Source organism: Gudongella ferriphila (assembly GCF_046224405.1).
Taxonomy (GTDB): domain Bacteria; phylum Bacillota; class Clostridia; order Tissierellales; family Tissierellaceae; genus Gudongella.
Genome location: NZ_JBJXRK010000002.1, coordinates 57672 through 114775 on the forward strand (window position 1 = coordinate 57672; position 57104 = coordinate 114775).

General features: G+C 42.8%; 60 protein-coding genes (2 of these 60 cut by a window edge). 18 read left to right on the forward strand and 42 right to left on the reverse strand.

Going from position 1 to position 57104, the window contains the following annotated elements:
• The 3 genes in view from ACKVDP_RS02585 to ACKVDP_RS02595 are tightly spaced (each overlapping or abutting the next) and all read left to right on the forward strand, a layout consistent with a single transcriptional unit that may run on beyond the window.
• On the forward strand, window positions 1–249 hold the end of the coding sequence (locus ACKVDP_RS02585; protein ID WP_409227242.1) for an ATP-binding protein. 588 nt of this gene lie to the left of the window's left edge; only the last 249 of its 837 coding nucleotides appear in the window; its start codon lies off the left edge, out of view; it ends in the stop codon at window positions 247–249.
• Window positions 246–1121, forward strand: coding sequence for a nucleotide-binding protein (locus tag ACKVDP_RS02590; protein WP_409227243.1), 876 nt, complete (start codon window positions 246–248; stop codon window positions 1119–1121). The genes ACKVDP_RS02585 and ACKVDP_RS02590 overlap by 4 nt, the downstream gene beginning before the upstream one ends.
• Window positions 1118–1456 carry a NifB/NifX family molybdenum-iron cluster-binding protein gene (locus ACKVDP_RS02595; RefSeq protein ID WP_409227244.1) on the forward strand — a complete coding sequence of 113 codons (339 nt, stop codon included), beginning with the start codon at window positions 1118–1120 and terminating at the stop codon, window positions 1454–1456. The genes ACKVDP_RS02590 and ACKVDP_RS02595 overlap by 4 nt, the downstream gene beginning before the upstream one ends.
• Window positions 1457–1501: 45 nt before the next feature.
• Here ACKVDP_RS02595 and ACKVDP_RS02600 read toward each other — a convergent pair whose 3' ends face one another.
• The 10 genes from ACKVDP_RS02600 to ACKVDP_RS02645 form a co-directional block, all read right to left on the reverse strand.
• Window positions 1502–2824: a glutathionylspermidine synthase family protein gene (locus ACKVDP_RS02600; RefSeq protein WP_409227245.1), complete on the reverse strand. Its 1323-nt coding sequence runs from the start codon at window positions 2822–2824 to the stop codon at window positions 1502–1504.
• A gap of 12 nt (window positions 2825–2836) precedes the next feature.
• Window positions 2837–4123 carry a glutamate--cysteine ligase gene (locus ACKVDP_RS02605; protein ID WP_409227246.1) on the reverse strand — a complete coding sequence of 429 codons (1287 nt, stop codon included), beginning with the start codon at window positions 4121–4123 and terminating at the stop codon, window positions 2837–2839.
• The gene (locus tag ACKVDP_RS02610; RefSeq protein WP_409227247.1) at window positions 4113–5312 is read right to left on the reverse strand and encodes a cation diffusion facilitator family transporter; all 1200 of its coding nucleotides are present in this window, start codon (window positions 5310–5312) and stop codon (window positions 4113–4115) included. Before ACKVDP_RS02610 ends, ACKVDP_RS02605 begins: the two co-directional genes overlap by 11 nt.
• A 163-nt stretch (window positions 5313–5475) precedes the next feature.
• Window positions 5476–6348, reverse strand: coding sequence for a YitT family protein (locus ACKVDP_RS02615; RefSeq protein WP_409227248.1), 873 nt, complete (start codon window positions 6346–6348; stop codon window positions 5476–5478).
• A gap of 128 nt (window positions 6349–6476) precedes the next feature.
• Window positions 6477–8150 (reverse strand): hydroxylamine reductase, encoded by a 1674-nt coding sequence (gene hcp, locus ACKVDP_RS02620; RefSeq protein WP_409227249.1) that lies wholly within the window; start codon window positions 8148–8150, stop codon window positions 6477–6479.
• 347 nt (window positions 8151–8497) lie between these two features.
• Complete coding sequence (locus tag ACKVDP_RS02625; protein ID WP_409227250.1) at window positions 8498–8743, reverse strand: hypothetical protein; 246 nt, start codon at window positions 8741–8743, stop codon at window positions 8498–8500.
• Window positions 8744–8945: 202 nt separating this feature from the next.
• Window positions 8946–9188 (reverse strand): hypothetical protein, encoded by a 243-nt coding sequence (locus ACKVDP_RS02630; protein WP_409227251.1) that lies wholly within the window; start codon window positions 9186–9188, stop codon window positions 8946–8948.
• A gap of 43 nt (window positions 9189–9231) precedes the next feature.
• Window positions 9232–10224 carry an ATP-binding cassette domain-containing protein gene (locus tag ACKVDP_RS02635; RefSeq protein WP_409227252.1) on the reverse strand — a complete coding sequence of 331 codons (993 nt, stop codon included), beginning with the start codon at window positions 10222–10224 and terminating at the stop codon, window positions 9232–9234.
• Entirely contained in the window at window positions 10217–10918 is a 702-nt protein-coding gene (locus ACKVDP_RS02640) for a GTP-binding protein (protein ID WP_409227253.1), read from the reverse strand. The genes ACKVDP_RS02635 and ACKVDP_RS02640 overlap by 8 nt, the downstream gene beginning before the upstream one ends.
• Window positions 10919–12163: an ABC transporter substrate-binding protein gene (locus ACKVDP_RS02645; RefSeq protein WP_409227254.1), complete on the reverse strand. Its 1245-nt coding sequence runs from the start codon at window positions 12161–12163 to the stop codon at window positions 10919–10921.
• A gap of 205 nt (window positions 12164–12368) precedes the next feature.
• On the opposite strand from ACKVDP_RS02645, the gene ACKVDP_RS02650 reads away from it, so the two are divergent.
• Window positions 12369–13859, forward strand: a complete 1491-nt coding sequence (locus ACKVDP_RS02650; protein ID WP_409227255.1) for a DUF1538 domain-containing protein — start codon at window positions 12369–12371, stop codon at window positions 13857–13859.
• Window positions 13849–14514, forward strand: coding sequence for a P-II family nitrogen regulator (locus tag ACKVDP_RS02655; protein WP_409227256.1), 666 nt, complete (start codon window positions 13849–13851; stop codon window positions 14512–14514). The genes ACKVDP_RS02650 and ACKVDP_RS02655 overlap by 11 nt, the downstream gene beginning before the upstream one ends.
• A 24-nt stretch (window positions 14515–14538) precedes the next feature.
• On the opposite strand, the gene ACKVDP_RS02660 is transcribed toward ACKVDP_RS02655, so the two are convergent.
• The 6 genes from ACKVDP_RS02660 to ACKVDP_RS02685 form a co-directional block, all read right to left on the reverse strand.
• The gene (locus ACKVDP_RS02660) at window positions 14539–15654 is read right to left on the reverse strand and encodes a chromate transporter (protein ID WP_409227257.1); all 1116 of its coding nucleotides are present in this window, start codon (window positions 15652–15654) and stop codon (window positions 14539–14541) included.
• A 39-nt stretch (window positions 15655–15693) separates the two neighbouring features.
• Window positions 15694–17037 carry a CoA-disulfide reductase gene (locus tag ACKVDP_RS02665; protein WP_409227258.1) on the reverse strand — a complete coding sequence of 448 codons (1344 nt, stop codon included), beginning with the start codon at window positions 17035–17037 and terminating at the stop codon, window positions 15694–15696.
• 46 nt (window positions 17038–17083) lie between these two features.
• Window positions 17084–17629 (reverse strand): YeeE/YedE thiosulfate transporter family protein, encoded by a 546-nt coding sequence (locus ACKVDP_RS02670; protein WP_409227259.1) that lies wholly within the window; start codon window positions 17627–17629, stop codon window positions 17084–17086.
• Window positions 17630–17640: 11 nt separating this feature from the next.
• Window positions 17641–18153 carry a YeeE/YedE thiosulfate transporter family protein gene (locus ACKVDP_RS02675; RefSeq protein ID WP_409227260.1) on the reverse strand — a complete coding sequence of 171 codons (513 nt, stop codon included), beginning with the start codon at window positions 18151–18153 and terminating at the stop codon, window positions 17641–17643.
• 24 nt (window positions 18154–18177) lie between these two features.
• Window positions 18178–19965, reverse strand: a complete 1788-nt coding sequence (locus ACKVDP_RS02680; protein ID WP_409227261.1) for an SLC13 family permease — start codon at window positions 19963–19965, stop codon at window positions 18178–18180.
• A gap of 75 nt (window positions 19966–20040) precedes the next feature.
• Window positions 20041–21393, reverse strand: a complete 1353-nt coding sequence (locus tag ACKVDP_RS02685; RefSeq protein ID WP_409227262.1) for an MBL fold metallo-hydrolase — start codon at window positions 21391–21393, stop codon at window positions 20041–20043.
• Window positions 21394–21584: 191 nt separating this feature from the next.
• On the opposite strand from ACKVDP_RS02685, the gene ACKVDP_RS02690 reads away from it, so the two are divergent.
• From ACKVDP_RS02690 to ACKVDP_RS02700, 3 genes are read left to right on the forward strand one after another with little or no spacing between them, the layout of a single operon-like run.
• A complete protein-coding gene (locus tag ACKVDP_RS02690) occupies window positions 21585–22652 on the forward strand; it encodes a helix-turn-helix domain-containing protein (RefSeq protein WP_409227263.1) in 1068 nt (355 codons plus the stop codon).
• 19 nt (window positions 22653–22671) lie between these two features.
• Window positions 22672–23940, forward strand: coding sequence for a DUF1576 domain-containing protein (locus ACKVDP_RS02695; RefSeq protein WP_409227264.1), 1269 nt, complete (start codon window positions 22672–22674; stop codon window positions 23938–23940).
• Complete coding sequence (locus tag ACKVDP_RS02700) at window positions 23937–24275, forward strand: hypothetical protein (RefSeq protein ID WP_409227265.1); 339 nt, start codon at window positions 23937–23939, stop codon at window positions 24273–24275. The genes ACKVDP_RS02695 and ACKVDP_RS02700 overlap by 4 nt, the downstream gene beginning before the upstream one ends.
• Window positions 24276–24293: 18 nt before the next feature.
• On the opposite strand, the gene ACKVDP_RS02705 is transcribed toward ACKVDP_RS02700, so the two are convergent.
• Entirely contained in the window at window positions 24294–25082 is a 789-nt protein-coding gene (locus ACKVDP_RS02705) for a hypothetical protein (RefSeq protein ID WP_409227266.1), read from the reverse strand.
• A gap of 200 nt (window positions 25083–25282) precedes the next feature.
• Between ACKVDP_RS02705 and ACKVDP_RS02710 the strand changes: the two genes are divergently transcribed.
• Window positions 25283–26476 (forward strand): metal-dependent hydrolase family protein, encoded by a 1194-nt coding sequence (locus tag ACKVDP_RS02710; protein WP_409227267.1) that lies wholly within the window; start codon window positions 25283–25285, stop codon window positions 26474–26476.
• Between the two features lie 38 nt (window positions 26477–26514).
• Here ACKVDP_RS02710 and ACKVDP_RS02715 read toward each other — a convergent pair whose 3' ends face one another.
• From ACKVDP_RS02715 to ACKVDP_RS02735, 5 genes are all read right to left on the reverse strand, one after another.
• On the reverse strand, window positions 26515–27933 hold the full coding sequence (locus ACKVDP_RS02715; protein ID WP_409227268.1) for a carbon starvation CstA family protein: 1419 nt from the start codon (window positions 27931–27933) through the stop codon (window positions 26515–26517).
• A 116-nt stretch (window positions 27934–28049) separates the two neighbouring features.
• Window positions 28050–28811 (reverse strand): LytR/AlgR family response regulator transcription factor, encoded by a 762-nt coding sequence (locus ACKVDP_RS02720; protein ID WP_409227269.1) that lies wholly within the window; start codon window positions 28809–28811, stop codon window positions 28050–28052.
• The gene (locus ACKVDP_RS02725; RefSeq protein WP_409227270.1) at window positions 28808–30505 is read right to left on the reverse strand and encodes a LytS/YhcK type 5TM receptor domain-containing protein; all 1698 of its coding nucleotides are present in this window, start codon (window positions 30503–30505) and stop codon (window positions 28808–28810) included. The genes ACKVDP_RS02720 and ACKVDP_RS02725 overlap by 4 nt, the downstream gene beginning before the upstream one ends.
• A gap of 93 nt (window positions 30506–30598) precedes the next feature.
• Window positions 30599–32416, reverse strand: coding sequence for an oligoendopeptidase F (gene pepF, locus ACKVDP_RS02730; protein ID WP_409227271.1), 1818 nt, complete (start codon window positions 32414–32416; stop codon window positions 30599–30601).
• Between the two features lie 83 nt (window positions 32417–32499).
• Window positions 32500–32982, reverse strand: coding sequence for a hypothetical protein (locus tag ACKVDP_RS02735; RefSeq protein WP_409227272.1), 483 nt, complete (start codon window positions 32980–32982; stop codon window positions 32500–32502).
• A 380-nt stretch (window positions 32983–33362) separates the two neighbouring features.
• Here ACKVDP_RS02735 and ACKVDP_RS02740 point away from each other — a divergent pair, with 380 nt between their 5' ends.
• From ACKVDP_RS02740 to ACKVDP_RS02755, 4 genes are all read left to right on the forward strand, one after another.
• Window positions 33363–33536, forward strand: a complete 174-nt coding sequence (locus ACKVDP_RS02740) for a hypothetical protein (protein ID WP_409227273.1) — start codon at window positions 33363–33365, stop codon at window positions 33534–33536.
• A gap of 3 nt (window positions 33537–33539) precedes the next feature.
• Window positions 33540–33899 carry a hypothetical protein gene (locus ACKVDP_RS02745; protein ID WP_409227274.1) on the forward strand — a complete coding sequence of 120 codons (360 nt, stop codon included), beginning with the start codon at window positions 33540–33542 and terminating at the stop codon, window positions 33897–33899.
• A 10-nt stretch (window positions 33900–33909) separates the two neighbouring features.
• Entirely contained in the window at window positions 33910–34335 is a 426-nt protein-coding gene (locus ACKVDP_RS02750) for a hypothetical protein (protein WP_409227275.1), read from the forward strand.
• 110 nt (window positions 34336–34445) lie between these two features.
• Window positions 34446–36035 carry an ABC-F family ATP-binding cassette domain-containing protein gene (locus tag ACKVDP_RS02755; RefSeq protein ID WP_409227276.1) on the forward strand — a complete coding sequence of 530 codons (1590 nt, stop codon included), beginning with the start codon at window positions 34446–34448 and terminating at the stop codon, window positions 36033–36035.
• A gap of 40 nt (window positions 36036–36075) precedes the next feature.
• On the opposite strand, the gene htrA is transcribed toward ACKVDP_RS02755, so the two are convergent.
• A complete protein-coding gene (gene htrA, locus ACKVDP_RS02760) occupies window positions 36076–37293 on the reverse strand; it encodes a serine protease HtrA (RefSeq protein WP_409227277.1) in 1218 nt (405 codons plus the stop codon).
• Window positions 37294–37419: 126 nt separating this feature from the next.
• On the opposite strand from htrA, the gene ACKVDP_RS02765 reads away from it, so the two are divergent.
• Entirely contained in the window at window positions 37420–38106 is a 687-nt protein-coding gene (locus ACKVDP_RS02765) for an MBL fold metallo-hydrolase (RefSeq protein WP_409227278.1), read from the forward strand.
• A gap of 28 nt (window positions 38107–38134) precedes the next feature.
• Here ACKVDP_RS02765 and ACKVDP_RS02770 read toward each other — a convergent pair whose 3' ends face one another.
• Window positions 38135–38782 (reverse strand): YczE/YyaS/YitT family protein, encoded by a 648-nt coding sequence (locus ACKVDP_RS02770; RefSeq protein WP_409227279.1) that lies wholly within the window; start codon window positions 38780–38782, stop codon window positions 38135–38137.
• Window positions 38783–38924: 142 nt separating this feature from the next.
• On the reverse strand, window positions 38925–39782 hold the full coding sequence (locus tag ACKVDP_RS02775; RefSeq protein WP_409227371.1) for a tRNA 2-thiocytidine biosynthesis TtcA family protein: 858 nt from the start codon (window positions 39780–39782) through the stop codon (window positions 38925–38927).
• A gap of 255 nt (window positions 39783–40037) precedes the next feature.
• Between ACKVDP_RS02775 and ychF the strand changes: the two genes are divergently transcribed.
• Complete coding sequence (gene ychF / locus ACKVDP_RS02780) at window positions 40038–41132, forward strand: redox-regulated ATPase YchF (RefSeq protein WP_409227280.1); 1095 nt, start codon at window positions 40038–40040, stop codon at window positions 41130–41132.
• 202 nt (window positions 41133–41334) lie between these two features.
• Here the strand turns inward: ychF and ACKVDP_RS02785 are convergent, their stop codons facing one another.
• The 4 genes from ACKVDP_RS02785 to ACKVDP_RS02800 form a co-directional block, all read right to left on the reverse strand.
• On the reverse strand, window positions 41335–42255 hold the full coding sequence (locus ACKVDP_RS02785; RefSeq protein ID WP_409227281.1) for a DMT family transporter: 921 nt from the start codon (window positions 42253–42255) through the stop codon (window positions 41335–41337).
• A 62-nt stretch (window positions 42256–42317) separates the two neighbouring features.
• Window positions 42318–42980: a TlpA family protein disulfide reductase gene (locus tag ACKVDP_RS02790; RefSeq protein ID WP_409227282.1), complete on the reverse strand. Its 663-nt coding sequence runs from the start codon at window positions 42978–42980 to the stop codon at window positions 42318–42320.
• Window positions 42981–42993: 13 nt separating this feature from the next.
• Complete coding sequence (locus tag ACKVDP_RS02795; RefSeq protein ID WP_409227283.1) at window positions 42994–43689, reverse strand: cytochrome c biogenesis CcdA family protein; 696 nt, start codon at window positions 43687–43689, stop codon at window positions 42994–42996.
• Window positions 43690–43768: 79 nt separating this feature from the next.
• On the reverse strand, window positions 43769–45166 hold the full coding sequence (locus ACKVDP_RS02800) for an MATE family efflux transporter (protein ID WP_409227284.1): 1398 nt from the start codon (window positions 45164–45166) through the stop codon (window positions 43769–43771).
• Between the two features lie 131 nt (window positions 45167–45297).
• Here ACKVDP_RS02800 and ACKVDP_RS02805 point away from each other — a divergent pair, with 131 nt between their 5' ends.
• On the forward strand, window positions 45298–46338 hold the full coding sequence (locus tag ACKVDP_RS02805) for a potassium channel family protein (protein WP_409227285.1): 1041 nt from the start codon (window positions 45298–45300) through the stop codon (window positions 46336–46338).
• A 31-nt stretch (window positions 46339–46369) separates the two neighbouring features.
• Here the strand turns inward: ACKVDP_RS02805 and ACKVDP_RS02810 are convergent, their stop codons facing one another.
• The 10 genes from ACKVDP_RS02810 to ACKVDP_RS02855 form a co-directional block, all read right to left on the reverse strand.
• Complete coding sequence (locus tag ACKVDP_RS02810; RefSeq protein ID WP_409227286.1) at window positions 46370–47155, reverse strand: family 1 encapsulin nanocompartment shell protein; 786 nt, start codon at window positions 47153–47155, stop codon at window positions 46370–46372.
• Window positions 47156–47168: 13 nt separating this feature from the next.
• On the reverse strand, window positions 47169–47513 hold the full coding sequence (locus ACKVDP_RS02815) for an encapsulin-associated ferritin-like protein (protein WP_409227287.1): 345 nt from the start codon (window positions 47511–47513) through the stop codon (window positions 47169–47171).
• A gap of 504 nt (window positions 47514–48017) precedes the next feature.
• Window positions 48018–48167, reverse strand: a complete 150-nt coding sequence (locus tag ACKVDP_RS02820; protein ID WP_409227288.1) for a hypothetical protein — start codon at window positions 48165–48167, stop codon at window positions 48018–48020.
• 310 nt (window positions 48168–48477) lie between these two features.
• Window positions 48478–48828: a hypothetical protein gene (locus ACKVDP_RS02825; RefSeq protein ID WP_409227289.1), complete on the reverse strand. Its 351-nt coding sequence runs from the start codon at window positions 48826–48828 to the stop codon at window positions 48478–48480.
• 340 nt (window positions 48829–49168) lie between these two features.
• The gene (locus tag ACKVDP_RS02830; RefSeq protein ID WP_409227290.1) at window positions 49169–50035 is read right to left on the reverse strand and encodes a radical SAM protein; all 867 of its coding nucleotides are present in this window, start codon (window positions 50033–50035) and stop codon (window positions 49169–49171) included.
• Window positions 50036–50098: 63 nt separating this feature from the next.
• Window positions 50099–50551 (reverse strand): peroxiredoxin, encoded by a 453-nt coding sequence (locus ACKVDP_RS02835; RefSeq protein ID WP_409227291.1) that lies wholly within the window; start codon window positions 50549–50551, stop codon window positions 50099–50101.
• A 58-nt stretch (window positions 50552–50609) separates the two neighbouring features.
• The gene (locus ACKVDP_RS02840; protein WP_409227292.1) at window positions 50610–51059 is read right to left on the reverse strand and encodes a GNAT family N-acetyltransferase; all 450 of its coding nucleotides are present in this window, start codon (window positions 51057–51059) and stop codon (window positions 50610–50612) included.
• 36 nt (window positions 51060–51095) lie between these two features.
• The gene (locus ACKVDP_RS02845) at window positions 51096–51512 is read right to left on the reverse strand and encodes a secondary thiamine-phosphate synthase enzyme YjbQ (RefSeq protein ID WP_409227293.1); all 417 of its coding nucleotides are present in this window, start codon (window positions 51510–51512) and stop codon (window positions 51096–51098) included.
• Between the two features lie 87 nt (window positions 51513–51599).
• Complete coding sequence (locus ACKVDP_RS02850) at window positions 51600–52775, reverse strand: dicarboxylate/amino acid:cation symporter (RefSeq protein WP_409227294.1); 1176 nt, start codon at window positions 52773–52775, stop codon at window positions 51600–51602.
• 171 nt (window positions 52776–52946) lie between these two features.
• On the reverse strand, window positions 52947–53714 hold the full coding sequence (locus ACKVDP_RS02855; RefSeq protein ID WP_409227295.1) for an EFR1 family ferrodoxin: 768 nt from the start codon (window positions 53712–53714) through the stop codon (window positions 52947–52949).
• 154 nt (window positions 53715–53868) lie between these two features.
• On the opposite strand from ACKVDP_RS02855, the gene ACKVDP_RS02860 reads away from it, so the two are divergent.
• Window positions 53869–54585, forward strand: coding sequence for an EcsC family protein (locus tag ACKVDP_RS02860; protein ID WP_409227296.1), 717 nt, complete (start codon window positions 53869–53871; stop codon window positions 54583–54585).
• Between the two features lie 14 nt (window positions 54586–54599).
• On the opposite strand, the gene ACKVDP_RS02865 is transcribed toward ACKVDP_RS02860, so the two are convergent.
• A complete protein-coding gene (locus ACKVDP_RS02865) occupies window positions 54600–55097 on the reverse strand; it encodes an acyl-CoA thioesterase (protein WP_409227297.1) in 498 nt (165 codons plus the stop codon).
• Between the two features lie 116 nt (window positions 55098–55213).
• Window positions 55214–55774: a GNAT family N-acetyltransferase gene (locus ACKVDP_RS02870; RefSeq protein WP_409227298.1), complete on the reverse strand. Its 561-nt coding sequence runs from the start codon at window positions 55772–55774 to the stop codon at window positions 55214–55216.
• 175 nt (window positions 55775–55949) lie between these two features.
• Between ACKVDP_RS02870 and ACKVDP_RS02875 the strand changes: the two genes are divergently transcribed.
• Entirely contained in the window at window positions 55950–56327 is a 378-nt protein-coding gene (locus ACKVDP_RS02875; protein WP_409227299.1) for an OsmC family protein, read from the forward strand.
• A 51-nt stretch (window positions 56328–56378) separates the two neighbouring features.
• On the opposite strand, the gene ACKVDP_RS02880 is transcribed toward ACKVDP_RS02875, so the two are convergent.
• Window positions 56379–57104, reverse strand: the final stretch of a protein-coding gene (locus ACKVDP_RS02880) for a DUF5050 domain-containing protein (protein ID WP_409227300.1). It continues 738 nt past the right edge of the window; 726 of the gene's 1464 nt are visible here — the last part of the coding sequence; the start codon falls outside the window, past its right edge; the stop codon is at window positions 56379–56381.

A 57104-nucleotide genomic window follows, 5' to 3' on the forward strand; every position in this document is an offset into this window, starting at 1 on the left:
ATGGTGCACCAGTTGGTTAAGCTCTTTGAAAAACCCTTGGGAATTGTCCTGAATAAAACCTTGGGAGATGAAAACCCTTCAGAGGACTACTGCAGGGAGAACGGACTGGATATTCTACTCCGGATTCCATGGAGCGACGAGCTTGGAAGGTATAACGCAGAAGGAATGATTGCGGCTGAGCAAAAGGATGAATACTGGCAGATGTTTTCCGACCTTCTCCACCGAATAAAAGAGGAGGTGAAGGGATGAAGCAGGTATTGGTACTTAGTGGAAAGGGTGGTACCGGCAAGACCACACTTTCCAGTTCAATGATAAAACTCTCCGGAGCAAAGGCATATGCCGACTGCGATGTTGATGCTCCAAACCTTCATCTGGCATTGGAGGAAACCTTGGAACCAAAAAATTCCGACTTCTACGGACTGCCGGTTGCACAGATCCATAGTGAAAAATGTGTATCCTGTGACCTGTGCAGGCAGAAATGCCGGTTTGATGCAATCAATGTAAAAGATGTTTATTCTGTTGACAAATATGCTTGCGAAGGCTGTGCAGTATGCCAGCTTGTATGTCCGGCTGATGCCATAGAGATGATTCCGAGAATTACGGGTCATCTGCAGCTGTACCAAAATGATCATGTATTCTCGACAGCTGAGCTTTGTATGGGCAGTGGAAATTCAGGTCTCCTGGTGACTGAAGTTAAGAAAGGTATCAAAGACTGGAAGGAAAAGGCTACCTTGGCAATAATTGACGGTTCACCTGGAATAGGCTGTCCCGTAATCGCATCAATAAGCGGTGTTGATTTGGTCCTTCTGGTTACGGAGCCCACACTATCCGGCTTCAGCGACATGGAGAGGATCGTTGAGACCTCAAGAGGATTTCCTGCAAAAATTGCAGTGTGTATCAACAAATATGATCTTCATTTGGGAAATACTGAAAAAATAGAAAAATATTGTATGGAAAATGATATTTCATTCCTTGGAAGGATACCATTTGACTCTGATGCGGTTAGTCTGTTGAACAGTGGTAAAACCCTGGTTGATAAGAAGGGACCTGCAAGGGATGCAATAGAAGAGATTTTGACAGGGGTATTGGGATTGATCAATTTAAAGGAGGACGAAATATGAAGATAGCCATAGCAGCCGACAATAAGAATGTAGCTCAGCATTTTGGACACTGTGAAGCCTTTGAGTGCTTTACTACTGATGGGAATGGCGTGACCGGGTGGGATACGATTAAAAACCCAGGGCACAAACCAGGTTTTCTCCCAGTGTATCTTCACGAAAGGGGCATTGATGTAATAATTGCAGGGGGAATGGGTCAAAGTGCTGCAGACCTGTTCACTAGAAATGGAATCAAGGTAATCTGTGGTGCCTCGGGGCCAATTGAAAAGGTCGCCGAGAAATATATGGATAACACTCTCCAGTCCACAGGCTCTCTTTGCGAGGACCACAATCATTGATGTATATTCTAACACGTAGAAATGACCGGGATTTCCCGGTCATTTCTACGTGTTGGCAATCATATTCGGTGCACAGTAGTAATCTGTAACTCCAGATATGATATTGTTTTTCCCAAGTCTTGTATATAGTCCACTGTACTTCCTGTTATACATGAATATCCCTACAATGGAACCTAGACTCTCTTTCTTGAATCTTCCATCTTCATATACGACAAATTCCCTTTGATAGGGGTCAACGAACTCCTGGTAGATAAAGTCCTTGTTGAAGGTATCTTTAAGTATTGATTCCCACTTATCCTCCCTAAAATCCCTTCCTGGATATACCCCCTGTGAGGCATTCATATCCATGGGCTTGATAATGTATTTATCCTTGTTCAGGAGCACCTCTTCAAATACTTCCTCTTCCCCCTGGAAAATACCTGTAAAAGGAATGTGTCTTTTTACAAATTCCCTTTGCCCCTCCTCAAGGCCCTCCAAGGTATCCTGATCATGAAGTATCTTGAAGAAAATCTTGTTATGGATCACCTGAGATCGTATTGTCCCCACCACACAGACTGCATCATCCATGTAGGCATCCACAAAGTCCCTAGCCTGTTCATATTTTTCAATAAGCTCAAAAGTAACAATTCTCCTGTACACAAGGTCTATCCTGTAGTCTTGGTGGTAGAGACCTCCATCCATGTATTTCAGGTCTCTGGGATCTGCAATGATGCAGCTGTAACCGGCCTTTTCATAGGTTTCCTTGAACAGCTGAAATTCTGCTGATGTTCCACTTTCCGTAAAATCCACAATTGCTACCCTTGGCTTCCTCCCAGTGTTGTCCCACTTTTTGTAGATTTTTATGCTCTCATTAACCCAAGTCTCCACAAGTTCCGGATTTCTCACCGGATGTTCCTTGACGAAATCTTCCATGGCTCTTGATCTGAGGAGTATCTTTCCAATGGTATTATCCTCATTCATGGCTGAGGAACCGTCGGTGTTAAGCTCACAGAACTTGAAGTTTTCCCTATCCCCGTAAAACACATCAAATCTTCCTATTGGTACATGAACCCCATATTTGTTTTCCCTTAAAATCATTCTTTCGATAAAGTCTGGAAAGCCGAACTTTTTTCTGAAGTCCTCGTCTTGAATATACCTGTCGGTTACACTTTCCCCTATTTCCATCATCATTTTGCCAATCCATTCCAAATCCTCTTCCTCTTTTTTGGAAAAGAACATGGGGTTGTATAGAAATGGCACCGGTTTTCCCTTGTATATGGCAGTTGAACTGGCTACACTCTCAACTGTCTTCTTATAATCCTCCTTATACCTTTCCTGATTGTTCAGAACCATCTGGAGGTACATCTCCTGATATTTTTCTCCTGTCATTGCTTCACCCCATTATTTGTGCATTGCCCACTCTATTGCAAAATGCCTGTCACCCTTCTCAAATCTATCTCTTGTGTGGATATATGGATTCTTCCCCTGGGTGATAAGGTCTTCAAGAGGTTTGAGGTATTCCTTCTCCTCCAGGTCAAGTCCTTCCTCTGCCAGCTCAAGCATCCACTTGCCTATCTGTATTAATGTTCTACCATCAAGGGTGGCATCCATACCCTTTTCAAGGATCTCAACCTTTGTCTCCTGTACCTTGTCAATGGTTATTCCCTCAACAAATTCAACCAGCTTGTCCAGGTTGTCCTCATTGTATAATAGACCCTTAACCAGTGCGACCGCTGAAAAGTTAAGTGGATATGGAATGGAATCCATCATTCTTATCTCAATATATTTCTTTGTCCTGACATCTGGGAAGAACATTGTCATCAGATGCTCCAGCTCATCAAGTTCCGTTTGTTCAGGGTCCAAGATGTCCTTGACCTTATCCTCTCCAGTTGGTATTATCTCTCCATCCCTAACGGTGAATATTGGAGGCTTCTCAAGTATATATCTTGCATAATCCCTGTAGCCGAAACCCTCATCCAGAGCTCCCTCCACAATCCCTGCCCTGTCGTTGTCGCAGTTCATCCAGACATAGGCCCTTAAATTGTGAGTTTTACAGGGCTCTCCCTCGAAAAACAGGGCATTTTCAAAAATTCCATAGAATACCGGAGCCAGAGCATTGAGCACCCGGAATTTCTTATGGTAATCCTCTTCGTCACAATAATCAATGGTCACCTGGAATGCACCTGTTCCCTTCATCATGTTATGTGCATGTGAACCCTTTGTTTTGAAATAATTGAACATTAGGTCATATCTTTTTTTTGGAAGCAGCTTGATTTCGTCTATCCTTGTCACAGGATGATACCCAAGAGTTACAAGCACCTGATTTCTCCTTTCAAGAAGGGGTGTTATTTCATTTAAAAACTCAAGATAGCCCTTCTCCAGATCCTTTATATCCCTTGCGGAGTCTATGCTAACCTCAAGCTGACTGCCTGGCTCAAGAGTTATTGCAATATCATTCTTCCTGAGTCCGAGAAGATGTTCATCTTCATAGGTTCCTACCCAGCCATTTGGTAAAAGTTCCAAGAGGATTTCCTCGACTCCGTCCTTTCCGTAGTAGGAAACTGACTTCAGAGAGTCCCTCCAGATTACAAAGTGCTCCATTTCGACTCCGACTCTAAACTCCTCCTTCTTTTTTTCACCACTTCGTATATATTTTTCAATCATATCCAATTTCTTTTTATATGTCATTTTCCCTCTCCCCATGAAAATCAATATCTAGAATTATTCTGCAACCAAATCCATCAATCTCATCATCAACAGCTTTTTCCAGCTCCTGCTTAAGGCTGTTATAATCTCGGTCTCCTGAAAGCTTGCCGTCGGTTACAACAACATGGAATTCAACAGTTTTATCCTTCCCTTCGCCCAATATGTGAAAATCGTGGATTGAGTGCACCCTGTCATCTTCCTTGATGATTTTTTTTACCTTCTGCCTCAGCTGGTATCTCTCTTCACTTTCAGGTCCAAGGGGATCCATGTGAATTACCAGGGTCATATCATACTTGTCTCCAATGTCCCTCTCAGCCTGATCTATAACATCGTGTATGGTTATTACATCTATTGATGCGGGAAACTCAACATCTATGGTGCCCATTGTCCTGCCTGCCCCATAGGTATGAATAACCAGGTCATGAGCTCCAGTAATGTATCTGTACTTCATTATATCCTCATATATTCCTTGAATCATTCCTTCAGGTGGAGCTTCTCCAATAAGGGGACTCATGGTATCCTTTACCAGATTGTATCCTGCAAATATTATGAACAGAGATACAATCACTCCAACTACCCCATCCACCGGCAGTGTGGTGATCTGGCCAAGCAAAATGGATAACACAACCACAGAGGTTATTAGAACATCACCCATGGCATCTGTAGCCGTAGCTTTCAATCCTTTGGAATTGATCCTATCACCAAGATCCTTGTTGAATATTGCCAGCCATATCTTAAAGAGAATTGAGACCACCAGTATGGAGAATGTTACTATCTCAAACTGCACAGCCTTGGGCTCAATGATCCTTTCCACAGAGGAACGAATAAACTGAACCCCAACTATGATAACCATAAATGCCACTATCATTGCGGAGATGTACTCCACCCTTCCGTGTCCATATGGGTGTTCCTTGTCTGCAGGCCTGCCTGAAATCCTGAAGCCCACCAAGGTGACTATGGATGACGCCGAGTCAGCCAAATTGTTGACTCCATCAGCCACCACCCCAATGGAAGATATGAGCAATCCAATTGTTATCTTAATGATTGTAAGCAATATATTTACAATAACTCCCACAATCCCTGCTAGATAACCTACGCTTCTTCTTGTTCCGGGATCCTGGTAGTTGACTTTGTCCTTGAGAATTTTTTTAAGTAACCAATTAGTGAACATATTATCCTCCAGTCTTTGCTGCTTATCTTAGTGTATTTACCCTTATCTTGCAGTTTGATAACAGCTGATTTTGAACAATGGCCGCCATTTGTCCATTAGGGATGAAGTGAGACCTTACTTTAAAAATAAAAATTGAAGGTCAGGATATTAGCATCCTGACCTTCTAGATTCCCTCATTCACAAAACCACTGCCCCTGACTTCAACCACATCATTGATGGTTAGAAATGCCGTAGGGTCAATTTTATCCACAAGTGCTTTTAGCTTAACAACCTCATTTGAGTTTACAATGCAATAGATAACCTTCTTGCCCTGCTTTGTATAGGCCCCTGTCCCTTCCAGCAGAGTCACTCCCCTGTGAAGTCTGGTTAAAATCTCACTTGATAATTCCTCAGATTTATCCGATATTATGAACACGTTCTTTCTAACGTTTAAACCCATCTGAACCTTGTCCACCACCTGATAGCCCACATACATGGCGATTATTGTATACATTGCCGATGAAAATCCAAACAGCACTGAGGAGATAGAAACGATGGTGGTGTTTAGGATCATCAGTCCTGTGCTGATATTAAGATTGAACTTTTTCTTTATTATGGTTGCAATTATATCCAATCCACCCTGACATAGCCTGTTCCTAAACATCAAGCCCATGCCCACTCCATTCAATACCCCGCCAAATACAGCTCCAAGAATAATATCCTCAATAACAAAATACCTTCCGATATCTTCTGTCACTGTAAGCAGTGTAGAAAAAGTCATCATTGAAATAAAAGCATAGACTATGAACTCCCGATCCACCATCTTAGCCCCAATGATAAAAATTGGGACATTAATCAGGAACACGGTTACTCCAGTTGGAAAGTCCAAAAGATACCGTAGCATTAGGGCAATACCACCTACACCCCCGCTTAGTAACTGGCTGGGAATAAAGAATGCATTGAAAGCAACTGCACACATGAGATTTCCAAGTACTATGAAAAACAATTTCCTGAAAACCTTGGTTTTGTTCATCTCTAATTTTTGACTGAGTATCATCTTGTTTTCTTACCTTCTTCTCTTATATTTGTGACAACAATAGTACTATATGATGAAAATAGATATTTGTAAAGCACAAAAACCCCACCGAAAGTATTTCGGTGAGGTTTTCTATAAATAAGGGGAGATTATGCGTTTGCTGCTTCTCCTAGGAACATGTTGATGTCGTTCTCAACATCTGATATTGTACCTATTCCGAATGTATCAACCAATACCTTAGCAACATTAGGTGACAGGAATGCCGGCAATGTAGGTCCAAGGTGAATGTTCTTCACTCCAAGGGACAAAAGTGCCAACAATACAATAACAGCCTTTTGCTCATACCATGCAATGTTGTATGCTATTGGCAAATCGTTTATATCGTTTAGTTCGAATATCTCCTTAAGCTTCATGGCAATCACTGCAAGTGAATATGAGTCGTTGCACTGTCCTGCATCAAGTACTCTTGGTATTCCATTGATGTCTCCAAGGTTCAACTTGTTGTATCTGTACTTGGCACAGCCTGCAGTAAGGATTACAGTATCCTTTGGAAGAGCGGATGCAAAGTCAGTATAGTAGCTTCTCTTGCCTTGTCTTCCATCACAACCAGCCATTACAAAGAATTTCTTTATTGCTCCGGTCTTTACAGCCTCAACAACCTTGTCAGCAAGGGCAAATACCTGTGCATGAGCGAATCCGCCTACTATCTTGCCGGTCTCTATTTCAGTGGGTGCCGGAAGTCTCTTTGCATGCTCAATGACTTCTGAGAAATCCTTTGGTTGCCCGTCCACCCTGTCTGGAATATGCTTGAAGCCTGGGTATCCTGATGACCCTGTTGTGTAGACCCTGTCAGCATATTCTGCCTTTGGAGGCACGATACAGTTTGTTGTAAACAGGATTGCTCCGTTAAACTTCTCAAACTCTTCCTTCTGCATCCACCATGAGTTTCCGTAGTTTCCTACAAAGTGCTCATATTTCTTGAATGATGGATAATAGTTTGCTGGAAGCATCTCACTATGTGTGTATATGTCAACTCCGCTGTCCTTTGTCTGTTCCAAAAGCTCCTCGAAATCCTTCAGGTCGTGGCCTGATACAAGAATAGCCGGGTTGCTTCTTACTCCGATGTTAACTTCACTTATCTCAGGGTTTCCGTAGGTTGAAGTGTTGGCCTTGTCAAGAAGTGCCATGGTCTGAACTCCGAATTTACCTGTCTCAAGTGTAAGGGCAACTAGGTCATCAGCGCTCAGGCTGTCATCCATGGTTGCAACAAGTGCCTTTCTTATGAACTTTGAAATCTCTTCATCCTCGAAGCCTAGGTTGTCAGCGTGCTCAGCATATGCTGCCATTCCCTTCAGTCCGTAGATTATCAACTCCCTAAGTGATCTAACATCCTCGTTTTCTGTTGCAAGAACACTTACCTCAGCGCTGTTTGACTTGAATACAATCTCATCGTCACTGTTTACGGTGAATGTTGCTGCATCCTTCAAATCTCCCAGGTCCACGCCTTTTTCCTTAAGTACTGATTTAAGTTCATCCCTCTTTTTAAGTACAAGCTTGATACCTTCAAAGAATCTGTCCTTGTCGAAGTTTGCATTGGTTATTGTCATAAACAAGCCATCAATTATTTGTCTGTCAAGTCCCTCCATCTTGTACCCGATCTCATCAGCCTTCAAGCCCACTTCTGAAAGTCCCTTTAGTCCGTAGATCATAAGGTCCTGAAGGTTTGCAACCTCACTTGTCTTTCCACACATACCTACCTTTGTACATCCAATTCCACCAGCCGCTTCCTGGCACTGATAGCAAAACATCTTATTCTCAGCCATATTATCAATTCCTCCTTATTAAAAACTTTCTCTAACGTTACTCACAAGGACTATTATAATAGATACCCAGTGCAAACACCGTAACACACGTTACCATTGGTGAAAAAAGTTGTGTGGAAAAATACACCCATGCACAACCTCATTTTTTTGGTTATGCCATGTTTTTTTCAGGTAACCGGTTACGGTGTTTAGCCATTTTTAGATTCAGTTGGAATTGTTTTACCGCTTGCTTTATAAGAATAGTTTTATACCCTAAGCTACTCATACCAACAAAGCTCATAAAAACAAGTGATTCTTGGACCCCTTGTTTCTTTGTTGAACAAAAAATCTTCTTATGGGCTTACTGGCTATTGTTCTGATTCAATTACCATTATACTTGTGAACACACCGTAGCAGCGTGCAACACCATTTTCACCAACTTTACCTTGAGCTAACATTTGTTCTCCATTGTGCTCAAAAAACAGGTCAAATAGTTGGGAACCCTCAAAATCATACTCCATAAGCTCGTCAAAAATTATCCTTTTCATCTCTTCAACATTATAACCCTTCTCCTTCAACTCCAAGACAATTTTCTGGTCTAATTTTAATTCCATCAAATCCCTCCTTTGTATAATTATACAACAGAATGCCTTTAAATGAACATATAACTTGACCTGACCCCTATTTTCCCAAGTCCCATTAAAGCCCTCCAGACTTGATTCTCCTAGACAATGGTTGAAAGAAACACAAAACTCCCCCTATCCTTAGATATGGGGGAGAATTAATCAATTCCGCGCTTATCAAGCTATGACAAGCCTAATAATTCTTTCCTGCTGCCTTAATCCTTTCAGGATAGGCTGTCGAACATGGCGTCACTCCATAGACCATCTCGCAGCTTGGGCATTTTGTTTCAAGGTGGGTCATTTCAAAATCGTTGCCGCACTCTATACACTTAATTGTAACTCCTGGTGGCATGGGTCTTGTGTTAAAGCCCATTGATCTTATTTTATCAACTACTGCCTTACCGCTTCCAAAACTTCCTGTACATCCGTCATGCATGATATTACTCCTCCTATTATTCTTCCGATTATTTTTCTTTCAGCTATATACTCAAGGATTCCCCATTCCTAAGGCTTGATCTCATATTCTGGATGTAGGTATCCATCTTTTCAAGCCTGAGCAGAATCTCCTTTTCCTCTTCTGTCGTTTCAATGATCTTAGCTATCCCACCGTTTCTGATGATTATCCTCTTGTCTGCAATAAGGGCCAATGTGGGGTCGTGTGTTGCCATTAGGACAATCTTGTCCTCATCTATCAAAAGATTTAGTGCCTTTCTCCTGTCTATACCTGCATTCTCAATTTCATCGATTAGGACGATAGGAGAGGAGCTAAGTATTGCAGTATCTGCAATCATAAGGGCTCTGGATTGACCTCCACTCAAAGCTGTCACTGGAGTGTCCAGCTGGAACTTCTCCCCTGCCAGACTGTTTGCTGCCTGGATTATCCTTTGAATGGTCCCTTCTATGTCCTCAACCAGCCTGCTTTCAGCATGGAGCTGCAGGAATTCCATTACTGTAAGGTCCATGACAAAGTTCATGTTTTGTGAAAGCTGTGCTACCAGCTTGTTGTTTGATGAGAATCTCCATTTCTTGTCTGGAAGCTCATCATTTATAAGGATGCTCCTTCCGGTTGGGGTATCCTTTTGTGCCGTCCACTCAATGTCCGCCAGAAGCCTTGACTTCCCTGCTCCAGTGGGTCCAACGATTGAAATTATCTGCGAGGTGTTGATTGTAAGTTCATTAAAACCTTCCGGTTCGCCTGATTTGTCAAACCCTGGGAGGATAGTCAGTGACCTTACTCCAACCTCCTCCTTTATTCCAAGAAACTCCTTCATCTGATTTATGAAAATATCAAGATTCCCTAGAAGCTCATCCTTGTCCATTGCCAGATCCTCAACCTGCTCATGGGTGAATCCATTCAGGAACTCCTCAAATGTCTTATCCTTATAATCTTCTATATCCAGTTTGTTCTCAACAAAATAGCTCATGGCAAAGGGATACTTATCCAGAATTTGGCCAATTGTCAATTTACTCATCCATATCACCCAGCTCAATCTTTCTAACATTTCCCATTTGGAAGTCGTCTCCGATCCTTGTCTCCCCTAGGCAGTATGAACAAAGAGCCGATGGCATCGGATATCTGAGCTCCATTCCCGTCACCGTCTCCAACTCTTCATCCTCATCATATAGGAGGGTACTTAACTCAAATGCCCCCTGCCCTGTAAGGCCGTTTATGTGCATTGTCATGGCCTTTGGATTTACGGAATTCACCTTTGATGCAAATACCTCCCTTTCAGCCTGGGATACGATGTCTCCCTTGGTGATCACAACAATGTCTGCAGCCTTGAGCATAGGCCCAATCTTCTTGGGTGTGTTTATCCCTGAAAGGTTGTCAATCACACACACCCCCTTGATGGATTTGATGTAGGGTGAACATCTGTTGCAAAGTCCTGCGGACTCCGTTATGAGAAGGTCCAGTCCTGTTTTCCTTCCCCACTGGACAACCTCCTCGATATTCGAGGCAAAATAGTGGTCAGGACACAATGCTCCTGAAAGACCTTTCTTGACAGGTATTCCTGCCTTTTCATAAAGGACGTCGTCATCTGTACTCAGGCAGTCAAATTTTACAACACCTACTTGAAGGTCCCTCTTTCTCATGGCTTCAATTGTCTTTAGTATTATACTGGTCTTCCCTGATGAGGGAGGACCTGAAAATATAACTAGATTCATCTATTTCACACCTGCTTCCTCATTGAAGATATCCATCAACTCCCTGATCAATGCTCCCAGATCAGGATGACTGTTGATATAGTCCCAGCCAATCCACATGAAGCCCTGATCCTCTGTTAGCCCATTTTCAACCTCCGGATGAGTTGAAGGGAATTTACCGCTTGTGGCCAGCATCTGACCAACCTCCCTTGACATGAAGAAGTCCACAAGGGGCTTTACCTTCTCCCTGCTGGCTTCTTTGGAAAGAAGGAATATGGGGCTAATGACTGCACCCTCCTTGGGCCATACCGGTTTAAGTGGACTTTCCTCCCTTACCATCTTGGCAAACAGATAGGGCATTACTGTAACGGCAGGTATTCCTGAGGATGTGTTTCTAACATTGGACTTAACCATCTCAGCTGGAGTCATGCTTCTCATGTGGGCCCTTCCAAGCCTTCTTATTCCATCCTCTCCAAATTCCTTGTGTATGCTCAAGAGAAGGGCATTGAAAAGGTCGAAGTCATTCAGTGGCAGTGAAATTGAATTCTCGAACTCTCCACTTAAAAGGTCCTCCCATGATAGGGGCATCGCTCTTCCTTTTAGCTCTTCGGAGTTTACCAGAAACACAGCAGGCACAACAGCCAGTGTTGTGTACTGACCCTTGGGGTCCTTAAGGGATATCCTATCATTGTCAAAATTCCTGTTCAGGCTTTCAAAGCCTGACATGTCCTTAAATACACCTTGTGATTTGAACTTGCCCATAAGCTTCTCGTCAAAGAAAAGGTCAAATCCGGCTGACATGAAAAGGTCGGCTATATCATCTGCAGTAGCCTTCTCCATCTCATCCCTTATCCAATCAACGCCTATGTTGGCTGCCTTAAGCTCATAATCAATCCTGTAGTCAAGATCCTTTTCGTGGTCCTGGAGCCATTTTGTGAAGCTTTCCATCAATGGGATCCTTACGGGACATGGTAAGACTCCAAGGATGCTCACTTCACCATCACCCTTTTCCCTTGCCTGATTAAGGGTTGCATCAACAGATCCCCTGGTCTGCTCGATCACATCCACCAGCTTCTGCTCAAAAAGCTGCAGGTTGACCTTCTTGGTTTTGCAGGCAGTTTCAAGGTTTATTGTCTTGCCCATTGCCTTTCGCATCACCTCGTTCTTAAGGTGCTCAAAGCCGTTTGCTGCAAATACATCAAGGGTCTCCGGGTACCTTTCCGTTATATCGTATACTTTCTCCTTGGGATCAAAGTATTTGTTCATATATTAAAAACCTCCTTATTCTCTCTGTCCATTCTACACTAATATATATCATAGATTCAGTAACAAATGTTACGTTTTTGATTTTTGTTATCAATTGATGGACAAATTCAAATTGTACCATTCAAATGGTACTTATGGGGGAACTTGGGTATATAACTATTCAGATGACCTGAAGGTCCTTTAGGATAGAACTGGATGTGAGCAAATGAACCTGTTGTTGGATAAATTCAAGGAAGTTTCCTTGTCTGTGCTTCCCATAACCTTAATAGTGATACTACTTAACTTTACACTTACCCCACTGGATGGAACAATGCTTCTGACCTTTATTTTCGGTGCCTTTCTAATAGTGGTGGGACTTACCCTGTTTCTTATTGGTGTGGATATTGGGATCGCTCCTCTTGGCAGACTGCTGGGGGCAACCCTTTCCGCCTCAAACAAGGTGTTTCTTGTTGTATTGGCCGGACTGGTCCTGGGCTTTCTCATCTCAATAGCGGAGCCAGGTCTCTTGGTGCTTGCAAGCCAAGTGGATGCGGTAACAAACGGTGGCATAACCAGCACAACACTTTTGGTGGTTGTATCCCTGGGACTTGCAGTGATGGTGGCTTTGGGAATGCTGAGAATTGTATACAACATTCCCCTTTACAAGGTTTTGACTGTTCTTTATGGGATCACATTCCTTCTGGCAATATTTACGCCTTCACAGCTTTTGACAATAGCCTTTGACACGTCAGGGGCGACAACTGGAATTCTTGCAGTCCCATTCATACTGGCACTTTCTGTAGGTGTTTCGGCATTGAAGAAGGACAGCAAGGCTGGAGAGAAGGACAGTTTTGGATTGGTATCAATTGCATCTGTGGGGGCAATAATGTCAGTGATGATTTTAAGCATCTTTTCAGACACCGGTGAGCTTAGCTCCACAATCGCCTTTACGATGCCCCAAACCAAGTCACTCATTGAACCCTTCTCATCCCAACTGTTAAGCATCACCAAGGATAGTGTGATGTCTCTTGCTCCCTTGCTGATTTTACTTGTACTCCTACAAAAGATAAGCTTTAAGCTTGAAAAAAAAGCTTTCGGGAGGCTTCTCAAGGGATTTGTATATTCTTTCCTGGGGCTGGTCCTGTTTATGATGGGGGTTAATGGTGGATTTATGAATGTTGGAACCATTATTGGATACACCCTGGCATCCCGGGAAAGCTACTATTTTCTCATACTCATGGGAACCATTTTGGGAATTGTAACCATGTTGGCAGAACCGGCAGTCTATGTTCTAACACATCAGATTGAGGAGGTCACAAGCGGTTATGTAAAAAGAAGAGCAGTTCTAACTGCCCTAGCACTTGGTGGAGGACTGGCAATTGGCCTGTCAATGCTTAGGATTGTGGTACCTGGCATCCAGCTCTGGCACTATCTGCTGCCGGGCTATGCACTTTCAATCGGCCTAAGCTATGTTGTCCCCAAGCTGTTTGTAGGTATAGCCTTTGATGCCGGTGGGGTTGCCACAGGTCCCATGACGGCAACCTTCATCCTTGCCTTCACACAGGGGGCAGCTGAGGCCATACCCTGGGCCGATGTCCTTTTGGATGGCTTTGGCATGATTGCAATGGTTGCGCTTATGCCAATTCTAACCCTGCAGATACTAGGGATGCTCTTCAGTATAAATTCCAGAAAGGAGGGGGTTGAAAGTGATCGATGACAGAAAATGCTTTGATGAAATAAATCTAATTACAGTTATTGTCAATTTCGGTATGGCCAGCAAGATAATGAAGCATGCAAAAAAGCATGGTGTCACCGGTGGAACCGTTCTTTTGGGAACAGGAACAATCAAAAACCAGCTCTTGGAGTTTCTTGGAATAAATGAAGCCAGAAAGGAAATTGTCCTAATGGCCTCAGATTCCAACACCTCCAAAGCTGCACTTGAAGAGCTGGACAGAAGGTTCAACTTCAGGAAACCAAATCATGGAATTGCCTTTAGCACTTCCATCAGGGGAATTTTCGGTACAAAGGCCATGAAATGCAATGATAATGTGGAAAGAGGTGAAGAGGTGGCAGAATACAATCTTGTAATATCAATCGTGGACAAGGGAAAGGGAGAAATGGTGGTTGATGCGGCAAACAAGGCAGGATCAAGGGGTGCCACCATAATCAACGGCAGGGGATCTGGAATCCATGAGACCAGCAAGGTCTTTGGCATGGAGATTGAACCCGAAAAGGAAGTCGTACTGATAATCTCCCAAAGGGATCTGACAGACGGAATAGTATCCTCCATAAGCACTGATATGAAAATAGATGAACCAGGCAATGGTATCATCTTTGTACAGGATATTGATTCAACCTATGGTTTGTACTAAAAAAGAACCCCGATGGGTTCTTTTTTATATGATCATTTGAACTATCCAGTTGAGCCCCCCTCCTGCTATTATTAGCCAGGCGGTGTTGATATTATACTTCATTATTCCAACCATGCTTCCAATGAAAATCAGGGCTGTTGTAACACTTATGATGGATGACATTCCAAGCTTTACACTGACAACCGCCATCAGCACCAAAGATGCTATATTTACCCCATCCAGGGCACCTGAGAGCCATTTGTTCTCCCTGAGCTTGTATATCAGGGGCTTCAGAAATATGACCAAGATAAAGGCAGGCAGAAATATACCGATTGTCGCAAGGATTGCTCCCTGAAACCCTCCAAGAATGTATCCTATGAAGGTTGCCGTTGTAAACACAGGGCCTGGTGTGAACTGGCCAACAGCCACAGAATCTAGAATCTGCTGCTCGGTTAGAACACCCAGAGTCTCCACAAATTCTGCCTCCAGGAATGCCAGAAGTACATATCCGCTTCCATAGAGCACCGCTCCTATTTTTAGGAAGGTTAGAAAAATCATCGGCAGCGCCAGAGAGTAGGTCTTTCCAAGTATCCTGTCCTTGTTCTTCCATAGCATCATCAAGGCTCCAGCAATGAACAGCAGTGGAATTTCCCCTATCCCCAGAAGATAAACAGCGGCGATGGATACACCAAACAATAGAGCCTCCTTGCTCTTTATTACATTCCTAAACAGTCTGTAGAGTGCATTGATTATTACAGCCATTATGACTGCCTTGACCCCGTCAAGTACCGTTGTCAGCTCGGGAAGAGATCCGTAGGTCACATACATTACCCCAAACACCAACACCAAAAGCATGGCAGGGATGATAAAGGCTCCACCTGCTATGAAAAGTCCAGGTATGCCGCCCCTCTCATAACCAACCAGCATGACCATTTCTGTTGAGTTTGGCCCTGGAATAATGTTGGTAGCCCCCATAAAGTCCATAAACCTGTCCCGTTGAAGCCATTTCTTCTTTTCAATGGCTTCAGTCTCAAGCATGGCTATATGGGCAGCAGGACCTCCAAATGCTAGAAATCCAAGCTTTGTGAAAAGAATCCAGATCTCCTTGAGACGCCCAAATTTTTCTTTTTTTGTAAGCTCATTATAATCTCTGTTATCCATATATTCACCTCTGTCCATCTATTCCCCAATCGATTGAAACTATTCAGCCACATTTGCTGCAACCTGAAGGGGATCCCATGCTCCTGAATATGGAGGTGTATATGCAAAGTCACTGTAGGCAAGCTCCCTTAGGGTCATCCCATTCTGAATCGCAATGGAAAGTGCGTCTATCCTATGCTGGGCACCCTTTTCACCAGCAAGCTGGGCACCGAGAAGAATCTTGGAGTTCTTATCGAAAATGTACTTTACATACAAGGGCTTGCTTCCTGGGTAATATCCTGCATTGCTGTAGCCCTTAATGAATTCCGTCCCGTAATCAAACTCCTCATCCTTGGCCTGTTTCTCGTTTATTCCAGCTGCGCTTATGGTCATATCCATTATCTTAACCACAGATGCTCCTATTCCTCCAGGAAACCTGCTGTCCTTTCCAGAAAGAATTTCTCCCAGAAGTCTTCCCTGTCTGTTTGCATAGGTTGCAAGGGGTATGTGGACATTTTTCTTGAGGATCCTGTGGTATAGGGTGGCGCAGTCACCTGCTGCATATATGTCAGAAATGTTGGTCTCCATCCTATCATTTATTACAATGGCACCATTCTTAAGTGTCTCTATTCCTGTTCCATCGAGAAATCTGGTAGCAGGTACGACTCCTATGGCAACAACAACAAGATCTGCTTGATGCTCTCCCTTGTCTGTAATGACCGACTTTACCATTCCATCCCCGCCCTGGGTTATCTTCTCAACCTCTTCGTTGAAGTTAAGCCGGATCTCCTTTCCCTTCAGTTCCTCCATTAGAATCTCCCTGATTTCCTGGTCAACGGGCTTCATAATGTTTGCTGACCGGTTTATCACTGAAATATCCTTGCCAAGATTGTGAAATGATTCAACCAGCTCAAGGCCGATGTAGCCAGCACCTATCAGGACCACTCTTTCAACCTTATCTGAAAGAGCTGCCTCCTTGATCCTCTGTCCATCCTCAACCGTCCTTAAGGTGAACACATTTCCCACATTTTCATCCACAAAGGGTGGCTTCACGGGCTCAGCCCCTGTGGCAATGACCAGCTTGTGGTAGTTCTTTTCAAATTCCTCTCCAGTTTCAAGATTTTCTACAACCACCTTCTTTTTATCTGGCAAAACCTTGACTACCTGGTGCTTTATCCTTACATCAATATTGCTACCTTCAAAATCCTCAGGCTCCTTTATTACAAGCCTATTGTGATCTTCTATCACATCACCTATATAATATGGCAGGCCACAGGCTCCATAGGATATGTGTTTTCCCTTCTCATACACGGTTATTCTTGCTTCTGAGTCTTCTCTTGATAGCTTTGCGGCACAGCTCATTCCTGCAGCAACTCCACCTATTATCACGACCTCTTGATTCATGCCATTCCCCCCTTCCAATTGTAAAGAGGCGAAATCTTCTCGCCTCCTACAGTCCTCCTATTTCCATAAACAACAGTACTGCCACAATTAGGGCTCCAAAGGGAATGGTCACCTTGAATGGACTGCCCTTTATGTGATGGAAAAGACTGTATTCACTGTACTTGTCCTGTGTCAGGACTCCCTTTTCCTTCAGTTTGCCATACATCATCGCATAGATCATTGTTCCAAGGACAATTCCAATGAGTCCTCCTGTAACTGCATCGATGTAGCCGTTTCCGATTGCACCGGCTATTGTTCCAGGACAATAGCCCAGCAGTCCAAAGCCTACACCGAATAGTAGTCCCCCTATTGTTGCGTTCTTTATGGATCCGGCCTTGGTCTTCACCGGAACCATATCCTTAGGGTAAAAATAGCTGATTCCCAGCATGGACACAACTATGGCCGTCAGGATTATCTTTATAACGGTAAAATCAATGAGCCTCAATTGTCCAACGATAACATCATACTTGGTCACCCCTCCCTTCTGGAGAAAGAAACCAAAGAGTATTCCTATTATTAGTCCCTGCATTAAGGTTCTGTTATTCTTAGTCATTTTAATCACCCCTACATTCCATAAATCAGGAAGGCCACAGCTATGCCGCCGATAAAGAAGGCAATTCCAGCCACCCAGCTAATAACCGAAAGAAAACTGGTTCCACTGATTCCATGTCCACTGGTGCATCCACCAGCCCATCTTGCACCTACGCCCAGGAATATTCCTCCCACTACTGCAGAAGCAAACCTTAGCATAAAACTTCCTGACACTTCACTGGCCCACATTTCTGGAACTGCAGTTAGACTGAAATCTCCCGACAGCATTGCAGATACGAATGCTCCTATGATTATCCCCAGCACAAGCATCATACCCCAGTCCAGCTTCAATTCGTTCTTTTGGTAATATTCGTTGTTCTGAACCTTCTCCTTGTCAAAGGACCTGTAGATTATCCCTCCAAGCTTCATAAAGCTTGTGGAGGCACCCAGGGGCTTCTTTGAAACAAGAAGTGAACCCACATTCAAAAGTCCGATCAAAATCCCCACAACGTAGGGTGACCATCTTTCAAGCATCAAAAAATCCATCTTTCTCCTCCTTCACTCATTATGTTAAATATAGAACAAATAAACTATCAATGTAGATACAAGAAGGAATATTACACTCATTATCCCTCCTGCCTTAATGTAATCCCCTGTCTTGTAGTTTCCGGGACCCATAACATACGCATTGACCTGATGGGTGGGAATGACAAATGAATTTGATGCAGCAACTGCAACAAGAAGAGCAAGACCTCTTGGGTCTATACCGAAGCTCTCACCCATTATAAGTATCAAAGGTACCAACAGCACCGTTGCCGCTACATTTGACATAAACAGCGAGAAGAAGGATGTGATTAATCCGATAACAATTAGGATGAAAAACACATTCCATGATTCAACCACACCAATTATTGCTTCCGCCGTCAATCTGGCGGCTCCCGTCTGTTCAAATGCGGTTCCCAATGGTATTAGACCAGCCAGCAAAAATACTGTTTTCCAGTCAATTGCCTCGTATAGCTCCTCCTTGTAAATAACTTTGGTGAATAGCATCAATATGGCTGCAGAAAGGAAGCTAAGAGGCAAGGAAACTCCAAATAGTATCAATAGTATTCCCACTCCCAGTATCGCCATAGCATGAACTTTCTTATCCGCCCTTGAGCTTTCCTCAGGAGGCTTGACATCACTTATTACAACAAAATCCTTTGATTTTTTCAGGCTGTTCAGGTCCTCCCATCGGCCGAAAACTATGACCTTAAGCCCGGGCTCCATTTCCCAATCCATTAGGTTCAGTCTGTTTCCATCTGTGTTAATGTATATTATTGGTTCAATCCTATAGTTTTTTCTAAGGGCAATTTCCTCCAGGGTCTTCCCTTTGAGATTTGAATCCGGAGGCAGAATTATTTCGGCAAAGCCCGCTTCCTTCTCATCGGCAAGCTCCCTGAAGACTACAAGCTCATGCTTGTGTTCAAGATTAAAGGCCTTGAAGAATTGACTCAAGTGTTCATCTTCCCCAAATATGGCCAATATCTGGCCTTCCTTGAAGGTTGTCTTTCTCCATGGTATAAAGGTCTTGCTTCCCGAGTCCCAAAGTGCGAGAATATGGATACCATAGATTCTCCAAATGTCCAATTCTTCAATGGTTTTTCCAATCAATTCACAATCCTTCTCTATTACCACCTCATGTATTTCCCTTGGAAGGTTGTAAATATCCAAAAGCTCGTCCTTTCTTTCCTGGCTCTTCTCTCCTCCCCCAGGCAAAACCTTCCCAGAAAGTAGATAGAAGTATAGGATGCCTGCAAACAGTACTCCCAGTCCGATTGGTGTTACACTGAAAAGTCCAAAACTGTCGTAACCTCCCTTGTTCAATAGGTCATTTAGGATAATCAGAGGACCTGAAGCAACCATTGTGATGGTTCCACCAAGAATCCCCGCAAAAGCAAGGGGCATTATCAGTCTCTGATTACTTATTCCAGATTTATTCCCAATCTTCTTTACTGCCGGCAAAAAAAGTGCCACAGCTCCTATGTTCTGCATGAACGAGGAAATCATGCCTGCTACTGCCATTACCACTGCAATGACCTTGTTTTCCTTGGTTCCAGCCCTCTGCATGATTATGTTGGCAAAGCTGTCCATTATACCTGTCTTTTCTATGCCAAATCCTATGATCATAACTCCCATTATTGCCACTACGGCATTTGATGAAAATCCTGCAAATGCCTGGTTAAGTGGAATTATTCCACTCCATGCCAAGGATAGCATTATGATAATGGATGCCACGTCATTCCTAATTCTATCTGTGGAGAACATGATGATTGCAGCAAAAAGTATAACAAAAACAATCATTACATCGTTACTCATGGCAATCCTCCCCTGATTTAGAAATCAAGCAGCCTCCCCTTTGAGCCTGCTTGATCTTTTCCAGTTTCTTCGTTTCTATGAAATATTTCTGTACATTCTTATTCCACCGGTTATTACGACTGCATGGAATCCTTCGAACTTAAGATAGGATGCAGCAGTGGTGGCTCTGTTCCCTGAACCGCAAAGAACGTATATGGTCTTGCTCTTGTCAAGCTTGTCAAGATTCTCATAGAGGCTCTTAAGTTGGATGTTTACCCTGTTCTCAGCTGGATCCCCATCCTCAATCTCCTCTGCATCCCTTATGTCCAGAAGAATGAAGTCATCACCCTTGTCCATTTCCTTGTATTCCCTGGCTGTTATCGTCGGTAGCTTGTCTATGTCATTTCCCTTCTCCTGCCACATTTCAATCCCTTCCGGCAGATACCCCATCATGTTGTCAAAGCCGATTCTTCTGCAGTACCAGTATATTTCCTCCATCTCACCCATTGAACCATCGATTATAAAGGCCAACTTGTCATCAGGGAAGTACATGGATCCTAGAAATGCCGTAAGGTTTCCCTTTGACAGAAATATTGACCCTGGTATGTGCCCACCGATGTATCCCTCTTTTGTTCTTGCATCCACAAGTATCACATCGTCCTTGATGGCTTCTATCTCTTCAACTGTGAGTACGTTTAGTACAACCTCATCGCCAACAAAGTCCCCTCCCTTGACGTTAAGGACCTCCATCCGCTCAAAGTATCTTGGTTTGATTCTCATTTTGGCAAATTTCTCGACAAACTCCTCCTTTGAGCCAACCTGAAGCAGTTCATTCGTTGCCTTTTCATACCCCAGTGAGGAATATGGCCTCTCATCCATGGAATCTCCACAAGCAGACCCTGCGCCGTGTGCCGGTAACAGCAGAACGTGGTCGCCAAGAGGAAGAATCTTCTCAAACAGACTATCGTACAGAAGACCTGTCATCTTTTCAAGATTTTCCTCTCCATAAAAGTCCGTTCTTCCAAAGTCACCCATAAACATGCAATCTCCAGTGAAGATCATGTATGGCTTTTCTGTTCCCTCTTCATACACAGCATAGCTCATATGACCTAGGGTGTGACCTGGTGTATGTATGGCCTTTATCCTTATCTCACCCATTACAATTTCAAAGCCGTCCCTGATTCTTTCTCCATAGACATGTCCAAGATCTTCATGGTCGGATATGTATATCCGGGCTCCTGTTTTTTCAGCCAGCTCCATGGACCCTATTACATAGTCCTCATTCCTGTGGGTCTCAAGGATGTATTTTATTCTCATACCGGCTTTTCTTGCTTCGTGCATATACACCTGGATATCTCTCATTGGGTCTATTACAGCAATATCATCACCATCACCCACCATGTAGGAATAGTGCGCCAGTCCTTCAGTTTCAATCCTCTTGAAAAACATAAAATCCCTCCTTTTCATATTTAAGCTTCCTTATATTTCTACCCCGCAGGTTTTGGTCTAAAACCCATTACCATAATCTGTTAATGGGATGCACCGGAAATTGAGTAATTTTCTTAATTAAGTTCTGGTCTGAAGGGTATAATTGAGTATAGGTAAATTCAGCAATTACATTACTAAACAAGGAGGAAAAGATGAAACTATCAATAGGAAGCACCATCCAAAAACTGAGACAGAACAAAGGAATTTCGATAGATCAGTTTGCACATGCGCTTGGTACAACACCAGATGTTGTTGAAAGGTGGGAGAACAGTTCCTCCTATCCGGACATCACTATGCTCTCACCAATAGCAAGGCTCCTGGGAACTTCACTGGATGCACTTTTGATGTTTGAAACAGAAATAAGTCCAGATGATGTAACAAACATCTACAAGGTTTGTGCGGAAAAGTTCGAAACTGGCGATTACGACGATGCCCTTTTGGTATGTGAAAACTATTTGGAGGCATACCCAAACAGTCTTTTCCTGAAATTCAGGATGGGTAGCCTTTTGCAGGAATATATCCAGATGGCTGAAACCGAGGATCAGGCAAACACTGTTCTGGACAGATCCATTTCTTTACTTGAAGCAGCCTCTGTAATTGATGACCTGGAGGTTAAGCAGGCCTCACTGTATGTACTTAGCAGTCTGTACACCATGAAGGAAGATTATGACAAGGCAATTGAGGTTCTCAATACACTTCCAAAGCTTAACGTAAATACTGACTTCATGCTATCGACAATATATTCCATAACTGGGGACAGTGAAAGTGCCAAAATTGTGGAACAGGAAAGTCTTTTCAACAATATCAACAACTCAATTATTGCACTTGCCAGCATGTGGGGCACCGCTCTTAAGGAGAGGGATCTTGAATTTGCAATGGAGCTTGCAACCCTCCAGAGAAAAATGATTGTAGATTATAACCTTGAGGGTTACCTTATGGGAAACAACATACTTATGTTTGCAGACATCTATGCTGTGAAAAAGGATGTGGACAGAACCCTGGACTATATTGAAAGATATGTTGATTGGGCATTGAAAAACGAAAACTCCGATTTGGATCTGTCAAAAAACAAGTTCTTCTATCTGGTTGAGAACCTTAATCCCAGCATGAGCTTCGAATACCAGCGACAAAACTTTATTAGCAATGTAATCAAGAATCAGGATTATGACCTGGTGAAATACACCGACAGGTACAAGAAGATCATTTCAAAAATAATCTAGATTGAAATTAGGTGATGGGATGGAGAATGCAATTCTCAAATCGCTGGAGTTCAGCGAAAAGATAAAATATAGGATAATGTACCTGTACTCAATTGCATTTATCCTCGCATCGTTTCTTTTTGACTCCTTTTATGGGCTTGTAAATGGGCTTGTCCATATAGCAATGTCTCCAACACTTCTATTGACGGACTATCTGGCCATAGGTGGTATTGGAGCTAGCCTCTTGAACAGCGGCGTTCTAATGCTATTGACAATTTTCATCGCCCGCAGGAATGATGCCCTTATGAATGGTCCTCTCATAGCAGCAGTATTTACGGTGGGAGGCTTTGCTTTTTTCGGGAAAAACATTTACAACATCCAAGGAATTCTCCTGGGAGTATATATTTTTAGCCGGATCCAAAAGGACCATTTTACAAAATACATCATTATAGCTTATTTTGGAACTGCGCTTTCACCAATTGTCAGTCAGGTCAGCTTTGGGATGGGATTTGGTGTGTTTCCGGGGATAGTTTTGGGAGTAGGTGCCGGCTTAGTCATCGGATTGATCCTCCCGCCTTTGGCAAGCAGCTTCGTAAGGTTCCATCAAGGCTTCAATCTATATAATATCGGCTTCACATCCGGAATCATAGGCATGATACTAATGTCAGTATTTAGACTCAGTGGATATGACCATTCACTGAATCAAATCATAGTTACTGAGACAAGCATTCCTTTATTGGTCCTACTGGTGTTGTATTTCTTCTCAATGATACTTGTTGGACTGATAACCTCGAAAAACAGTTGGAAAGAATACAGATCCCTTCTAAAGAATCCCGGGCGATTGGTTACAGACTTTGTGTCACTTCACGGGTTCTCAACATCTATCCTAAATATGGGAGTTCTTGGTTTGTTGGGGATTCTTCTTGTATCCCTTCTGCAAGGTCCCATAAATGGTCCCATAATAGGGGGTATCTTTACACTGGTGGGATTTGGATCCTTTGGAAAACACCCTGGCAATTCACTTCCCATAATGGTGGGTGTTCTTGTTGCAGGCTTAATTGCCGGACTGCCGTTCTCATCTACAGGATTTTTGCTAACGGTCCTTTTTGCCACAACTTTAGCCCCAATATCTGGACATTATGGTTATTTTGCAGGTATACTCGCAGGATTCCTTCATCTCGCATTGGTATCCAATCTTGGATATCTTCATGGGGGCATGAATCTTTACAACAATGGTTTTTCAGGAGGGTTTGTTGCAGCTTTTCTGGTTCCAATATTTGAATCTTACAAAAGGGAGAGGAATCTATGAAGGACGAAAAATCCAAGCTTTTAAAAATCATGAATGAATTGGTAAGATTTTTCTTAAAGGCGGGCAATCACCACATCAATATCCAGATGGACCTTGATGATCATGAAGGTGTTATTATCCTGGAAGGATGCTGCACAAGAATATCAGATAAGCAAATCCGGGAACTGGACAGCATCATCAATTCACCCCGAAAGGATGAAGCGGAGGAGTATTACTGGAATCTCATTGGAAGCAATGATTTTTCTGAGCTGCATCTTTTGGGTGCTCTAGTAAACGATGGCGAAGTTGGATATGAGGGCGACAATTTGAGGATAAAGGTTCGAAGAAAATTTTAGGATGGTCAAGTGACCATCCTATTTCATATTCTCAATTATCCTCTCAAGGTTATCGTAAAAGTAAAGAGCGTTCTCTCCATCCAGCTTCATTTCATCCTTCTCTATTTCATCCAGATATTCCTGTAGAATCCTTGCTGTCCTCGTGTTAGGATTTTCCCTTATTGTTTCTTCATAAAGCTGAAGAATGTCATCCCTGATCTCACTCTTTCCCTCCTGGGCATAAACGTATTGATTGCCCAGACCCTGAATGGCCAGGCTCATATATGTGTCATAGAGATCCTCTAATCTGGTTCTGGTTTTTCCCTCTGGGTAGCTTTCCATATGACTTTCGATCTGAAGGGCCCTTTCCAGAATTTCCTCGGCTGGAATGTTTATTCTCTCACCATCTGTGGTCTCATTCTCAACCTCCTTGTTCCATATTCTAAAGTATGACTTGAACTCATCTGATGCATGCTGGACATGTGGAGCAAGCTTCTGGAGCACTCCCTTAGTGTCGTAGCCCTGAGCGTAAAGATGGTTTTCCAGCTGAAATAGCATTTCGTCAACCCGAAACTCATCAAGGCTATCCACATTTTCCTTCAGGAAATTGATAATTTTATCCTCATCCATCCTCTGCTCGATATAGCTGTAGTATTCCTTGAGTATTTGAACCTGCTCAGTCTCCTCAAGGCGATCTCCTACAATCTCTACTGCCTTATCCTTTAAACCATCCACATCAACGTTTTCAGCGATTTTCTCCACCTCTCCCGAACATCCTGCAATAAGCACCGTGCTGGCTAGTATAATGGCCACGAATAATTTTCTCAATTGAATCAACTCCTTGCTACTATTATACCTTCAAAAATCCATTTAATTGTTACAAGACCATTACATAAGTAAAATGCTTCAAGCCGGATATCCATGACTTTATTGCATGAATAGGTTTTCCCTGCATTGACACAAAGTGATTTCCTAAATATAATTCTATTTAGCCGTACTTATTATTTGAAAATTAGGGAGGGATGCATATGACAAAGAAACAGACATTCTACAAGGGCTTTACACTTATAGATGGAACCGGAGGGAAACCTCTCCAAAATGCATTTATGGTTGTTGAGGATAAAAGGATAAAAAGAATCGGCAGGCTTGTTGATGCCGAATCAACCAATGGATATGAGGTTGTTGACCTGCACGGTAAATATGTGATGCCTGGAATGATCAATGCCCATGTTCATATAATTATGGAGCCTGTGGCTGATCCAAACAAGCTTCTTATGACAGAGTCAAAATACAAGACACTGTTAAGGGGAGTTGCCAACCTCAAGAAGCATCTTCATTCAGGTACAACCTATTTCCGAGACATGGGTGGATACGATTATATGGACATAGTACTTAGGGATGAGGTCATGTCCGGTCTTGTCGAAGGTCCCGAGTTCCTCGCTTCAGGCAAGGTGATTACAATGACTGGCGGCCACGGTTGGATGATGGGTCGGGAGGCAGACGGCCCTGAGGAAACCAGAAAGGCAGCAAGGGAGCAGCTTAAGGCTGGTGCTGATGTTGTAAAGATAATGGCTACTGGCGGTGTAATGACACCTGGAGTTGAACCTGGAAGTCCTCAGCTTGAAGAGGATGAGATGAAAAGCGCTGTGGCTGAAGCCCACAAGGCCGGCAAAAAGACCGCCACACACGCACAGGGTACAACTGGTATAAAGAATGCCATTAGAGCTGGAATCGATTCAATCGAGCACGGAATATTCCTTGACGATGAAGCCATCCAGATGATGGTGGAGAGGGGTACATATCTGGTTCCAACTCTGGTAGCTCCCTATTTCATAGTTAAGAACGGTATTGCAGCAGGCATTCCCAAGTTCGCCGTGGACAAATCAGAACACGTGATGAAGTATCACGTTGACAGCTTCCAAAGAGCACTCAAGGCAGGGGTTAAGATTGCCATGGGAACAGACTCAGGAACGCCTTTCAACCAGCATGATGGAGGTCCTTGGGAAGTTAAGCTTATGGTGGAGAATGGAATGACTCCAATGGAAGGTATTGTTGCCGCCACAAGAAATGGAGCTGAGTGCCTTGGAATAGACAAGGACTACGGAACAGTTGAAAGAGGCAAGTTTGCAGATTTTATAGTTCTTGAGGAAGACCCACTGGAAAATATTGATGCTCTGTTTGATGTAAAAAGCGTTTATAAGCTTGGCAAGAAGGTTAAATAATCATAATCCCCTGGAGTTCTTCCAGGGGATTATGATTATTATTTTGCTGGTACCGCCTCAAGCTTTGTTTTATATAGGAAAAATCCTATTGCAGCAATTGCAGCAATTGCTCCTGCAGGGTATGCAATTGTTGTTGGAAGACTGAAGCCCTCTGGTGCCTGAAGTATATAAGTTATGCTTACGGCAGTCATAAAGGTTGCCGGAAGACTTGTCATCCAGTGGCTCTTTGCCATTTTCACAAGGTAAGCTGATGCCGCCCAGAGAACTATCATTGCAAGCGTCTGGTTTGACCATGCAAAGTATCTCCAGATTATATTGAAATCAATCCTGGTCAATGCAAAGCCCACTACAAATAATGGAAGTGACAGCAGTAGTCTCTTCTTGATAGGGCCCTGCTCGAAGTTCATGGCATCTGCAATGGTAAGTCTTGCGCTTCTAAAAGCAGTATCACCTGATGTTATTGGACATGCTATTACACCAAGCATGGCAAGAATTCCACCTACAGGACCAAGCAATGATGTGGAAATTGTATAGACAACCCCAGCTGGTCCTCCTCCTGTTGCCAAGACCTCTGAAAGTCCGCCTACTCCGTTGAAGAATGCCATTCCCGCTGCAGCCCAGATCATTGCAATTACACCTTCAGCAATCATTGAGCCGTAGAAAACCCTTCTTCCGTAGCTTTCCTTGGTCATACATCTTGCCATCATAGGTGACTGAGTCGCGTGGAATCCTGAAATCGCTCCACAGGCAATTGTCGTGAACAGTATGGCCCAAATGGGAAGTCCTCCAGGATGCAGGTTGGAAAGTGTGAATGCAGGCAGCTGATAGCCATCAATCACAAGTTTTGCGCCAATTCCTGCAGCCATTATAAGCAATGATGCTCCAAATATTGGGTAGAGCTTACCGATTATCTTGTCAACTGGCAGAATAGTTGCCAAGAAGTAGTAGCCAAGTACTATTATAACCCATACCTGAAGGCTGTTCAGACCAAAGAGATTTAGATTTGCAAGAAGTCCGGCTGGTCCTGTCATGAATACCGTACCTACAAGAACAAGAAGCACCACAGAGAACACCCTCATAACCTGCCTAGCTCCGTTTCCAAGATACATTCCAACAATTTCTGAAATGCTCTTCCCTTCGTGTCTCACTGAAAGCATGCCCGAGAAATAGTCGTGAACCCCACCTGCAAAAATGCTTCCCAGTGCTATCCAGATGAATGCAACGGGACCGAAAAGTGCTCCCTGGATTGCTCCAAAGATTGGTCCTAGACCTGCAATGTTCAAAAACTGGATAAGAAAAATCCTTTTCCAGCTCATGGGCATGAAATCTATTCCGTCCTGAAGCCTTGTAGCTGGTGTCTCAATGGAGTCATCCGCTCCAAAATGCTTATCTACGACCTTGCCGTAGGTTATGTAACCAAACACCAAAATAATGATACCAATAATAAAGTATGTCATTGTAAAACCTCCTGTATGTATTTTCATATCTAATATATATGAAAACAAATACAGGAGGTCTATCTTTGTCCTATGATACACAAATCAGGTGTCAAGTTGCAAAATTTGATTCCAAGTTACAAATCCATATTCATCCTCTCCCGAAACTCCCTGACATATGTTCTGCTTACTGGAATACCCTCTTTGATACCCTTGTACCTGACATTGTAGGTTGAATTGAACCATGGCTCTATTGACTCGATCAGATCTAGATTCAGGATATATGACTTGTGACTTCTGAAGAAGGACTCTCCCCTAAGTCTCTCGTATATCTCAGCAAGGGTTGAATTGATGGAGAATCTTCCCCTTTCAGTGTGGACAAATGTTGTCTTGTCCTCAATTGAAATGAAAAGGATCTCACTGGTCTCTATTGGAATCAACCTGTCATTGCTGTACCCAACTATCCTGGACGGTCTTCCCATTCCCATCTCCTTGATGATACTGTCTATTTTCTCAGCCTGGAGCTTCTCTCTGTGTATTATTATTCTCTTAATCTTCTCCAGACTTTTTTCAAGCCTCTCAGCTGACACCGGTTTAAGCAGATAATCCACAGCATTGACCTCAAACGCCTTGATTGCATACTTGTCATAGGCTGTTACAAAGACAATGTATGGTGGATTCTCCCTCTTTGATAGCTCCTGAGCAACCTGGACCCCATTGATACCGGGCATGTTTATATCGAGAAAAACCAGTTGGGCATCTGTTTGCCAAGACTTCTCAAGTGCTTCAATTCCATTTTCAGCAATGTCAGCAACATGGAAGTCACCCCTCTGGGATATCATCCAAGCCAACTCCTCCCTTGCAGGCTTTTCATCATCGACGACTATACAGCTTATCACTGTGCATACACCTCCTGACCATTGGGGATGAACATTCTAACCCTGGTGCCTTCATCCTCCCTGCTGGTGATCTGAAGTCCATAGTCCTTACCATATAGGTTTATCAGCCTGTCGTGGACATTTCTAAGACCGATGCAATCCCTTGGACCACAGTCGTTTAGCAGTCTATCCAGTGTATCCTCAGGGATCCCAACGCCGTTGTCCACAACCTCAATTATGGTTCCCTGATTGTTGTTTCTGGCTGATATGGTGACATTCCCTCCCTCCAACCTGTGGAGCACTCCATGCTTGATGGCATTTTCAACCAGTGGTTGAAGCAGCAAAGGTGGAATTTCACACTCAACTTCAGGCAAAATCTCATAATTAATCTTGAGCTTGTCCCCATGTCTTGCTTTCTCAATTTCAACATATGATACTATGTGCTCAATCTCTTTGGTAAGAGGCACCTTGTCAGATGGCTCCTGGAGATTTGACCTGAAAAAGTCTCCAAGATGAACAAGAAGCTTTCTTGCCTCATCAGGCTGTGTCCTTGTATAGGAAACTATTGTATTGATTGCATTGAAGAGAAAATGCGGGTTTATCTGTGCCTGCAGAGCCTTCAATTCTGACTTGGCCAATAGCTCCCTCTGCTGATCTATCCTACTTAGCTCCAACTGGGTTGAAAACAGCTGTGCAAGACCAAGGGCAAGCTCTGTCTCAACCATGGTGATTGATCTCTCTTCAGCCTTGTATAGCTTCAAGGCTCCTATTACCCTGCTTTCCTGTTTTATTGGAACAATTATGGCAGACCTCAGCTTACAACCCTTGTGGTCACAGCCTATATCCTGCTTGCTGTCGGCTATTGTAAAGCTGTCGCTGTGAAGGGCTTTCCTCGTAAGCTCAGTCATAAGGCCAATTCCAGGTTTATGATGGTCCTCACCTTCACCCACATGAGCGATTATCCTTTCCCTGTCTGTAAAAGCCACTGCCTCAACATTTGTCATTTCCTTTATTATTTCAGCTGTCTTCATTGCAGTCTCTCCATTGAAGCCATCCCTGAAGAACATCGTCCTGTTGGCAATCTTCAGTGCCAATTGTGCCTGATAGGATGCTTCCTTCTCCATTCCATGCAGCACGCTATCCACCATTGCAATAAATACAGCTATTCCAAGACCATTTGCAAGTATCATGGGGATACCTATGATTTCAACAAGCTCAAGTGCATCTCCATAAGGCTTGGCCATGAGGAGTATTATCACCATCTGCAGGACCTCAGCGGCAAACCCAGCCATAAGTGCAAATGTGAATCTGTGTTTTGAATGATCAAATCTCTTTTTGAGGAAACCGGCCATTGCTCCTTCTGATATGGTCGAAACCGCACAGGCAAGTGCTGTAAACCCTCCGATGTCAATAAGATACCTGTGTCCTCCAGCTATTATCCCTGAAAGGATACCAACAAAGGGGCCTCCCAAGAGACCTCCCACAAAAACTCCTATGACCCTGGAATTTGCAATGGCACCCTGGATATGTATTCCGGTATACGTACCTATGATTCCAAAGGAACCAAATATCAAAGCCAATGCCAGCTTGTCCAAAAGGCTGATCTTCCTCTTTGATACAAGCTTCCTGAACATTCCCAGTCTGGAGAGGAGAAATGCCAGAATCAATATCAAACCTACCCTGTTTATAAGATTTTCCAAACTTAAATATTCCATAAAACACCTCAATTCTGAATTCATCAACAGTATATATATTTTATTGTCCCAAATCAAGGCAAAATTTGGACCCCTGTCTCCAGGGGTCTAGTTTCAGTGAATTTCATTTTCCAATTCATCAGTTAGTTTTTCAATCTCATCAATCATCCTGCCAATGTAAGAAATGGTGTTCAGCAAGGGACGTTCGGTTGTTATATCCACTCCAGCCATCCTTGCCAGCTCCACCGGTTTCTTGGTCCCACCTGCCATAAGCACGTTTCTCCAGTCCTCTATGGCAGCTTCCCCTTCCCTTAGGATTCTCTGGCTTGCTTCAGTGGAAATGGTCAAGCCAGCTGAATAGGTGTAGGGATATAGTCCCATGTAATAGTGGGGTTGCCTCATCCAGGTCAGCTCAGCTCCTGGAATTATTTCAACCTCTTCACCCCAGAATTTCTGAAGGGTCTCTCTTTTGAGCCGGTCCAGAACCTCTGCATTTACACTACCCCCATCGTCTATTATTCTATAGACCTCCCTTTGAAAGTGGGCTTCCAAGAGATGGGTCACAAAGTTGTGGTAGTAGGTCTTTGATACCATGGAGGATAGCACCCACCTTTTCATCCTTTTGTCATCCGTAGTCTTCATAAGATGGTTTGTAAGGAGCATTTCATTCATGGTGGAGGGTGCCTCTATAAAGTAAAGTGACGGCTCTGAGTTGAAGATGCTCTGGTTCCTGTGAGCAAGATGAAAATGTCCTGCATGTCCAAGCTCATGGGCCAGAGTGAATACATCCCTCATCTTATCGGTCCAGGACAGCAGCACAAATGGATGCGAGCCGTAGGGTGTTGAGCAGAATGCCCCTGTTGATTTGCCTTCATTCATGGCGAAATCAATCCATCTTTCATCAAAGGCCCGTTGTAGCATTGCCTGGTAATCCTCGCCCATTATTCCAAGGCTTTGAAATATATAGTCCTGTGTTTCCTCAATGGATATCTCAGGTTCAAAATCCGGATCAACATCAACCTTAAGATCTGCGAAGGTCATCCTGTCAATCCCGTGGATTTTTCCAAGAAGTTTTGCATATCTCCTCATATGGGGCGCAAGGTGCTCCATTATGGTGTCAATCTGTCGGTTGTACAGGTCCAGGGTTACCTCCTGGTCCATGAGAAGACTTTCAAAAACAGACTCAAAGCCTCTAAGGTCAGAAAGTGTCTTCTCCCTGGTTACATGTGCCTGATAGGCTGTTGCCATTGTGTTTCTGTACCGCGCCAAGTCCTTGGAGAAAGCCTTGAAGGCCTCCCTTCTAAGCTCAGTGTCCTTCTCGTACTCCCACTCTCCTTCAAAGGATGCAAAACTAAGGGCATGGTCCTCTCCCTTGGCCTTAAAATCTTCAAAGGCAAGATCTGCAAGCTTTGACATGTTGTATACCCTATAGGGAGCTTCAAAGGTTGTGGACAGGGCGGAAAGAACCCTTTCAGCCTCGGGATGGAGCCTGTATGGTTTCTTTCTCAGTACGAACCTGAAATAACCAAGATTCTCAGAATTTTCCCTTGCAGCCTCCATTAGCACTTCCTCTGGAGCCTCCATTAGTTCAGCCTCGATAAAGCTCAGTCTGCTTTCCATGGCAGAAATTCTGTTGCTTATATTCTCAAGCCTCTCCTGAGCCTTCATATTGGTCAGGTCAACCTCTGCATCCAGATAGGAATAGTTCTCAAGCCAGCCTCCAAGCATTTCCAGCTCTCTCAATCGGTCCAGGCAGTCACTGATTTCTTTTGCACCCTTTAACTTGGACTTGAAATCCCGTTCAATCCCTTCCCCAATGGAGACATACTTGTCACAGGTGTCCTTAAAGGACTTCTCATCCTTGAAAATTCCAGTCAAATCCCATGTAAGACTTTTTTCAACCTCACTTCTCTTTGGCATTTTTTCAGCCATGGCTATCCCCCCCCGATCAAACTATTAAACCTAAGCTACATACCTTCCAATCCAAGTTTCTGAAGCCTTCAAGCCTGTGCCTCTTATCTCTTGACATTTCTTCTCCTTTCACGGTCTCCTGCCATCATTATCCTTATGGTTTCAAAGGCTGCCACTATTAAAAATACAGCATAATGTCCCCTTGCATAACGGAAAAATGCCCTTGGAAAGTAATAGTCGTGAATATCTCCTGAAAGCAGTCCAATCTGGTTCCTTAGCTCGATCACCTGTTGGGAATCCATCCCCCTTGTGACTTCAACCTCAATCCTTGGCTCATTAACAGCTCTGTCCTTGTCGAACATGTTAAATTCCAGATTATGGAATGCAAGTATATGGTTATAATCAATTTCAAGGTCTTCATACTCTTCAGGCTGTGTGGAGTAGAACTCATATTGAGGATAATCTTCCTCTATCACATTTATCATTGGTTCATATTTTATTGAATCCGAAAAATAAAAGACCGTACCCAGCAGCATAAGCATTATTGATACCAGCATGGCAACTCTTTTTAATATATATATAAACATAGGAATCCCCTTTCAACTATTCTCCTGTTAATTATAACACGAATCGCTTTGGCTTTCTCCCACTTATTGAAATCTTTCAAAAATAATTGGCTGATTTTACATATTTGTGCAGGTATGAAATCCAATCTATGATGACCCTATCCACGACTTCAAAGAGTCATATGTTCGTTATATTTTTCACTTTAAAATTGACACTGTTAAATTTATGAATATTTCTTGCTAATTTACTCTATACTCTACTGTTTTAGTAATTTTTAGAAAATTTCGTGATTCTTTTTTGAAAAATACTTAATGTTTTTTACCAAATACTATTGATTTATGCTTCAGACCATGATAATATTCCGTTAGATATATAACAATGTATTTTTGGAGGTTTTATTATGACTAAAAAGTTGATTGGACTTGTAGCATTCGCAGCTACAGGTTCAGGACTTCTATTTACAGTAGGACTTAACGAAATGGGTCCACTCAATACAATATTTTTAATGGCTGTGGGCTACTTTTTTACCCTAAGTATTGTAGACCACTACAAGGACTTAAAGGAAGGTGAATAAGGGATGAAAATCAATAAGACAAATCTAAGAATTCTATCATTGGCCATAGCAAGCACTTCCCTTACCTGGATCCTGAACCATCAGCTGGGACTTGGTCCTATTGTTGCAAACGGACTTGTTGGTGTTGCAGCTGCCATATTTATGCCAGGAGCTCTCGCAGGGATTGCCTACACTTCATCCTTCGTTGGAATGAGCTCGTTGACCGTGCTTCCATCAGTTCTCTTTGCACTTGTGGGTGGATTGATTGCAGGATTTATAATTATCACAACAGCAGAAATCTATGCAGGTATCGGTGGTAAGGGTGGAACCACAGCTGCTGCCGCAGCTCTTGTTACCAGGGCGATTTCAGGACTTTTAGGATAGGAGGAAAACCATGAACACATTAACGATCATATCGACTGCCATTGCAGCAGGTGTTGCAACTTATTTCATAGCGAACAATCTTAAAAAGGGCGCTGTACTTGCATCAGCATCTGTGACCCTTGTCTCAGGGATTATTTTCCCCTACTTCTTTCCTGCCATGGGCTCAACACTTATGGTGGTGGCTGCCTGTGCTTCATATGGAGGGATGGTTTCCAGAAAGAACGCTCCAACACTGCTTGACATGGTAATGATTTCAGCAATAATAGGTCTCCTGTTTACAATAACCGCTACCTCCTATGCTGGAATTGGTGGTAGACTTGGAACCATTGCAGCAATTTCATGCTTTGCCTGGTTGGGTTTGAAAAATTCCGCCAAGGCGGCATCAAGGGCCAGAAAAAGTGACTTCTTGTCAAAATCTGTTGGAATTTGGCAATAATTCAATAAAGAAATTCATAAGGAACCTGAAAAGGTTCTTTTTTGTTGAATTAAAAGGTTCATCATGATACAATGACTTGATGAAAATATTGAAAAGAGGATGAAGAACAATTGATTAATGTAAATAACGTGAGCCTTAGATTTGGCTCCCAAAAACTATTTGATGATGTAAACCTTACCTTTACACCTGGCAACTGCTATGGTGTAATCGGGGCGAATGGTGCTGGAAAAAGTACTTTCCTAAGGATCCTATCCGGTGATATCGAAGCTGACTCAGGAGAGATAAACATAGCACCGAATACCCGTATGAGCGTTCTCAAGCAGGACCACTACGAATTCGACGACTATGGAGTAATCGAGACGGTTATCATGGGAAACAAGAGACTGTATGACATAATGATTGAAAAGGACGAGATTTATGCAAAAGAAGACTTCACGGATGCCGATGGAATAAGGGCTTCCGAGCTTGAGGGTGAGTTTGCGGAAATGGACGGATGGAGTGCGGAAAGTGAGGCCTCCTCATTGCTGCAAGGCCTTGGGATACCTGTTTCCCTTCACCAGAAAAAGGTCAAGGACCTTACAGGAAACGAAAAGGTGAAGGTGCTCCTGGCACAGGCCCTTTTTGGAAAACCTGGAATACTGATACTTGACGAGCCGACAAACGACCTGGACGTCAAGAGCATAAGATGGCTGCAGGACTTTTTGGGCGATTTTGAGGGAACCGTAATCGTTGTTTCCCATGACCGTCACTTCCTAAATGAAGCCTGTACCCACATGGTTGACATAGATTTCGGAAAGATAAAAATGTTTGTTGGTAACTATGATTTCTGGTATGAGTCCAGTCAACTTGCACTCCAGCTTATGAGAGACCAGAACAAGAAGAAGGAAGACAAGATAAAGGATCTTCAGTCGTTTATAGCCAGATTCTCAGCCAATGCCTCAAAATCCAAGCAAGCTACATCTAGGAAGAAGCTGCTTGATAAGATTTCCCTAGATGACATAACCCCTTCCACAAGAAGGTATCCATTTGTCAGCTTTACAATGGAAAGGGAGGTTGGAAACGAGATCCTTACAGTTGAAAACCTCAGCAAAGAGCTTGATGGAGATGTGTCCCTCAAGGATATTTCCTTCAGGGTGAACAAGAATGACAAGATCGCATTTATTGGGGATGAGATGGCTGTTTCTGCACTATTCCAGATATTGGTTGGAGAAATGGAAGCGGATAGCGGCTCCTTCAAGTGGGGGCAGACCATAACCACCTCATATTTCCCCAAGGACAATTCACAGTTCTTCAACAACGTAAAGCTTAACCTAGTGGATTGGCTAAGACAGTTCTCCGTTGAACAAAGCGAAATATACCTTAGGGGCTTCCTTGGAAGGATGCTTTTCTCAGGGGATGAGGCCTTGAAGGATGCACAGGTGCTATCCGGTGGTGAAAAGGTTAGATGCATGCTTTCCAGAATGATGCTTAAGGAGGCTAATGTCCTTATTCTGGACCAGCCCACCAACCATCTTGATCTGGAATCAATAACAGCTGTAAACAATGGCTTGAGGGACTACAAGAGCAATATCCTGTTCACATCCCACGATCACCAGTTTATGCAAACCATAGCAAACAGGATCATAGAGATTACACCAGACGGATTCCGAGACAGAGCCATGACCTATGAGGAGTATATTGAAGAATTCTACATGAAGTAGAAACTTCCTATTGGCAAAAAAACAGAAAAATCCTGAGACATCAATTTGTCTCAGGATTTATTTTTGCGTCCTTAAATTCGGGAAGCAGGGTCTGTTTCTCTCCATTTCTTACAATATCTAGCTGGGCACTGTCTCCAGATCCATATTTGTACAGAGCTCTTCTTAGCTGACCCATATTCGAAATCTCCCTATCGTCGATTCCTATTATTACATCACCTGGAAGAATTCCTGCATCCTGTGCCGTACTTCCTGGTTGAACCTCAAGAACAACCACTCCGCTTTCAGGCTCCAGGTCAATTCCAAGCCTTGCCTCATACTCCTCCAGTGGAACACCGGTTATTCCAAGAAGAACTGTCTGATGTGTTCCTGTCCGGACAATTTCATCAATGATCGGCTTTGTGAGATTTATTGGAATGGCAAATCCTAGCCCTTCGGCGGTCTTCATCTTCGCAGTGTTGATTCCGATCACCTCTCCGTTTCCGTTCAACAGGGGTCCTCCGCTGTTTCCAGGATTTATGGATGCATCGGTTTGGATAAGATCTTCAATGATATTGCTGGCATCAACCCTTACAGCTCTGTTGAGACCTGAAATCACTCCACTGGTGACGGTTCTTTCAAACTCAAGCCCCAAGGGGTTTCCAATTGCCACTGCAAGCTCTCCAACCACCAGACTGTCTGAATCACCCAGTACCGCCACTGGCAGGTTGCTTCTTTCCACCTTGACCACGGCTAGGTCCAGGAAGGGATCGTTCCAGAGGACCTCACCTTCAGACTGTTCCCCATCCTCAAACTTCACGGTGATCTCCTTTGCCTCTCCATCTGCAACCACGTGGGAGTTTGTCAGTATATATCCATCCTCATGGACTATTACTCCGGAGCCTACACCACTGACATCCTGCTGGGAAAACCAAAACTCCTGCGTCTCAACCGTTGTAATCCCAACCACTGAGCTCATGCTCTTCCTGGCAACTGCAGATACTGCTGTTATGCTGTCATTTGGGTTGATTGTTATGGGAGTCTGCACATAATCATTGGGGTTGTCCTGGTCTGCAAAATAGCCGTTGCCCAGATAGGCTCCAGCAAACCCTCCCACAAAGGATATCAAAAGAACCACAGCGACAAGCGTCAACCAATTTCGACCCTTCTTCTCCTTCTTGTCCTGGATAGTCTTTCCCTGCTGAGCATCATCAACCACTTTGCTATTCTGAACTTCCTGGTCCATGTTTGCTTCTGGGTCTATATTATTGTTATTGTCCATTCTTATTTCTCCTTTCCTATTTTCTTAATTAAATTCTAACTCCCTAATGTGAAAGGAATATGAAAAGCAGGTGGAAAAAATGTAAAAATGGGTAGAGTATGAATATATTCTAGAGGAGGTTATCAGATGAGGGGCAAAAAAGTAAAAGTGGAATATATATATCACAGCGGCTATACAATAGAGACGGAAAATTACTTTATGGTTTTTGACTATTTCAAGGGGGATATAGAACTTCCTGACAAGCCCGTGCTTGTCTTTGTAAGCCATTCCCACCCTGACCATTTCAACGAGGACATCTTTAAATGGACCCTGGCAAGCAGTGACATCACCTACATCCTAAGCGACGACATCATGGTGCCTTCAAATGGCAGAATTCGTCTTATGGGTCCATATGAGAGGCTGGACTTCACGGATTTTTCTGTTGATACCTTTGGCTCCACAGACCAGGGCGTATCCTTCCTTGTGAATGTTCATGGAATTAGCATCTTCTTTGCTGGGGATTTTCACTGGTGGCATTGGGAGGAGGATACCAATGAGGAGAAAGCACTTATGGAAAGGGATTTCAAAAGCGAAATCGAAAGAATCCGGGGGAATAAAATTGACGTAGCATTTTTCCCTGTTGATCCACGACTTGGGGAGCATTATTACCTGGGAGGGAAGTACTTTATTGATAGTATCAATCCAAAACATTTCTTCCCACTCCACTTTGGGGATAACTTTGAAATAATCACTGACTTTATCAACATTCCCATGAGCAACAATACACATATCCATAAGGTCCAAAAGCGAAACCAGATATTTCAGGTCACATAAAATGGATGGCATCAATGCCATCCATTTTTTATACTCGATTCTTGATTGCCTTAAGATCATCCTGAATAAATCTGTGCTCCACCTTTTCCACTCTGAAATTAATGAGCCTGAATAGTCTCTGGAATATTACACCCCCAAAAAACGCCATAATAATGGTTCCTATTCCAAAGCTGCCCCCGAGAATTATCCCTATTGTTACAACAGAAGCCTCAATTGCACTTTTTATGAACCTCACTGACTTCCCGGTTCTTCTTGTGAGGACAACCATTAGTCCATCCCTGGGACCAGCTCCGATTCCCTGGGAAATGTAGACAGAAAATCCGAGCCCCTGCACAGCTATGCCTGCAATTATCATGATTAGTCCTATGGTTGGTGTTTGGGCCACGGGAACCAGATTGTTGAGCATAAGAATATCAATGAAGGTACCAATCAACAGCATGTTCATAATCGTTGCCCAACCTATTGCCTGTCCAAGATAGATATCAAGAATTATTATCAGAAATCCCATTATTATATGGGTTTGACCAATTGTTATACCTACTGTCCTTGAAACCCCCTGGTGGAATACATCCCAGGGAGAAACTCCCAGACTTGCATTAATTGTAAGCACTATTCCAACGGCAAATATGAACAAACCCACCACTACCTTAAGCAATCTCTTCGGTGTATAAACCATTTTACCCCTTCTTTTCCACTTAATTTTCAATTCAACCGGCTATGGTCAGATACCATTACATCCAGGTAACAGTAAAACCCTTTCTCACAATCTCCCTGATTCCGTTTAGGTTCAAGGATATCAGCTTCATCCCAAACCCTTCTTAATACTCATCAAGAAAAGAATGCTTTTCTCCGTCCTTTTCCCATCCAAGTATTCCTTCCATGTTGACATTTTGAGCAGCCCTGAATATGGAGCTGTCAACATTCTGGAAGTCCTCCTTAAGCCTTTCTATCAGCTCCTTGATCTCGGTTCTCTTGTTGCCAATCTTTTTCGCAGCGACCATACAGGCACAATTAAGTGGCCATATTCCCGCATTCTGGATAAAACGTTCAATATATTTCTCCTCTATGAGATACATTGGCCTTATCAGTTCCATATCCTCAAAGTTCTGAGCCTTGAGCTTTGGCATCATGGTTTTGAAATTACCTGCACAGAGGACATTGAGCATGGTGGTCTCAATCACATCATTGTAGTGGTGTCCAAGGGCCAGCTTGTTGCATCCAAGCTCCTGTGCTTTTCCATAAAGGGCCCCCCTTCTCATCCTTGCGCACATGTAGCAGGGATAGTCCTGGGCGATCTTGTCGGCAACCTCAAATACATTAGCTTCGTATATGTGTACAGGAATATCCAGATATCTGCAGTTATCTTCAAGCAGCTCCCTGATATCTGGATGGTAGCCTGGGTCCATGGCTATGAACTCAACCTCGAAATTCTGCGTCCCATATTTGTGCAGCTCCTGAAAGAGCTTGGCCATCAGGAGGCTGTCCTTACCTCCGGATATTGCAACGGCGATCTTGTCACCGTCCTGGATCAGTTCATATTCCTTTACAGCCTTGATGAACTTTGTCCAGATGTGCTTTCTATAGGTTTTAATTATGCTTCTTTCTATGTCCTTCAAAGGCTTTCTTTCATTGAAAGGAACCAGTATTTCGCAACCTTCTCCAGCTATGTCCGTAATTTTTTCACTCAACTTAATCCACTCCATCTATTATACAATTACTTTGTGCATCTAACTAATATTACTAGTTTATAACAAATATACATTTAATACAAGATTATTGCACATATGGCAAACTTGACTCCGCAGCCTTTGCCCCTTATGATATAATCTTTCTAGGAGCAATACTTTCGTTGCAATCCAAGGCCATTTAAGGTATAATTCTAACTCGTGGATAGACGATGAAAATAATTTATATATGGAAAGGAAATCAAAATGAAGCTAGGAATAGTAGGCCTACCTAATGTAGGAAAAAGTACATTGTTCAATGCAATAACCCATGCAGGAGCCGAATCCGCAAATTACCCCTTCTGTACAATAGAACCAAACGTAGGTGTCGTGGCGGTTCCAGATGAAAGGATCTATAAGCTTGCAGAGATCTACAACTCAAAAAAGATTGTGCCAACAGCCATAGAGTTCTACGACATTGCAGGACTTGTAGCTGGAGCCAGCAAGGGAGAGGGACTCGGAAACAAGTTTCTGTCACATATCAGAGAGGTTGAGGCTATAGTCCATGTTGTAAGGTGCTTCCAGAACGAGGATGTGGTCCACGTCTCCGGCGGGATCGATCCATTGAGAGACATCGAAACAATCAATCTGGAGCTTATGCTTTCGGATATGGAGCTTTTGGAAAGACGTCTTGAAAAATCACAGAAGCTGGCCAAGAACGACAAGTCCTTAAGACTTGAGGTTGAGGTGATAAAGAAAGCCCTTCAGGTCCTTGAAGAGGGAAAATCACTTAGGACTCTTGATCTGACAGATGACGAGGCTGCATTATTAAGATCCTTTAACATGCTGAGCTCAAAGCCAATCATTTACATTGCGAACATCTCAGAGTCAGATGTGGGTTCAGAGGAAGAAAATCCTTATGTTAATCAGGTGAAGGAATTTGCCGCAACTGAAGGCGCTGAGGTTGTTGTTGTCAGTGCAGAAATTGAAGAGGAGATTTCTCAGCTTGACGAAGAGGAAAGGAAGGAGTTCCTTGCGGACCTTGGACTTACAGAGTCCGGACTTGACAAGCTAGTTCAGGCTAGCTACAGACTGCTGGGACTAATAAGCTTCCTGACAGCAGGTGAGCCGGAGTCAAGGGCGTGGACCATAAAGAGAGGCACTCCAGCTCCTCAGGCAGCCGGCAAGATCCACTCCGACATAGAAAGAGGCTTTATCAGGGCTGAGGTAATCCACTACGATGACCTTATGGCCCATGGAGGGAGCATGGCATCTGCTAGAGAGAAGGGACTTGTGAGGATTGAGGGCAAGGACTACATCATGAAGGATGGAGACGTTGTCCACTTCAGATTCAACGTTTAGATGTTATTAACTTGGATAGACCCCTGTGGTGAAGATCACCACAGGGGTCATTTTTTAACTATTTTTCCCCAAGGGGAACTTCATAAAAACATTGAACTGATCTCCGTCAACCTGCAAATCGAACTCTCCACCATCCTTTACCTTGCTTTAAAGTATAAGGGGTAATTCTTACAAAACAGTCCATAGATTTCTTACAAAATCCTTAAGCTCTTACCCGCTTCTTCTTTGGGCCGAAGTAAAGTGTGCCCCAAACACCTGTCACTATCATGATTGCACCTATTACATCCTTAGTTCCGAAGGGTTCCTTTAGTATGAATACTCCGGCAAGTATTGCAAATACAGTTACAAGATTGCCGAAAATTGCCGATTGTGATACTGGTATCCTTGATATTGTGAAGTTCAGGAAGAAAAAAGCCACAACTGAAGACAAGAGTCCCAGATATAGTATTGGCCCATAGACCTCCGGATTTGTAAGTGGCTGAAAATATATTGCAAGGGTTCCCTCAAAGAGGCTTCTCACAAGAAGCGTACCATTGAAGACAATGGCACCGATAGACATCATTGTATATGTGATTTCAACAGGTGTAAACTGACTTGAGGCTCGTTTTGAGCTTAAGCTGTAAAGCGTTCCTGAAATTACTGACATGGTCAAAAATATAAGCCCAAGGGTGTTTCCCCCAAGACCGCTGGAATCGTTTAAGACATTGATAACTATAACTCCACCCACAGAAAGGATTATAAACATTATCTGGACAAGCTTCAGCCTTTCTTTCAGAAAAATTCTTGCTCCTATGGCCGTTGTCACAGGAACAAGGGATACCATCAATCCCGCCTGTGACGAGGTTGTGAGGTTAACTCCCTCCACCTCGAAGAAAAAATAGAGTACAGGCTGGAATATGGCAGTCATGATTACCAGCTTCAAATCCTTCCCCTTGAAATCAAGCTTGATCAATTTTAATGCCCTCAAGATCTGCATGGTAATTGCGGCAACCAAAAATCTGTAGGCAATAAGCTGCAGGGTACTCATGTAGCCAAGTCCGATCTTGGTAAACATAAAGGACATTCCAAATATCATAGAATATCCCAGGGCGGTCATATAGGGTAAAAATCTATTTTCTGTCATAACATCACACTCCTCATACAAATATAGCATTTTAGGGAGAAACTGGCAATGGAAAAGACCAGCTAAAGCTGGCCTTGCAGGTCTCTCATCTGTACAATTACATCCTCCATCTGCTCTAGAGTAAGCATTCCTGGCTGATATCCCAACAATATTCCTTCATCGCTTAAAAAATAGGTTGTAGGCATTCCGCTTACAAGGTAAACCTGTGCAATATGGCCATCATCGTCAAGTACAACGGGGAAATCATACCCTCCCTCATCAAGATAATCCTGTACCAGACCTTTCTCCTCCCTAACATTTACTGCAAGTACTACCAGGTCCTCATGGTCATCATGCACCTTCTGAAGGTCAGGCATCTCAATGTCACAATAGGTGCACCAGGTTGCCCAGAAATTCAGAAACACCATCTTCCCTTCATAATCACTGAGTTTCACTTGGTTCCCATCCATATCAAGAAGTGTAAAGTCTGGAGCCTTTTCTCCCATTACAATATCCGCATGCTCATGGTCCAGGTATCCGTCATGACCTCCTTCAGGAGCAGCTTGAGTATCATTCTGTTCTGGAACCGCCGATGGTTCTCCTGTCTGTGAGTCCGTCCCAAAGCCTTGCTCTTCTGTTTGGCTGGCTTGCTGGTCCCCTTCTCCCATGTTGGAAAATACATATACGGCTCCAGCTCCAATCAATGCAATAGCTACTATCAATATTATCAATTTACTGTTTTTCATATAATTCCTCCCTCTAAAGTAGCAGTGAGCTTATGCTCATCATCTTGTCAAAGAATATTAAAAGTCCAAATATTACAAGTATTATTCCGCTTATATAGGGCATATACTTAAGAAATTTCTCAGCCTTTGCCAGCCAGTTTATAAATACGTTTATAAACAGGGCAGTCATAAGAAATGGTATTGCCATGCCTACAGAATAGACGAAAAGCAACATCATTCCCTTCGATACAGTAGCGGATGTTCCAGCGAAGACCAGTATAGAAGCAAGCACCGGACCAAAACAAGGAGTCCAACCTGCTGCAAAGGCCATCCCCATAAGGATTGAGCTGAACCAGCTGGTAACCTTTTTAGGAGACTTGACCCTCTTTTCCATTCCTAGGATTCTAAGATTCAATACCCCCATCATATTTAATCCAAACAGGATTATTAGAATTCCACTGATCCTGAAGAAAATTGTCTTGTTCTGTATGAAGACCCTCCCAAGAAAGCTTGCAGATGATCCCATTATCATAAATATGACAGTGAATCCCAATACAAACCCCAGGGTTCTCATCAAGGCTGTCATTCGAACCTTTGAAATGTCATCCTCCATATCAACCCCTGTGATATACATGATATAGGCCGGAATCATAGGCAAAAGACACGGCGAAAAAAAGGATAGAAATCCTGCTCCAAATGCTATTGGAAGCGATACGTCTGCATTTATCATGGCAACCTCCCATTTTGTCGAAAATTAAAAACTCTATACCCATTATACCCGAAAGGGGTATGTAAGTATAGAGTTTCTGTCAACTTACTCCATAAATTCTTACGCTTTTCCAATCTCCCCTTTTAAACAGGGTGTATGCCCAAAGTCCGGAGATTACGTTCGTAGTGCTTATTGCAAGCCAGACACCTGTTGAATCCATCCCAAAAACCAAGCCCAGGATTATGGCCATGGAAACCCTGATTACAACCCAGCTGTAGAATGTAATGAAAAACGGTTTCTTTGTATAGCCTGCACCCTGCATTGTCCTGGAAAAAATAATTGCTATTGCATGGAATGGTTCAGATATGCCGATTATTATCAAAAATGTGGTCCCTATCCTCACAACATCTGGATTTGGAGCATCCAGGAAGAAATTTATGAAGGGGCCTGCAAATATGATGAACAGTAGAGATATCCCAAACATTATTCCTGCACCGAGAATTGCAGTCGCCCTTCCGCTGGCTTCAGCCCGATCGTACTGCTTTGCTCCAAGGTTCATCCCTGAAAGGGTTGCAGCGGCTGTTCCCACCGCAAGCCCAGGCATTAAGGCATATTGGTTTAGATTTGTTCCAATAACAAAGGCTGGAATCGCAAATTCAGCATCCAGGGTTCTGGCCAGGACCGCAAACATTACAAATGTGGTTGCATTTCTTGAAAGTCCCTGAAGTCCTGCCGGTATACCTATATCAATTATCTGCTTTGAAGCCTTCCATACTGGCTTGAACATGTCCCTCCATTTGACCTTTACATCAAATTTTCCACTTAAGAGCGCTCCCCAGGCCACCATAACGCTTATTACCCTTGATAGGGCAGTTCCCATTGCAGCACCGGCAACACCAAATGCTGGCAATCCAAACATGCCGAATATGAAAATGTAGTTTCCGATTACATTTATGATGTTCATCATTATGTCAATATAAAGGGGAGTTTTTGTGTCACCTGCCCCCTGAAATATGGACCTGGCCATAAAATGAAGCAAAAAGAAAGGTACTGCCAGAAAAAATATCTGCATATATTCGACTGCATAATTTAGGACCCCGTCAGTTACTCCCAGTATCTTAAGGCTGAACTCATTGGTCAGCAGCCCAACAGGTACAATAAAGGCTGATAGCAGCAAGGAAAGCATAAATGCCTGTCCGGCAGCGATGCTTGCACCTTCCTGGTCATCCTTTCCCACAAACCTTGCCACCATGGCGGTGGTTCCTGTGGAGATTGCAATTACCAGTACCATCAGGATCATTATGATATTTCTGCTTGTTCCAACTGCAGAAATGGCATCCACTCCTACGGTACCAACCATCTTCATATCGATTGTTCCAACTGAAACCTGTAGAAGGGACTGGATAATTACAGGCCATGCCAGATAAATGGAAGTCTTATACAGGTTATCATTGTTCAATAAGTATTCTCTTTTCTTCTTATATGCTGCACTTGCCATAATATTCTCCTCCAAAACATTATTATACCACTGGATCCAAAATTTATCTAGACCCACGAAATATCTTTATGGTAGAAGAACTCCCATAATAGGTATAAATAGGTTATAATGAACTAAAGGGGGAGGCTGTTATGAGTAGAAAAGACCGATTCGCTTTGTTCTTATTTGCCCTCATATTTATAGTACTTATTGGTGTGACTGGCTATACTTTGTTGCTGGACCTTAATTTTATTGACGCTTTGTACATGACCATTATAACCATCTCAACAGTTGGTTATGCAGAGGTTTCCTCCATGACACCGGAGGCAAAGCTGTTTTCAATATTTCTAATAATTATAAGTCTTGGTTCAGTGGGATATATGTTTACCAGGATAGTCTCATCATTGATGGAGGGAGACATCCGAAAAGCAATAAGGAGGAGAATGATGGAGCGAAGAATATCTGATTACAATGATCACTACATACTGTGTGGTGCTGGAGAGACAGGATGGCATGCCATGAAAAGGTTTCAGAAGAGCAATGTAAACCTGGTAGTTATTGATAAGGACGAGCAGGTTATAGAGGAGCTCCATGAAGAAGGCGTCTCTGCAATACTTGGTGATGCAACCATGGACGAAACACTTATAAGAGCTGGCATTGAGAGAGCAAAGGGTTTGATCTGTTCCCTCTCCAAGGACTCAGACAATGTTTTCACTGTACTTACTGCAAGGGAGCTTAATGAAAAGCTCTACATCGTATCAAGGGCCATTGATAAGAACTCCCATGACAAGCTTAAGAGAGCAGGAGCCAACAACACAATCTCCCCAGATGAAATCGGAGGAAGCCGTATGGCTGCACTGATGCTAAGACCTAATGTAATCTCCTTCCTGGACATAATAACCCATGCCGGAGAGGTTGTGCTTGATCTTGAGGATGTTGTAATATGCGATAGTTCATCAATAATGAATCAAACCCTTAGGGAGGTTCGAATCCCCGAAAAGACGGGACTGATCGTTCTTGCCATAAAAAAGAACCTTAAAAAGAAACTTCAGTTCAACCCCCATTCTGATGAGATTCTGGAGGTTGGGGATACAATGATTGTCCTGGGGACCCAGGACCAGATCAAAACACTGAGAAGACTTGCTTGCGACAAGGGAGACAGAATCCATGACAAAAAACACCAGCTGGATTAACCAGCTGGTGTTTTCATGTGGATTTTCTAGATCATAGACTGAATTTTACTATCAACGCTGGATCAAGTACTCTGAATGCAAAGGTCTCAGCAACAAAGAACTTCACCTTCTCCGCATCATGCTCCTGATAGCCGATTGAGAAGTCTCTTCCGATTGTAAGTTCAAGGTCATCATGGTTATAAGGAATCAGGTATGCTCCTTCCACTACATGACTGAGAATGATTTTACCTTCAATCAGGCTTTCAATTCTTTTCTTCAAAGGATATCCACTATCCTGAGCGATTATCCTCTTATAGGCATCTTTTCCCACAACAAGTGTGTATGATCCTCCTGCAAAATTTCTTCTAAGTCTTAGCACTCCCTCAGTTATTGACTCCATAAGGGATTTTGCATCTTCTCCAAGCTTGATTGCCTTTCCTTCAGCTGCTCCATCAAGTCCTACTATTCCCGCATTTTCCAAGCCATTGTACACAGCATTCTCTTCAAACAGCGCAATTTTTTCCAGGGCATCCTCCAATGGGCCATAATCAACATCCTTGGCTCCTCTTGAAACATTGTCAAGCTCCCATCTGTCCATCTCAAACTCGATTCTTGATTCAGTCAATGGAAGTACCTTGTAGTTTGCGTAGCAAACATCTCCATCCTCTTCGGTTTCCCCAAGTCTTCCCTCAGAAATGACATTGAACGAAAGACCCTTGGGTCCGTTTACCTTTACTACCTTCCTGGCTGACAGATATGACTTTAAGACCTCAGCGGCCCTTTCGTCTATTTCTCCCCAGGCTTCACTTGAAATTGGTGCCAGTTCTCTGTATAGCATATATGCTTCCCTCCTATTTTAGATCTCCAATGTTCAGTCCTTTATCACCAGAGAATTCTTCCTCTTCCCCGCCTTCTTCAAGGTGAGCGATGTCTCCTTCGGTGAATAAGTAAGTCTTCATCTCCTCATCCCAGGCTCCCATGTTTCTTCTTAGCCATTCCAATGTCATTACCGCGTGCTCGATCTCCTCATCTCTGTTGTGGGCAAGGATTTCCTTAAGTCCAGGATCAGTTGCGGCAGCAACTCTCTGGTTATACCAGTCAACAGCCTCTATTTCCTCCTTAAGGCTTACCAGTGCCCTTGTAATATCCATTGTCTTGTCATCTAGTCTTTCAACAGGTTCATGATATTGTGTCATCCCTATTCCTCCTTGTATTTATTCTCTAATAAGGACTTTACCCTAATTTACCAAATAATAAACACTCATATCCTATAGCTTATATATTCCAATAATCGGGACCTGCTTAAATACTGATAATTTAGCGATTACTTTTTCTGTTTTACGCAAAATAGCCATTTACTTCGCAGAGAATTTATGTTTTTTTTGAAGAGCCCATATCTACACATTTTAAGAGACAAAAAAAGAAGCCTTTAACAAAGCTTCAATTTTTATAGATTCCCGAGACAGTGTTCCTGTCAGAAACGGTTTTCCTGTCCTTCCTTCTTGTCTGCGCAACAAGTTATTGATGCTTCCTGGCATCTTCAGCTGTTATCTCAGACTGAACTTGATAGATAGTAATAGTTTTAGGTAATAAGTTTTCATTATATTCAATGTCATAGAGGTTAACCATTAGAAAATTATCTTTTTGATGGGACAAGATGCTACATTCTTTAATCTTGTCCCCAATCAACATTTAAATTCTTAATCATCTTTATTCTGATTTCTTAATGATGCATTATAGGCAATTAGTTTCTTTGCCATGAAGTACAAGCCAATCATTATAGCTCCTATTATTACTATTACTACAGCTATTAACCCTATTAGCGTTATAGATGGTAGGTATTCTATCATATTATCCCTCCTTATGATTTTCTCATAATTTAAGTTCCTCTATACAATAAAGAATCTCCAAAAACCAAATTTTATTTATTCTTATACTTCCTACTATTAAAAATTCCAACGGCAATTAACAGAACAATGAACATTACATTCAATATCTGACCATAATGATTATTTATCCAATCGATATAAAAAGATAAAGCAAAAATAGCAACTGTAATAATAATTGAAATCAATATAAATACATTCCCATTCTTCGACATTTTTTCAACTCCTTATTTTTCAATACTTTCTTTCGATATTAATCAAACACTATAAACATTTATCTGAGTGCTCTGTCATGGATATAGTAAACAGTACCCTCAGCATCACATATAAAATTACCGTTAAGTTTCGTATCTACTAATGCATTGATAAGACCTGGAACATGATTATAGTCTTTACTCAAGTCAAGACTCTCAATTACACCTTCTGAATTATAAACCTGTTTCAATATTACCATTGCTTCTACATCTATATCTGTCCGTAGTCCTACCGATATTCCTTCGTTATCCTTTAGATATGTTTTTAATAAGTTCTCTATCTCCGTTATATCCTCCATAATTGTTTTATTCGTGTTTTTATCCATCCAATTAGGTATCACAAAAAGAGCAAAAACCAATATTACAACCATAGCAACCCTTAACTTCAAATTTTCCATTATATTAATGTATTCAGTCTTGCTTTTTTTTCAAATATATTTCCACCTTTCAGTTATTATACTTTATTCTACCTGTACCAACTACAAAAGTCTTTAGTATAGTATATCACAAAAATGGATATATTATTCCAGCTAACCCTATATATTCGTAGTATTAGTATTTTTTTAAGAATTTCTCCGCGAAGCAAGGCAAAAAAAGCAAAAAAAAAGCATATAAAGCGATTAGCTAACCACAATATATGCTAATTATTTATGACTATTATACTATATGTTGTATGCCGCCAGTCAAGTCCCTCTATATGGAATATATAACCTATAGCTTTCTCATCCATTCCTCCTTGAAATCACCATCCACAAGTGCATTCTGAAGGGTTGAGATCATTTCATCCCTGTCCCTGTTCAAGGTTCCCTTCAGGGCAACGTAGTTTGAGGCATGGTTGCTTCTGAACACACACCCGGGACTATCCAGGTTCTTCAGCATAAGGAGGGTCTCCTGAGCAATCTCATATGGAGTGAGCAAGGAAAACTCTCCCGCTTGAACCTGATCCCAAAGCTCAGTTCCAGGCTCAATCATCAATGTCAATAATCCAAGGTAATCTGGTTTTATCAGGTTGACTGCATGGGCTGTCTCCCTAGCATGCTCCTGCCAATGTTCTCTACCCCCAAGTCCTGAAATTACCGTTACTGAAAGCTCCAGGCCAGCCTCTTTTACTTTTCTGCCTGCAGAGACGATTCCCTCTTTCCTATCACCCTTCTTGACAATCTGAAGGATTCTATCGCTACCAGACTCCAGACCGAGATAGGCTATTCCAAGACCGGCCTCCCGGAGATCCTGGAGTTCCTCCTTTGACTTTAAGTGAATGCTTCCAGGGGATGCGTATATGCCAATTCTTTCGCATTCTGGAAATGTATTCCTAAGCTCCCTTATGATATGGAGCAGATTGTCAGTGCTAATCATAAGAGCGTCCCCGTCAGCTATAAATATTCGCCTCAAGTTTCCATACACACTTCTTGCCTCATGGATTTCCTGGATGATCTCATCAGTTTTTCTTATTCTGAAGCTTTTGTCCTTGTACATGCTGCAAAAGGTGCACCGGTTGTGGGAACACCCTATTGTAGCCTGCAATATCCAACTCCTTGCCTCTGATGGCGGTCTGTATACTGTACCTTCATATTTCATCTAATCACTCCCATAAAAGTAGGTTACAACATACCATTAAGTATATCATAACCCACTGTAGCTTTATTTCATGTTTTCCCTTATATACCCAAGAACTTCCTCTGCATGGCCGGCAGATTTTACCTTCCTGTATTCCTTGACCATCTCTCCATTCCTGTCAAAAACAAAGGTTGATCTTTCTGTTCCCATGTATTCCTTGCCATACATCTTCTTAGGCACAATAACCTTGAACTGCTCATGCACCCTTCCTTCCTCGTCACTTAAAAGCAAAAAGTTAAGGTCCTGCTTATCCCTGAATTTTTTGTGGGAACTGAGGCTGTCCTTGCTAATTCCCATTATGACAGTGTCCAGCTTCTCAAACTCTTGATTCAGATCCCTGAATCCAACGGCTTCGGTAATTCAACCGGATGTGTTGTCCTTTGGATAGAAGTATACCACAACATTTTTCCCGCTGAAGTCCTTAAGGGATATCTCCTGCCCATCTGTCTCCTTTAGAGTAAAATCATATTCTGACATCCATTTACCTCCCCTATGTTATTGAGGATTATATACCCAATTGCTTAAGCATTTACAATCAGATGACAAATTTCCATTTAAGAATTCTTCTGTCTGCCAGAACCCTTGATTTCGCCTCTCCAACAACCACTGCACCCATTTTTTCATAGAACTGTCTTGCCTCTGGACTTGATACGAATTGGAGCTCAAGAATACCCCTGCTTCTGCAAAACTCTACGAGGTGCTCCCAAAGATGGCTTCCGTAACCTTTTCTTATGTTTACTGAATCGATGTAGAAATATTCCAGTGTCACATCCTCATCACTTTCTATCAAGCTGTAAAAACCTATTATTTCATCCTCATCCTCAAGAACAAAGGTGGGGTGGTTCATGATATAATCCTCTGTAAGGCTGTAGATTCCTCTGAATGCATCCAGAAACTTCTTGTCATACCCCCAATGTGCCTCTGAAGCTACTGCAAGCTCAGTCAAGGTAATGTTTTCCTTTGGATCAGCTCTCCTAATGTTCACAGCAATCCCTCCTTTGATATTTGTATACCCGCCATCCTACTCTCCAATTATTTTTACCAGGACCCTTTTGGGTCTCATTCCGTCAAACTCACCGTAAAAAATCTGCTCCCAGGTTCCAAAATCCAGCCTGCCGTCTGTTACCGCCACTACGGCCTCCCTACCCATCAGTGTCCTTTTAAGGTGGGCATCTGCATTGTCCTCAAAACCATTGTGGTCGTACTGACTGTGGGGCTTTTCAGGGGCCAGCCTTTCAAGCAATCTTTCAAAATCCCTGTGGAGGCCACTTTCATCATCATTGATAAAAACACTGGCGGTTATATGCATTGGATTGCACAGAAGGATGCCCTCCCTTATCCCACTTTCCCTCAAAGCAGATTCCACCTTGGGTGTTATGTTTATAAACCCTCTTCTGCTGTTTATATTGAAGGTCAATTCCTTTCTGTATGATTTCATAAGCTCCTCCTTCTTCTAACTATCTTGTTAATGTACTACTACCCATTATACAACAAAAAACGCCCTCCGTAGAAGGCGTTGTTCCAATTATTCTGCAGTTGGTTGTAGCTTATGTCCTGAAAATTTGTTTACAAGTATCGCAATTGCTCCATCTCCTGTTACATTGCATGCAGTACCAAAGCTGTCCTGTGCAAGGTAAAGGGCTATCATTAGTGATGTCAAGGTTGCATCGAAGCCCAACATGCTCTGAAGCAGGCCTATTGCAGCCATTACAGCTCCTCCTGGTACTCCAGGTGCCGCAACCATTGTTACTCCAAGGGCCATGATAAAGCCGATGTAGGTTCCAAATGACAGTGGCATGCCTGCAATCAGCATGATTGCTACTGAGCAGCTAACAAGAGTGATTGTGCTTCCTGAAAGATGAATTGTGGCTGATAGAGGTATTGCAAAATCAGCTACGCCCTCATTCACTCCATTCTTCTTTGTCTGCGCAAGTGTTACAGGAATTGTAGCAGCTGATGACTGCGTACCGATTGCTGTGAAGTAAGCAGGTATCATTGTCTTGATCAGCTTGAACGGGTTAGCTCCGGAAAGTGTTCCCGCTATAAGATACTGAACAATGATTATTGTCAGGTGGAGTATTATTACAAGCACGAATACCCTTGAGAATACGCTCAGTATCTGGAATACCTGCCCCGAATATGTCAGGTTCGCAAAGATACCCATTATATGCAGTGGCAAAAGCGGTATTATAATCTCTGATATCATTTTACTTATAATTGCCTGGAACTCATCCATCAGAGACTTGATGGTCTTTGATCCAGTTGCAGCGATTCCTATACCGATAGTGAATGCCAGAATCAGTGCTGTCATTACTCCCATGACAGGTGGTATTGATATCTCTATAAATGCTGCAGCTGCAGCCCCCTCTTCAGCTAGCTCGGTTGATAGTGCTCCCTCTGTTATAAAGGATGGTAAGATTGCAGTATTGGCAAAAAACGCCATAGTTCCTGCCAGTACTGTTGAAGTGTAGGCAAGCCCTGCCGTTACGGCAAGTATTCTACCTGCGCCTTTTCCAAGGTCACCGATTCCAGGTGCAACGAATCCAAGTATGATTAGTGGAATTGCAAAGCCCAGGAAATTTCCGAATATTCCATTGAAAGTCGCAAATACCCTAACTCCAGGCTCTGGCAAAACCATTCCAAATAATATACCTAATATAATGGCGATTATAAGCCTAGGCAGTAATCCGATTTTTTTCATTTGTTTCCTCCTTATGTCTTTTATCATAAACTCCCACTGGCCAATTCCAGTTGAATGTTATGTATTTTGCCTTATTAAGTTAACATTTTGTCAATCCAATTACAACCTTTAAAGCGATTCTTAACAATTCTTAATCTTTCTTACTGTTTCAAATTTTCTGACATCATTCCTCTAGAGTCCTGACATCGGGTTTACATATCTTCCCCTTGCTCGGGTTTTACTGCCATATTGTATGGCCCCTGTGGGACATCTGTGTATGCATGCCAGGCAGTGAACACATTTATCCTTGATCCATACAGGTTTTCCTCCCCGCATTTCAATAGCATCCACAGGGCAGATTTCCTCACAAAGATTACAGCTTGTACATGAATCCGTCACATGAAACTTTTGAGTCCTTCTCCCCTTCCTGTAGAGGGCACCTGCAAGCATACTCATCATTCCAGGCATTGGTCCCCTTATATTATTGTGATTCCCCCTTTTGTCATCCTTTATAAGCTGTATCATACGGTTCAGTGAATCCTTGCTGCTTGTAAGCATCCTTTCCTGCTTTTCAGCATTCTGAACATCATACAAAAGCACATAGTTGTCAGGCATTTCCAAGGCAAATACAAAATCTGTAGCGATACCTTTCTTATGAAGCAGATCCTTGGCTATCTTAGTGGAATCTCCGGTTGTTGCTCCGCAGGTTGCCAGTATAAAGCTTCTGGAACCCTCCTCCATTTTTATTTCCACCTTCTCCAAAAAATCTTGCACCACTGTTGGAAGTGAATAGTAGTAAACCGGAAATACCACTCCAAGAATCTCCCCTTTTCCAATAGTAATTACTTCATTATTTCCATCAAGGTATTCCACTATGTTTTTTACTTCTTCACCCAAAGCTGTGCCCAATACACTGGCTGCATACAAGCTGTTCCCTGTACCTGTGAAATAAAATATCATATTATATCCTCCTTCTGTACTTTCGGTTCATTTCACGGTCCATCAAAATTATTTTATGTAATGGATAAACTTTCTTGCCAATCTTGCTATAATAGTATTATACAGGATGTCGATCGAGTTATTAACCTATATTGAAAATTGGATTGGTGATTTTATGAATACCTATGAAAAATGGGCTGAAAGGGAAATGCTTCGGTGGATGGGAGTCATGAGAAAGAGACCCTCCATAGTCCAAAGCATCTCCAAGGGAACACAAAGGAGGATAAACTCCCTGCTGCCAGAAAAATATCATGAATTCGTAACGGGAGCAATAAAGAATATGACAAAAGCGACTCTCTATGGGTCAAAATTTGGGGTAAACCCTCCCCTGGTGGGATATACCCTCCAGGATAGGGAGCGAATTCTCAAGAGCAAGACCAAGATGTATGCTGCAACTGCAACTGTTGAAGGTGCCGCCACTGGTGCAGGAGGATTTATGGCAGGACTTGCGGATTTTCCACTTCTTATGGGCATTAAGATGAGATTCCTCTTTGAGGTGGCTGCTATATATGGTTTTGATACAAACGACTACAAGGAGAGACTATACATTCTTCACATCTTTCAGCTGGCATTTTCAAGCAAGAAGCATGTGAACAAGGTATTCAACAGGATGGAAAACTGGCAAGGGTATTCAAACAGCCTTCCTGAAAATCTGGATGATTTTGAGTGGAGGGACTTTCAGCAGGAGTACCGTGATTACCTTGATATCGCCAAGCTCCTTCAGATGCTTCCAGTAGTGGGTGCCCTTGTGGGAAGCTATGTGAACAATAAGCTCCTTAAAAAACTTAGCGAAACAGCAATGAACTCCTACAGGATGAGAATGCTAAAATAAAAGAAGAAGGCCACTTATTTCTCAGCCTTCTCTTTCTCTTTTCTCTTTTGCCGATTCTCCTTATGTCTAAGGTATCTCTTCTCGCCTTCCTCATAAAGTCTTCTTTCCTCGTCTGTTCTCAGCTCAAGCTCGGGTACCGCGGTTGGATTTCCATTTATATCAAGGGCCACCATTGTGAAGTATGCCGTCAAGGCCACCTTTGGAGGCTGGCTAAGCTGAAGGTCCTCAACAGTAACTGTTACCAGAACCTCCATCGATTGCTTCCCAACATAGGTCAGTTGTCCATAGCATGTTACCAGCTCCCCTACATGGATAGGATACATGAACTCAAGCTCATCCACCATTGCAGTGACGGTGTTTCTTCTTGAATGTCTTCTTGCCACAATACCAGCGCAGCTGTCCATAAGCTTCATTACCTCTCCGCCATGCACATTACCTTCAATATTAGCCTGGTCAGGCTGCATAAGGTGTCCAACGCTTACCTTTGATTGATCCACAGTCTTTGATTTCAAATGCTTCACCTCTTTCCTTGAGTCACCGGGGACGGTTCTTCTGACTCATTCATCGGTTTGAAAATTATTAACCAATTAGATATTACTCCTATACTCAAGTAAAATCAAGTGCTAAATCAATCAACAAGTCCAGGGTGTGTCCTTTTGAAAACAACCATGTTGTATTCCTTTCCATCGAATGGACTCTGGTCTATGACCCTTCTGTCCTCAACAAATCCACATCTTTGAAGAACGCTTATGGACTTTGCATTGCTTTCCTCGGTGAAGGCTTCAAGCTTCTTGAAATCAGCCTCCTTAAAGGAATATTCAACTACACCCCTCAAGCCTTCAGTCATCAATCCCATGCCTCTGAATTCGGGAACAATTCCAAACCCAAGCTCTGCCTTCTCCTCGTCAGGATAGATATTCCACAGGCTTATTGTTCCGATTATCCTACCAGACCTTTTGTCCTCAAGCCCCCATACGATCCACTTGTTCTCATCAACTCCCTGGTTCATCCGCCTGATGTAGTCAATTGAATCCTCCAGGCTTTCATCCGGTCTGGTATCTGTATATTCATGCATCGAGGGATCCTTTCTCATATTGAATACATCATACATGTCCTCTTCTTCCTTAAGCTTTCTGAGAAACAATCTCTCAGTCTCCAATTTGGGAAAAGGGTTGAAATCTATCTTCATAATCTGCACCTCCACTTATATCTAAAATCTCTATACATAAGATATACCCCATTTGTCCACTTATACATATTTTGCTGAATCAATCAGAATAATTTTCAATTTACCCCTATACACCCCTGGGGTATTGTGATATAATACATCCATATTGAATAAAATAACTAGATGGAGTGATAAAATGTCTTATATGAAGGTTGAATTTCCAGGTGGTCTAAGGGTTGATGCAAGGTCCTCAAGACACCTAATAAAAACTGACCAAGGTGGCAGCGACCCAACACCATTTGAACTGTTCCTGGGCTCGATGGCTACTTGTGCAGGAATTTTCGCACTTGGCTTCTGCAAAAACAAGGGTATTAACACTGAGGGTCTTGATATTTCAATGGACCTTGAGATGAACAGACAGACTGGAATGATCAGCAAGGTAATCTATGATGTGAAGCTTCCAGAAGGCTTCCCAGCAAAATACGAGAAGGCTCTGATTAACTCTATAGAGCTTTGCTCAGTGAAAAAACACATGATGACTCCACCGGAGTTTGAGGTGAAAACAACATTCTAAAGAAATATCCCCCAATCCTTTTTCGGATCGGGGGATATTTCCATTTTAAGTCTATTCAAGTGATTCAATACTATTTGAATCCAGGTCGAGTCTCTTTAATGTCGGTGGTTGTAAATCATCAGAAGAGTGGAACAAAAGCCAACCTCCAAGATAAGTAAATCCTTCTACTCGAATCGCATCAGAAAGGAGTGTCTTGTCCAAACCAAAGTGGTCCATCCTATAAATACCTTCTCCTGGATATCCAACATCTTCACCCTGAAGAGAGTAGAAAATTCCCTCTTCCGTTATTATATAGGCCGATACATTGCCGTCAACCGGAACCTGATATATGTCTGGATCCTGGCCTTCGGTTCTTATCAATCTATAATCGCCGTCCATGTAGTACCAGTAATCATTCCACCTGGAAAGGTTCCTGACGGAGCTGTCAGTTTCAAATTCCAGCCTTCTGTCACTTCCGTCCATATGGACACTTTCCACACGGCCTCTTTCACCATCCATATAGCTATAGAATAAGCGGTTATCGAATACCGCCAAATCCGATACTCCTTTTTGGATAAACCGCTCCAGATTCTGACCATTCAGATCCATTCTGTATACATTTTGATTGTCCTGAAAGTTTATGAAGTATATCCAATCTCCAATCAAATGGGGTTCCATTACATATCCCAACTTGTAAATGGTCTGATTTTTCGTTCCATCAAGCTTCATCCTGCTATAGGGTTCACCACTGGAATAGAAAACCCAGTCTCCACTGATATTGAGCCTGCTTACCCCATA

Bases quoted from the DNA above. Each gene is read 5' to 3' on its own strand.
- ACKVDP_RS02770 (WP_409227279.1), bottom strand. From the start codon at position 38,782: ATGGTTTATACACCGAAGAGATTGCTTAAGGTAGTGGTGGGTTTGTTC.
- ACKVDP_RS02810 (WP_409227286.1), bottom strand. From the start codon at position 47,155: ATGCTATACAGAGAACTGGCACCAATTTCAAGTGAAGCCTGGGGAGAA.
- ACKVDP_RS02845 (WP_409227293.1), bottom strand. From the start codon at position 51,512: ATGAAATCATACAGAAAGGAATTGACCTTCAATATAAACAGCAGAAGA.
- hcp (WP_409227249.1), bottom strand. From the start codon at position 8,150: ATGGCTGAGAATAAGATGTTTTGCTATCAGTGCCAGGAAGCGGCTGGT.
- ACKVDP_RS02680 (WP_409227261.1), bottom strand. From the start codon at position 19,965: ATGAGTAACGATGTAATGATTGTTTTTGTTATACTTTTTGCTGCAATC.
- ACKVDP_RS02815 (WP_409227287.1), bottom strand. From the start codon at position 47,513: ATGACACAATATCATGAACCTGTTGAAAGACTAGATGACAAGACAATG.
- ACKVDP_RS02695 (WP_409227264.1), top strand. From the start codon at position 22,672: ATGGAGAATGCAATTCTCAAATCGCTGGAGTTCAGCGAAAAGATAAAA.
- ACKVDP_RS02750 (WP_409227275.1), top strand. From the start codon at position 33,910: ATGAACACATTAACGATCATATCGACTGCCATTGCAGCAGGTGTTGCA.
- pepF (WP_409227271.1), bottom strand. From the start codon at position 32,416: ATGGCTGAAAAAATGCCAAAGAGAAGTGAGGTTGAAAAAAGTCTTACA.
- ACKVDP_RS02745 (WP_409227274.1), top strand. From the start codon at position 33,540: ATGAAAATCAATAAGACAAATCTAAGAATTCTATCATTGGCCATAGCA.
- ACKVDP_RS02795 (WP_409227283.1), bottom strand. From the start codon at position 43,689: ATGATAAATGCAGACGTATCGCTTCCAATAGCATTTGGAGCAGGATTT.
- ACKVDP_RS02595 (WP_409227244.1), top strand. From the start codon at position 1,118: ATGAAGATAGCCATAGCAGCCGACAATAAGAATGTAGCTCAGCATTTT.
- ACKVDP_RS02690 (WP_409227263.1), top strand. From the start codon at position 21,585: ATGAAACTATCAATAGGAAGCACCATCCAAAAACTGAGACAGAACAAA.
- ACKVDP_RS02675 (WP_409227260.1), bottom strand. From the start codon at position 18,153: ATGGATTTTTTGATGCTTGAAAGATGGTCACCCTACGTTGTGGGGATT.
- ACKVDP_RS02610 (WP_409227247.1), bottom strand. From the start codon at position 5,312: ATGTTCACTAATTGGTTACTTAAAAAAATTCTCAAGGACAAAGTCAAC.
- ACKVDP_RS02660 (WP_409227257.1), bottom strand. From the start codon at position 15,654: ATGGATAACAGAGATTATAATGAGCTTACAAAAAAAGAAAAATTTGGG.
- ACKVDP_RS02635 (WP_409227252.1), bottom strand. From the start codon at position 10,224: ATGAGTAAATTGACAATTGGCCAAATTCTGGATAAGTATCCCTTTGCC.
- ACKVDP_RS02625 (WP_409227250.1), bottom strand. From the start codon at position 8,743: ATGGAATTAAAATTAGACCAGAAAATTGTCTTGGAGTTGAAGGAGAAG.
- ACKVDP_RS02700 (WP_409227265.1), top strand. From the start codon at position 23,937: ATGAAGGACGAAAAATCCAAGCTTTTAAAAATCATGAATGAATTGGTA.
- ACKVDP_RS02715 (WP_409227268.1), bottom strand. From the start codon at position 27,933: ATGACATACTTTATTATTGGTATCATTATTTTGGTGTTTGGTTACATA.
- ACKVDP_RS02830 (WP_409227290.1), bottom strand. From the start codon at position 50,035: ATGAAATATGAAGGTACAGTATACAGACCGCCATCAGAGGCAAGGAGT.
- ACKVDP_RS02850 (WP_409227294.1), bottom strand. From the start codon at position 52,775: ATGAAAAAAATCGGATTACTGCCTAGGCTTATAATCGCCATTATATTA.
- ACKVDP_RS02765 (WP_409227278.1), top strand. From the start codon at position 37,420: ATGAGGGGCAAAAAAGTAAAAGTGGAATATATATATCACAGCGGCTAT.
- ACKVDP_RS02735 (WP_409227272.1), bottom strand. From the start codon at position 32,982: ATGTTTATATATATATTAAAAAGAGTTGCCATGCTGGTATCAATAATG.
- ACKVDP_RS02600 (WP_409227245.1), bottom strand. From the start codon at position 2,824: ATGACAGGAGAAAAATATCAGGAGATGTACCTCCAGATGGTTCTGAAC.
- ACKVDP_RS02785 (WP_409227281.1), bottom strand. From the start codon at position 42,255: ATGACAGAAAATAGATTTTTACCCTATATGACCGCCCTGGGATATTCT.
- ACKVDP_RS02790 (WP_409227282.1), bottom strand. From the start codon at position 42,980: ATGAAAAACAGTAAATTGATAATATTGATAGTAGCTATTGCATTGATT.
- ACKVDP_RS02615 (WP_409227248.1), bottom strand. From the start codon at position 6,348: ATGATACTCAGTCAAAAATTAGAGATGAACAAAACCAAGGTTTTCAGG.
- ychF (WP_409227280.1), top strand. From the start codon at position 40,038: ATGAAGCTAGGAATAGTAGGCCTACCTAATGTAGGAAAAAGTACATTG.
- ACKVDP_RS02630 (WP_409227251.1), bottom strand. From the start codon at position 9,188: ATGCATGACGGATGTACAGGAAGTTTTGGAAGCGGTAAGGCAGTAGTT.
- ACKVDP_RS02590 (WP_409227243.1), top strand. From the start codon at position 246: ATGAAGCAGGTATTGGTACTTAGTGGAAAGGGTGGTACCGGCAAGACC.
- ACKVDP_RS02800 (WP_409227284.1), bottom strand. From the start codon at position 45,166: ATGGCAAGTGCAGCATATAAGAAGAAAAGAGAATACTTATTGAACAAT.
- ACKVDP_RS02875 (WP_409227299.1), top strand. From the start codon at position 55,950: ATGTCTTATATGAAGGTTGAATTTCCAGGTGGTCTAAGGGTTGATGCA.
- ACKVDP_RS02650 (WP_409227255.1), top strand. From the start codon at position 12,369: ATGAACCTGTTGTTGGATAAATTCAAGGAAGTTTCCTTGTCTGTGCTT.
- ACKVDP_RS02685 (WP_409227262.1), bottom strand. From the start codon at position 21,393: ATGTTTTTCAAGAGGATTGAAACTGAAGGACTGGCGCACTATTCCTAC.
- ACKVDP_RS02605 (WP_409227246.1), bottom strand. From the start codon at position 4,123: ATGACATATAAAAAGAAATTGGATATGATTGAAAAATATATACGAAGT.
- ACKVDP_RS02710 (WP_409227267.1), top strand. From the start codon at position 25,283: ATGACAAAGAAACAGACATTCTACAAGGGCTTTACACTTATAGATGGA.
- ACKVDP_RS02825 (WP_409227289.1), bottom strand. From the start codon at position 48,828: ATGGTTGTAATATTGGTTTTTGCTCTTTTTGTGATACCTAATTGGATG.
- ACKVDP_RS02860 (WP_409227296.1), top strand. From the start codon at position 53,869: ATGAATACCTATGAAAAATGGGCTGAAAGGGAAATGCTTCGGTGGATG.
- ACKVDP_RS02645 (WP_409227254.1), bottom strand. From the start codon at position 12,163: ATGAACAAATACTTTGATCCCAAGGAGAAAGTATACGATATAACGGAA.
- ACKVDP_RS02820 (WP_409227288.1), bottom strand. From the start codon at position 48,167: ATGATAGAATACCTACCATCTATAACGCTAATAGGGTTAATAGCTGTA.
- ACKVDP_RS02740 (WP_409227273.1), top strand. From the start codon at position 33,363: ATGACTAAAAAGTTGATTGGACTTGTAGCATTCGCAGCTACAGGTTCA.
- ACKVDP_RS02855 (WP_409227295.1), bottom strand. From the start codon at position 53,714: ATGATATTTTATTTCACAGGTACAGGGAACAGCTTGTATGCAGCCAGT.
- ACKVDP_RS02665 (WP_409227258.1), bottom strand. From the start codon at position 17,037: ATGAATCAAGAGGTCGTGATAATAGGTGGAGTTGCTGCAGGAATGAGC.
- htrA (WP_409227277.1), bottom strand. From the start codon at position 37,293: ATGGACAATAACAATAATATAGACCCAGAAGCAAACATGGACCAGGAA.
- ACKVDP_RS02725 (WP_409227270.1), bottom strand. From the start codon at position 30,505: ATGGAATATTTAAGTTTGGAAAATCTTATAAACAGGGTAGGTTTGATA.
- ACKVDP_RS02640 (WP_409227253.1), bottom strand. From the start codon at position 10,918: ATGAATCTAGTTATATTTTCAGGTCCTCCCTCATCAGGGAAGACCAGT.
- ACKVDP_RS02870 (WP_409227298.1), bottom strand. From the start codon at position 55,774: ATGAAGATAGATTTCAACCCTTTTCCCAAATTGGAGACTGAGAGATTG.
- ACKVDP_RS02670 (WP_409227259.1), bottom strand. From the start codon at position 17,629: ATGACTAAGAATAACAGAACCTTAATGCAGGGACTAATAATAGGAATA.
- ACKVDP_RS02805 (WP_409227285.1), top strand. From the start codon at position 45,298: ATGAGTAGAAAAGACCGATTCGCTTTGTTCTTATTTGCCCTCATATTT.